This window comes from Streptomyces sp. AV19 (assembly GCF_015999245.1).
Taxonomy (GTDB): domain Bacteria; phylum Actinomycetota; class Actinomycetes; order Streptomycetales; family Streptomycetaceae; genus Streptomyces.
The window spans coordinates 127821-184215 of the sequence record NZ_JAEAMR010000003.1; the positions used below are offsets into that span (position 1 = coordinate 127821).

The 56395-nt window shown below is 71.0% G+C and carries 53 protein-coding genes, 2 tRNA genes and 1 riboswitch (1 of these 56 running past the window's edge); of the genes, 38 read left to right on the top strand and 17 right to left on the bottom strand.

Annotation, left to right across the window (positions count from 1 at the left end; all coding sequences use genetic code 11):
• Positions 1–443: 443 nt before the first annotated feature.
• The gene (locus tag I5Q34_RS00570) at positions 444–725 is read left to right on the top strand and encodes an HU family DNA-binding protein (protein WP_004951951.1); all 282 of its coding nucleotides are present in this window, start codon (positions 444–446) and stop codon (positions 723–725) included.
• 749 nt (positions 726–1474) lie between these two features.
• Here I5Q34_RS00570 and murA read toward each other — a convergent pair.
• Positions 1475–2809 carry a UDP-N-acetylglucosamine 1-carboxyvinyltransferase gene (gene murA, locus I5Q34_RS00575; RefSeq protein ID WP_199890070.1) on the bottom strand — a complete coding sequence of 445 codons (1335 nt, stop codon included), beginning with the start codon at positions 2807–2809 and terminating at the stop codon, positions 1475–1477.
• Between the two features lie 231 nt (positions 2810–3040).
• On the opposite strand from murA, the gene I5Q34_RS00580 reads away from it, so the two are divergent.
• On the top strand, positions 3041–3628 hold the full coding sequence (locus I5Q34_RS00580; protein ID WP_199890071.1) for a YqgE/AlgH family protein: 588 nt from the start codon (positions 3041–3043) through the stop codon (positions 3626–3628).
• On the opposite strand, the gene I5Q34_RS00585 is transcribed toward I5Q34_RS00580, so the two are convergent.
• The gene (locus I5Q34_RS00585) at positions 3621–4472 is read right to left on the bottom strand and encodes a LysR family transcriptional regulator (protein ID WP_234428226.1); all 852 of its coding nucleotides are present in this window, start codon (positions 4470–4472) and stop codon (positions 3621–3623) included. The two genes, I5Q34_RS00580 and I5Q34_RS00585, sit on opposite strands and share 8 nt — an antisense overlap.
• A 103-nt stretch (positions 4473–4575) precedes the next feature.
• On the opposite strand from I5Q34_RS00585, the gene I5Q34_RS00590 reads away from it, so the two are divergent.
• The 15 genes from I5Q34_RS00590 to I5Q34_RS00660 all read left to right on the top strand — a co-directional run bounded on the left by I5Q34_RS00590 (position 4576) and on the right by I5Q34_RS00660 (position 24240).
• On the top strand, positions 4576–5775 hold the full coding sequence (locus I5Q34_RS00590; protein ID WP_199890072.1) for an MFS transporter: 1200 nt from the start codon (positions 4576–4578) through the stop codon (positions 5773–5775).
• The gene (locus I5Q34_RS00595) at positions 5762–6052 is read left to right on the top strand and encodes a DUF3039 domain-containing protein (RefSeq protein WP_078871651.1); all 291 of its coding nucleotides are present in this window, start codon (positions 5762–5764) and stop codon (positions 6050–6052) included. Before I5Q34_RS00590 ends, I5Q34_RS00595 begins: the two co-directional genes overlap by 14 nt.
• Before the next feature lie 222 nt (positions 6053–6274).
• The gene (locus I5Q34_RS00600) at positions 6275–7558 is read left to right on the top strand and encodes an extracellular solute-binding protein (RefSeq protein WP_199890786.1); all 1284 of its coding nucleotides are present in this window, start codon (positions 6275–6277) and stop codon (positions 7556–7558) included.
• The gene (locus I5Q34_RS00605; protein WP_199890073.1) at positions 7555–8463 is read left to right on the top strand and encodes a carbohydrate ABC transporter permease; all 909 of its coding nucleotides are present in this window, start codon (positions 7555–7557) and stop codon (positions 8461–8463) included. Before I5Q34_RS00600 ends, I5Q34_RS00605 begins: the two co-directional genes overlap by 4 nt.
• A complete protein-coding gene (locus I5Q34_RS00610) occupies positions 8460–9329 on the top strand; it encodes a carbohydrate ABC transporter permease (protein WP_199890074.1) in 870 nt (289 codons plus the stop codon). The genes I5Q34_RS00605 and I5Q34_RS00610 overlap by 4 nt, the downstream gene beginning before the upstream one ends.
• A 66-nt stretch (positions 9330–9395) precedes the next feature.
• Positions 9396–11051 carry a beta-N-acetylhexosaminidase gene (locus I5Q34_RS00615; RefSeq protein WP_199890075.1) on the top strand — a complete coding sequence of 552 codons (1656 nt, stop codon included), beginning with the start codon at positions 9396–9398 and terminating at the stop codon, positions 11049–11051.
• A 325-nt stretch (positions 11052–11376) separates the two neighbouring features.
• Positions 11377–12285 carry a xanthine dehydrogenase family protein subunit M gene (locus I5Q34_RS00620; protein WP_199890076.1) on the top strand — a complete coding sequence of 303 codons (909 nt, stop codon included), beginning with the start codon at positions 11377–11379 and terminating at the stop codon, positions 12283–12285.
• Positions 12282–14273, top strand: a complete 1992-nt coding sequence (locus I5Q34_RS00625) for a 2Fe-2S iron-sulfur cluster-binding protein (protein WP_277965276.1) — start codon at positions 12282–12284, stop codon at positions 14271–14273. The genes I5Q34_RS00620 and I5Q34_RS00625 overlap by 4 nt, the downstream gene beginning before the upstream one ends.
• 5 nt (positions 14274–14278) lie before the next feature.
• On the top strand, positions 14279–16633 hold the full coding sequence (locus tag I5Q34_RS00630; RefSeq protein ID WP_234428296.1) for a xanthine dehydrogenase family protein molybdopterin-binding subunit: 2355 nt from the start codon (positions 14279–14281) through the stop codon (positions 16631–16633).
• A 134-nt stretch (positions 16634–16767) separates the two neighbouring features.
• Complete coding sequence (locus tag I5Q34_RS00635) at positions 16768–17217, top strand: hypothetical protein (RefSeq protein WP_199890077.1); 450 nt, start codon at positions 16768–16770, stop codon at positions 17215–17217.
• Positions 17218–17275: 58 nt separating this feature from the next.
• Complete coding sequence (locus I5Q34_RS00640; protein WP_199890078.1) at positions 17276–18955, top strand: WXG100 family type VII secretion target; 1680 nt, start codon at positions 17276–17278, stop codon at positions 18953–18955.
• Between the two features lie 24 nt (positions 18956–18979).
• A complete protein-coding gene (gene mycP, locus I5Q34_RS00645; RefSeq protein WP_199890079.1) occupies positions 18980–20206 on the top strand; it encodes a type VII secretion-associated serine protease mycosin in 1227 nt (408 codons plus the stop codon).
• A 362-nt stretch (positions 20207–20568) separates the two neighbouring features.
• Positions 20569–20910, top strand: coding sequence for a hypothetical protein (locus I5Q34_RS00650; RefSeq protein WP_199890080.1), 342 nt, complete (start codon positions 20569–20571; stop codon positions 20908–20910).
• Between the two features lie 16 nt (positions 20911–20926).
• A complete protein-coding gene (locus I5Q34_RS00655) occupies positions 20927–23221 on the top strand; it encodes a hypothetical protein (RefSeq protein ID WP_199890081.1) in 2295 nt (764 codons plus the stop codon).
• Positions 23222–23223: 2 nt separating this feature from the next.
• Positions 23224–24240 carry a hypothetical protein gene (locus I5Q34_RS00660; RefSeq protein WP_199890082.1) on the top strand — a complete coding sequence of 339 codons (1017 nt, stop codon included), beginning with the start codon at positions 23224–23226 and terminating at the stop codon, positions 24238–24240.
• 703 nt (positions 24241–24943) lie between these two features.
• Here the strand turns inward: I5Q34_RS00660 and I5Q34_RS00665 are convergent.
• Together I5Q34_RS00665 and I5Q34_RS00670 are read right to left on the bottom strand one after the other, a co-directional pair.
• Positions 24944–25138, bottom strand: coding sequence for a DUF397 domain-containing protein (locus tag I5Q34_RS00665; RefSeq protein ID WP_199890083.1), 195 nt, complete (start codon positions 25136–25138; stop codon positions 24944–24946).
• A gap of 13 nt (positions 25139–25151) precedes the next feature.
• On the bottom strand, positions 25152–26003 hold the full coding sequence (locus I5Q34_RS00670) for a helix-turn-helix transcriptional regulator (protein ID WP_199890084.1): 852 nt from the start codon (positions 26001–26003) through the stop codon (positions 25152–25154).
• A gap of 278 nt (positions 26004–26281) precedes the next feature.
• Between I5Q34_RS00670 and I5Q34_RS00675 the strand changes: the two genes are divergently transcribed.
• The 3 genes from I5Q34_RS00675 (at position 26282) to I5Q34_RS00685 (ending at position 28230) form a co-directional block, all read left to right on the top strand.
• Complete coding sequence (locus tag I5Q34_RS00675) at positions 26282–26782, top strand: hypothetical protein (RefSeq protein ID WP_199890085.1); 501 nt, start codon at positions 26282–26284, stop codon at positions 26780–26782.
• Between the two features lie 306 nt (positions 26783–27088).
• Entirely contained in the window at positions 27089–27604 is a 516-nt protein-coding gene (locus I5Q34_RS00680) for a secondary thiamine-phosphate synthase enzyme YjbQ (protein WP_199890086.1), read from the top strand.
• A gap of 146 nt (positions 27605–27750) precedes the next feature.
• Positions 27751–28230 (top strand): hypothetical protein, encoded by a 480-nt coding sequence (locus I5Q34_RS00685; RefSeq protein WP_199890087.1) that lies wholly within the window; start codon positions 27751–27753, stop codon positions 28228–28230.
• Between the two features lie 33 nt (positions 28231–28263).
• On the opposite strand, the gene I5Q34_RS00690 is transcribed toward I5Q34_RS00685, so the two are convergent.
• The 5 genes from I5Q34_RS00690 to I5Q34_RS00710 form a co-directional block, all read right to left on the bottom strand.
• Entirely contained in the window at positions 28264–28614 is a 351-nt protein-coding gene (locus I5Q34_RS00690; protein WP_199890088.1) for a hypothetical protein, read from the bottom strand.
• 84 nt (positions 28615–28698) lie between these two features.
• Positions 28699–29046, bottom strand: a complete 348-nt coding sequence (locus I5Q34_RS00695) for a hypothetical protein (protein WP_199890089.1) — start codon at positions 29044–29046, stop codon at positions 28699–28701.
• 4 nt (positions 29047–29050) lie between these two features.
• Positions 29051–30703 carry a cytochrome c oxidase subunit I gene (gene ctaD, locus I5Q34_RS00700; protein ID WP_234428297.1) on the bottom strand — a complete coding sequence of 551 codons (1653 nt, stop codon included), beginning with the start codon at positions 30701–30703 and terminating at the stop codon, positions 29051–29053.
• A gap of 350 nt (positions 30704–31053) precedes the next feature.
• Positions 31054–31125 (bottom strand) — tRNA-Cys (locus I5Q34_RS00705).
• Between the two features lie 99 nt (positions 31126–31224).
• Entirely contained in the window at positions 31225–32124 is a 900-nt protein-coding gene (locus I5Q34_RS00710) for an alpha/beta fold hydrolase (RefSeq protein ID WP_199890091.1), read from the bottom strand.
• Between the two features lie 88 nt (positions 32125–32212).
• On the opposite strand from I5Q34_RS00710, the gene I5Q34_RS00715 reads away from it, so the two are divergent.
• The 7 genes from I5Q34_RS00715 (at position 32213) to I5Q34_RS00745 (ending at position 40271) form a co-directional block, all read left to right on the top strand.
• Entirely contained in the window at positions 32213–33130 is a 918-nt protein-coding gene (locus I5Q34_RS00715; RefSeq protein ID WP_199890092.1) for a LysR family transcriptional regulator, read from the top strand.
• 80 nt (positions 33131–33210) lie between these two features.
• Positions 33211–33783: a cysteine dioxygenase family protein gene (locus I5Q34_RS00720; RefSeq protein ID WP_199890093.1), complete on the top strand. Its 573-nt coding sequence runs from the start codon at positions 33211–33213 to the stop codon at positions 33781–33783.
• Between the two features lie 14 nt (positions 33784–33797).
• Positions 33798–34859, top strand: coding sequence for a YeiH family protein (locus tag I5Q34_RS00725; protein ID WP_277965277.1), 1062 nt, complete (start codon positions 33798–33800; stop codon positions 34857–34859).
• Between the two features lie 137 nt (positions 34860–34996).
• On the top strand, positions 34997–36445 hold the full coding sequence (locus I5Q34_RS00730) for an MFS transporter (RefSeq protein ID WP_199890094.1): 1449 nt from the start codon (positions 34997–34999) through the stop codon (positions 36443–36445).
• A 223-nt stretch (positions 36446–36668) separates the two neighbouring features.
• The gene (locus tag I5Q34_RS00735) at positions 36669–38462 is read left to right on the top strand and encodes a DEAD/DEAH box helicase (protein ID WP_199890095.1); all 1794 of its coding nucleotides are present in this window, start codon (positions 36669–36671) and stop codon (positions 38460–38462) included.
• Between the two features lie 307 nt (positions 38463–38769).
• Complete coding sequence (locus tag I5Q34_RS00740; protein ID WP_199890096.1) at positions 38770–39411, top strand: IclR family transcriptional regulator; 642 nt, start codon at positions 38770–38772, stop codon at positions 39409–39411.
• Positions 39412–39467: 56 nt separating this feature from the next.
• Positions 39468–40271, top strand: a complete 804-nt coding sequence (locus tag I5Q34_RS00745) for a hypothetical protein (protein ID WP_199890097.1) — start codon at positions 39468–39470, stop codon at positions 40269–40271.
• 103 nt (positions 40272–40374) lie between these two features.
• On the opposite strand, the gene I5Q34_RS00750 is transcribed toward I5Q34_RS00745, so the two are convergent.
• The gene (locus tag I5Q34_RS00750; RefSeq protein ID WP_199890098.1) at positions 40375–40857 is read right to left on the bottom strand and encodes an Lrp/AsnC family transcriptional regulator; all 483 of its coding nucleotides are present in this window, start codon (positions 40855–40857) and stop codon (positions 40375–40377) included.
• A 121-nt stretch (positions 40858–40978) separates the two neighbouring features.
• Between I5Q34_RS00750 and hppD the strand changes: the two genes are divergently transcribed.
• Together hppD and I5Q34_RS00760 are read left to right on the top strand one after the other, a co-directional pair.
• Positions 40979–42124 carry a 4-hydroxyphenylpyruvate dioxygenase gene (hppD, locus tag I5Q34_RS00755; RefSeq protein WP_199890099.1) on the top strand — a complete coding sequence of 382 codons (1146 nt, stop codon included), beginning with the start codon at positions 40979–40981 and terminating at the stop codon, positions 42122–42124.
• 423 nt (positions 42125–42547) lie between these two features.
• Positions 42548–43915, top strand: a complete 1368-nt coding sequence (locus tag I5Q34_RS00760) for an FAD-binding oxidoreductase (RefSeq protein ID WP_199890100.1) — start codon at positions 42548–42550, stop codon at positions 43913–43915.
• Positions 43916–44670: 755 nt separating this feature from the next.
• Here the strand turns inward: I5Q34_RS00760 and I5Q34_RS00765 are convergent.
• Both I5Q34_RS00765 and I5Q34_RS00770 read right to left on the bottom strand, forming a co-directional pair.
• Complete coding sequence (locus tag I5Q34_RS00765; protein ID WP_374192944.1) at positions 44671–46071, bottom strand: PTS transporter subunit EIIC; 1401 nt, start codon at positions 46069–46071, stop codon at positions 44671–44673.
• A 212-nt stretch (positions 46072–46283) separates the two neighbouring features.
• Complete coding sequence (locus I5Q34_RS00770) at positions 46284–47594, bottom strand: PTS transporter subunit EIIC (RefSeq protein WP_199890101.1); 1311 nt, start codon at positions 47592–47594, stop codon at positions 46284–46286.
• Positions 47595–47690: 96 nt separating this feature from the next.
• Here I5Q34_RS00770 and I5Q34_RS00775 point away from each other — a divergent pair, with 96 nt between their 5' ends.
• The 4 genes from I5Q34_RS00775 (at position 47691) to rdgB (ending at position 49961) form a co-directional block, all read left to right on the top strand.
• Complete coding sequence (locus tag I5Q34_RS00775) at positions 47691–48020, top strand: PTS glucose/sucrose transporter subunit IIB (protein WP_267911899.1); 330 nt, start codon at positions 47691–47693, stop codon at positions 48018–48020.
• A 76-nt stretch (positions 48021–48096) separates the two neighbouring features.
• Positions 48097–48828 (top strand): ribonuclease PH, encoded by a 732-nt coding sequence (gene rph / locus I5Q34_RS00780; protein WP_199890103.1) that lies wholly within the window; start codon positions 48097–48099, stop codon positions 48826–48828.
• An 81-nt stretch (positions 48829–48909) separates the two neighbouring features.
• Positions 48910–49308, top strand: coding sequence for a hypothetical protein (locus I5Q34_RS00785; protein ID WP_199890104.1), 399 nt, complete (start codon positions 48910–48912; stop codon positions 49306–49308).
• 50 nt (positions 49309–49358) lie between these two features.
• The gene (gene rdgB, locus I5Q34_RS00790; RefSeq protein ID WP_199890105.1) at positions 49359–49961 is read left to right on the top strand and encodes an RdgB/HAM1 family non-canonical purine NTP pyrophosphatase; all 603 of its coding nucleotides are present in this window, start codon (positions 49359–49361) and stop codon (positions 49959–49961) included.
• 69 nt (positions 49962–50030) lie between these two features.
• On the opposite strand, the gene I5Q34_RS00795 is transcribed toward rdgB, so the two are convergent.
• The 3 genes from I5Q34_RS00795 to I5Q34_RS00805 form a co-directional block, all read right to left on the bottom strand.
• Positions 50031–50114 (bottom strand) — tRNA-Leu (locus I5Q34_RS00795).
• A 52-nt stretch (positions 50115–50166) separates the two neighbouring features.
• A complete protein-coding gene (locus tag I5Q34_RS00800) occupies positions 50167–51168 on the bottom strand; it encodes an HNH endonuclease signature motif containing protein (protein WP_199890106.1) in 1002 nt (333 codons plus the stop codon).
• Positions 51161–51583 (bottom strand): hypothetical protein, encoded by a 423-nt coding sequence (locus I5Q34_RS00805; protein ID WP_199890107.1) that lies wholly within the window; start codon positions 51581–51583, stop codon positions 51161–51163. The genes I5Q34_RS00800 and I5Q34_RS00805 overlap by 8 nt, the downstream gene beginning before the upstream one ends.
• Before the next feature lie 287 nt (positions 51584–51870).
• Between I5Q34_RS00805 and I5Q34_RS00810 the strand changes: the two genes are divergently transcribed.
• Both I5Q34_RS00810 and I5Q34_RS00815 read left to right on the top strand, forming a co-directional pair.
• Entirely contained in the window at positions 51871–52398 is a 528-nt protein-coding gene (locus I5Q34_RS00810) for a hypothetical protein (RefSeq protein WP_199890108.1), read from the top strand.
• A complete protein-coding gene (locus I5Q34_RS00815; protein ID WP_374192946.1) occupies positions 52398–53699 on the top strand; it encodes a sensor histidine kinase in 1302 nt (433 codons plus the stop codon). The genes I5Q34_RS00810 and I5Q34_RS00815 overlap by 1 nt, the downstream gene beginning before the upstream one ends.
• Here the strand turns inward: I5Q34_RS00815 and bcp are convergent.
• Positions 53696–54163 carry a thioredoxin-dependent thiol peroxidase gene (gene bcp, locus I5Q34_RS00820; RefSeq protein ID WP_199890109.1) on the bottom strand — a complete coding sequence of 156 codons (468 nt, stop codon included), beginning with the start codon at positions 54161–54163 and terminating at the stop codon, positions 53696–53698. The two genes, I5Q34_RS00815 and bcp, sit on opposite strands and share 4 nt — an antisense overlap.
• A gap of 295 nt (positions 54164–54458) precedes the next feature.
• Here bcp and I5Q34_RS00825 point away from each other — a divergent pair, with 295 nt between their 5' ends.
• The 3 genes from I5Q34_RS00825 (at position 54459) to I5Q34_RS00835 (ending at position 55630) form a co-directional block, all read left to right on the top strand.
• Positions 54459–54779, top strand: a complete 321-nt coding sequence (locus I5Q34_RS00825; protein WP_199890110.1) for a DUF3618 domain-containing protein — start codon at positions 54459–54461, stop codon at positions 54777–54779.
• 97 nt (positions 54780–54876) lie between these two features.
• Positions 54877–55179 (top strand): co-chaperone GroES, encoded by a 303-nt coding sequence (locus I5Q34_RS00830; protein ID WP_048831771.1) that lies wholly within the window; start codon positions 54877–54879, stop codon positions 55177–55179.
• A gap of 34 nt (positions 55180–55213) precedes the next feature.
• Positions 55214–55274, top strand: a riboswitch (guanidine-III (ykkC-III) riboswitch).
• 35 nt (positions 55275–55309) lie between these two features.
• Positions 55310–55630 (top strand): multidrug efflux SMR transporter, encoded by a 321-nt coding sequence (locus tag I5Q34_RS00835; RefSeq protein WP_199890111.1) that lies wholly within the window; start codon positions 55310–55312, stop codon positions 55628–55630.
• A gap of 313 nt (positions 55631–55943) precedes the next feature.
• Here the strand turns inward: I5Q34_RS00835 and I5Q34_RS00840 are convergent, their stop codons facing one another.
• Positions 55944–56395: the 3' portion of a transglycosylase domain-containing protein gene (locus tag I5Q34_RS00840; RefSeq protein ID WP_199890112.1), read on the bottom strand. It continues 1831 nt past the right edge of the window; only the last 452 of its 2283 coding nucleotides appear in the window; the start codon falls outside the window, past its right edge — the gene reads right to left on this strand; it ends in the stop codon at positions 55944–55946.

A 56395-nucleotide genomic window follows, 5' to 3' on the forward strand; every position in this document is an offset into this window, starting at 1 on the left:
GTCGTGGCCGAGGACGAGCTCAACGCGAACTACATCATCCCCAGCGTCTTCAACGAGAAGGTCGCCGGGGCGGTGGCCGGAGCGGTCCGGGAGGCCGCGAAGGCCGCCGGAGGGCTGTGACGGCTGCCACGACGGCCTGACGACGGCGCGTCGCGTGGCGCGGCGCTCGTGCGGCCCCCATAGGGTGTCGGGCAGTGAACGGGCCGTGGAAACGCGGCCCCACCCGAGGCTGTGGCGCTTTCCGTGTGACTCTCCAGGGTGCCGGATTGGCTTTCCCGCCACTGGTGGGGGCAGGATGCTCCCCCGAGGACTCCGTCCGGGGGGCATCCCCCTAGGGCGCGAGGGATCTAGTGGCGGACCCGGGTCCGGGGACTGTCCGAGGGCCCTGGCAGCATCGGCTTCGATCTCACGCCTCATTGGCAAGAAGAACACGGGAGTACAACATGAACCGCAGTGAGCTGGTGGCCGCTCTGGCCGACCGTGCCGAGGTGACCCGCAAGGACGCCGACGCCGTTCTGGCCGCCCTCGCCGAGACCGTCGGTGAGGTCGTCGCCAAGGGCGACGAGAAGGTGACCATCCCCGGCTTCCTGACCTTCGAGCGCACGCACCGTGCCGCTCGCACCGCCCGTAACCCGCAGACGGGCGAGCCGATCCAGATCGCTGCCGGTTACAGCGTGAAGGTCTCCGCGGGCTCCAAGCTCAAGGAAGCCGCCAAGGGCAAGTAAGCAGGTCCCGCTCTGAGGGCGGCCGCTCCCGGGACGGGAGGGGCCGCCCTCAGGCGTTGGTGGGGGCGGGGGCCGGCGGCGTGTGAGGGTGCCCCGGTCCCTCCCCCAGAGGGGGCACCCCCATTTCACCGTTTCCCGGTGCGGGGCCCCGGACCCGAACCGCCCTCCGGGCGGTGGCGGGGGCTCCGCCCCCTGCGCCCTGGGCCCCGGGCGGCCCTGCGCGGCGCGTGACGGGTGACGGGCCCCGCGCCCGCGTGGCGGGGGCTCTGCCCCTGCGCCCGCCGGGGCCTCGCTCCTGGACCCTGTCGGGGCTGCAACAGGGCTTGGCCCCTTGGGTCCTCCGCCGAGGCTCCACCCCTGGGTCCGTACCAAGGCTCTACACCTGGGCGCGTACGGGGGTTCTGCCCTGGGCCCGCAACAGGCCCGTAACCCAGGCCGCCCATAACCCGGTCCCGTAACCCAGGCCCGCGGGCCCGGCCCCGGACTCGTCCCCGGACCCGTCCCCGGCCCTGCCCCAACGCCCTGCCGGAGCTCCGCCCCTGGCCCGCAAGCGCGCCTTCCGGGCGCCCGTATCCACGCCCCGGAACGGGCCCCCGAACAGGCCGATCCAGCCCGCCCCCGAGGGCGTCCGAGTGTCTCGCGGCGCAGCCGCGGCTGCGGGGGCCCGGGGCACCGCCCCGGTTACGGGAAGGGGCGGGGCGGGGGAGAAACAACCCCCGGCCCCGCCCCCACCGGCGGATGACAGTCGCTCACGCGCCCTGCGGCAGCTCCACGTTCGCGCCCAGGTCCCGCAGCTTCTGCATGAAGTTCTCGTAGCCGCGGTTGATCAGCTCGATGCCGTGGACCCGGGAGGTGCCCTCGGCCGCCAGGGCCGCGATCAGGTACGAGAAGCCGCCGCGGAGGTCGGGGATGACCAGATCCGCGCCCTGGAGCTTCGTCGGGCCGGAGACCACCGCCGAGTGCAGGAAGTTCCGCTGGCCGAAGCGGCACGCGGAGCCGCCCAGGCACTCGCGGTAGAGCTGGATGTGGGCGCCCATCTGGTTGAGGGCGGAGGTGAAGCCCAGCCGGGACTCGTAGACCGTCTCGTGGACGATGGACAGGCCCGACGCCTGCGTCAGGGCGACGACCAGCGGCTGCTGCCAGTCCGTCTGGAAGCCGGGGTGGACGTCGGTCTCCAGCGCTATGGCGTTGAGCTCGCCGCCGGGGTGCCAGAAGCGGATGCCCTCGTCGTCGATCTCGAAGGCGCCGCCGACCTTGCGGTAGGTGTTGAGGAAGGTCATCATCTCGCGCTGGCTGGCGCCGCGGACGTAGATGTTGCCCTTGGTCGCGAGCGCCGCGCTCGCCCAGGAGGCGGACTCCAGGCGGTCCGGCAGGGCGCGGTGGTTGTAGCCGCCGAGCGAGTCCACACCGGTGATGCGGATCGTGCGGTCGGTGTCCATGGAGATGATCGCGCCCATCTTCTGCAGCACGCAGATGAGGTCCTCGATCTCCGGCTCCACGGCCGCGTTGGACAGCACGGTGACGCCCTCGGCCAGGACGGCCGTCAGCAGCACCTGCTCGGTCGCGCCGACCGACGGGTACGGCAGCTGGATCTTGGTGCCGCGCAGCCGCTGCGGGGCCTCCAAGTACTGGCCGCCCTCCCGCTTCTCGATCGTCGCGCCGAACTGCCGCAGCACCTCGAAGTGGAAGTCGATCGGCCGGCCGCCGATGTCGCAGCCGCCCAGGCCCGGGATGAACGCGTGGCCGAGGCGGTGCAGCAGCGGGCCGCAGAAGAGGATCGGGATGCGCGAGGAGCCGGCGTGCGCGTCGATGTCGGCGACGTTGGCGCTCTCCACGTGCGAGGGGTCGAGGACCAGCTCGCCGGGCTCGTCGCCGGGGCGCACGGTCACACCGTGCAGCTGGAGGAGTCCGCGGACGACCCGGACGTCCCGGATGTCGGGGACGTTGCGCAGCCTGCTGGGGCCGCTGCCGAGCAGCGCGGCGACCATGGCCTTCGGCACGAGGTTCTTCGCGCCGCGGACACGGATCTCGCCCTCGAGCGGGGTACCGCCATGGACAAGCAGGACATCGTCAGGGCCGGTCATGGATCTCGCGTTCCTGGAGTTGGGCAGGTGGGCAAGAAGAAAGGGTAATGCGACCGGAGGGGGCGCTCGCCGCCATCGGGGGGCTTTGCGTACGTCATGGGTTTGCAACAACACGCTCCGCATACGGAGTGGTCGCTACCGGTTAGCTGTTCCACGGGTGTACGCGGATCCGCCGGGTCCGGTGTGCCCTTCCACTCCCCGCGGACCCCGGAAATGCGGGATCATGGCGCCATGCCCGAGGTGTCCTCGCTCACAGGACGACTGCTCGTCGCGACGCCGGCGCTGTCCGACCCGAACTTCGACCGAGCGGTGGTGCTGCTCCTCGACCACGACGAGGAGGGCTCCCTCGGTGTGGTCCTGAACCGGCCGACCCCGGTCGGCGTCGCCGACATCCTCGCCTCCTGGGCCTTCCTGGCCGGCGAGCCGGGCGTGGTCTTCCAGGGCGGGCCCGTCTCGCTGGACTCGGCGCTCGGCGTGGCCGTCGTCCCGGGGGAGCGGCAGGCCAAGGACGTCCCCACCGTCGACGGCCCCATCGGCTGGCGCCGGGTGCACGGTGCCATCGGGCTCGTCGACCTGGAGGCCCCGCCGGAGCTGCTGGGGCCGGCCGTCGGCTCGCTGCGGATCTTCGCGGGGTACTCGGGCTGGGGCCCGGGCCAGCTGGAGGAGGAGCTGGTCGACGGCGCCTGGTACGTGGTGGAGTCCGAGCCGGGGGACGTGTCGTCCCCGGACCCGTCCCGGCTCTGGCGGTCGGTGCTGCGCCGCCAGCGCAACGAGCTGGCCATGGTCGCCACCTACCCGGACGACCCCAGCCTCAACTGACGCCGGCGCCGGCCAGCGCCGCGCACCGGTCGGCCAGCGGGTGCGCGCCGCGCGCCGGGACCACGAGCCGTACGGTCACGGCCGGGGCGTTCTTCAGCCGGACGTACCGCACGGCCGGGTGCGCCAGGCGCTCGGCGGCCGGGCGGGGCGCGACGCCGACGCCGTGCCCGGCGGCCACGGACTCCACCCACTCGTCGATGTTCCCGGCCGTGCAGGCCACGCGCGGACGGGCGTCCTCCGGCCAGAGTTCCGGCGCGGTCGTCCCGCTCACCGTGTTGACGACCAGCGGCAGCCCCGCCAGCTCCGTCCAGTCCAGGACGCGGCGGCGGGCCAGCGGCGAGGAGCGGGGCACGGCCGCCACGCGTTCCTCGCGGCACAGGACCACCCCGCGCATCCCCGCCGGCACCTCGCCGCGCAGCACGGCGGCGTCCGTCTCGCCGGTGTCCAGACCCGCGAGCGCGGCGTCCCGCCGCACCAGCCGGACGCCCGCGCCGGTGGCCCGCTTGAACTCCTCGACCAGGGCCGCCGCCCGGTCCGGCAGCAGCCCGGCGAAGCCCAGCCGCAGCAGCGCGTCCCGGGAGGGGGCGCGCAGGGCGTCGTCCAGGCGCGCGAGGGTCACCGTGAGCTCCTCGTGGAGGCGCTGTCCGGCCGGGGTCGGCGCGACCCTGCGCGTGGTGCGCTCCAGGAGCCGGGCGCCGAGGGCGGCCTCCAGGGACTGGATCGCGCGGGTCAGGGCGGGCTGGCCGACGCCCAGCCGGGCCGCGGCGTAGGTGAAGCTGCGCTCCTCGGCGACGGCCAGGAACCAGCGCAGCTGACGGAGCTCGACACCGCTCAGGTCGGTCATGCGCACCAAGCATAAATAGCCCCGCCGGGGCATTTCCGAACGCGTGTTCAGGCTGCCTAGTCTCCCGGCCACCGGAATCGGAAAAGAAACGGGGGACATCACCGTGCGCAAGGTCCTGCTGCTGGCCCTGGGCTCCTTCGCCCTGGGGCTGGACGCCTATGTGATGGCCGGGCTGCTGCCCGCGATCGCCGACGACACCGGGACGACGGTGGCGCTCGCCGGACAGCTGGTGACCGCCTTCACGCTCGCCTACGCCGTCTCGGCGCCGCTCTTCGCGAGCCTGCTCGCCGGGCGCCGGCCGCGCGCCGCGCTGACCGGGGCGCTCGCGGTGTTCACGGTGGCGAACGGACTCACCGCGCTCGCGCCCACCTTCGGGCTCCTCCTCGCGGCCCGGGTGGCCGCGGGGGCGGGCGCGGGGCTCTACGCCGCGCTGTCCACGGCGGCCGCCGCCGCGATGGTCCCCGCCGCCCGGCGCGGCCGGGCGCTCGCCCTGATCATGGGCGGCATGAGCACCGGCACGGTCCTCGGCGTCCCGCTGGGCGTCCTGCTCGCCGGGCACACCGGCTGGCGGGCCACGCTCTGGCTGCTCACGGCCCTGGGCGCGGTATCCCTGGCCGGGCTGCTCGTCCTGCTGCCGCCCCTGCCCCCGCAGCACCGGGCGTCCGTCCGCGACCGCCTCGCCGCCGTCGCGGACCGCCGCGTCGCCCCGGTCGTCGGCGTCTCCTTCCTCGCCGCCGTCGCCAGCCTGGGCCTCTACACCTACCTCGCGCCCGTCCTGGCGGCGGCGGGCGGCGTCCACGGCGTCACGCCCTACCTGTGGGCCTGGGGACTCGGCGGCGTCCTGGGCAGCGCCGCGGCCGGTCCGCTGGTGGACCGTACGGGCCGGGCGCCCCGCCTGGTCGCCGTCGTCCTCGCGCTGATCGTCGCCGCCCAGGCGCTGCTGCCCGCCCTCGCCCCCCACGCGGTCGCGGCCGGCCTGGCCCTGCTGGTCTGGGGCGCGGGCGGCTGGGCCCTCCAGGTGCCCCAGCAGCACCGGCTGCTGGAGCTGCGCCCGGACCGCGGCCCGGTGGTCCTGGCCCTCAACAGCTCCGCCCTCTACCTGGGCAGCGCCGTCGGCTCCGCCCTCGGCGGCGCCGCCCTCTCGGCCGGGCTGGCGCCCCGGGCGCTGCCCCTCGCCGCCGCCGCGGTGGCCGCGCTGGGCCTGGCCGGGCACGCGTTCGCGACGAGCCGGCCCCGGCGGGACGACGGGCCTCGGCCGACCCCGGCGCTCCCCAGTACCCTTGGGGACCATGAGCACTCTTGAGCCCGAGCGCGGGGCAGGTACAGGCACCCTCGTAGAGCCGACGCCACAGGTGTCGCACGGCGACGGCGACCACGAGCGCTACGCCCACTACGTCCAGAAGGACAAGATCATGGAGAGCGCGCTCTCCGGCTCCCCGGTCGTCGCCCTGTGCGGCAAGGTCTGGGTGCCCGGGCGCGACCCGAAGAAGTACCCGGTCTGTCCCATGTGCAAGGAGATCTTCGACGGCATGGGCGCCGGCGACGACAAGGGCGGCAAGGGCGGCGACGGCAAGAAGTAGTCCACCCCTCCTCCGGCTTTCCGGCTCCCCGGGCACGCGTACGTGCCCGGGGAGCCGTCCGCGTTGCACGGAGTGCTTCGCCCGGTCACGTTCCGGCCGCGAGTCTTGTGGGGCCCGGGCGGGCGCGCTTAGCCTCCTCCCAATTGCGCACGGAGAAACGTGCGTTGCGCATGACGCAACGGATGTGACAGCGCTGTGCGCGACGATCGGGAGGGGATCACCATGGCGCCGTCCGCCCGGAGAACCACCGCCGGGTTACTCCTCGCCCTGGCGGCCGTCGCCTCCTGCGCCCCCTCCACGTCCGTGAACTCCGCGACGGGGGACAGCAGGACCGGCACCCTGCGGGTGTGGCTGTTCAGGGAGGTGAACAACAAGCCCAAGGAGGCGGTGGTGGCCGACGCGGTGGACGCCTTCGTACGGGACCACCGGGGCGTACGCGTCGAGGTCGGCTACATCCCCGTCGAGACCCGGGCCGAGAAGATCAAGGCCGCCTTCAACGACCCGGGGAGCGCACCGGACCTCGTCGAGTACGGCAACACCGACACCGCCGGCCACGTGAAGGACGGCGGTCTGGCCGACGTCACCGCCGAACTCGCCGCCCGCCCGGGGGCCGACGCCGCGGCCGTCGCCTCCGTGACCGTGGACGGGAAGCTCTACGGCGCACCGCTGTCCGTCGGGGTCCGCGCCCTCTACTACCGCACCGACGTCTTCCGCGAGCTGGGCCTCGCCCCGCCCCGCACCCTGGCCGAACTCGCCGCCACCGCACGGCGGATCCACCGCGAGCGGCCCCGGCTGTACGGGCTCGCGGTCGGCGGCGCCTACACCTACGGCGCCCTCCCCTTCGTCTGGGCCCACGGCGGCGACGTGGCCCGGCGCTCGGGCCGCACCTGGCGCGCGGCGATCGACGACGAGAAGTCCCGCGCCGGCGTCCGGGCCTGGACCGGCCTCTTCGGCGACGACAACTGCCCCGCGAGCCGCTGCGCCGCGATGGGCGGCAACGACACGGTCCAGGCGTTCGCCTCGGGCCGCGCCGCCATGGCGATCGCCGGCGACTTCAACCGCAAGGCCGTCGACGACGGGCCGGTCAGGGGGCGGTACGCGGTGGTGCCGCTGCCCGGGCGCGAACCGGGGCACATCGCCCCCGCGTTCGCGGGCGGGAACAACATCGGTGTGCTCAGGAGCAGTTCGCACCGCACTCTCGCCGTGGACCTGATGAAGTCCCTGACCTCCCGGCGCACCCAGGACCGGCTCTTCGACGCCATGGGCTTCCTGCCCGCCTCCGCCGAGGCCCGCCGCGCGGCCGCGCGCCGGCAGCCGTTCGCCGAGCCGTTCGTGCGGACCCTCGACGCGGGCACCGTCTCCCTGCCCGCCTCGCCCGGCTGGGCGGCGATCGACGCCGGGCAGGTGCTGCCGACGATGTTCCAGGAGATCGTCAGCGGACGGAAGGACGTGGACGCGGCCACGACGGCCGCCGCCCGCCGCATGGACGAGGCGTTCCGCCGGTGACGGCCGCCCGCGCCGCCAGGCCCTGGACCCCCTGGCTCTACCTCGCCCCCGCCCTCGCCGTCCTGGGCGGACTGCTGGTCTACCCCGTCTGCCAGCTCGGCCTCATCTCCGTCCTCGAATACACCCAGGCCCAGGTCAGCGGCGGCGAACCGACCTCCTTCCAGGGGCTGGCCAACTACCGCGAGGTGTTCGGCGACCCGCAGTTCCGCCAGGTCCTCGTCGCGACCCTGGTCTTCGCCGCCGCGTGCGTCCTCGCCACCCTCGCCACCGGCTGCGCCGCCGCCGTGCTCCTCACCCGCGTCCGCGCCCTGCCGCGGCTGGCCCTGATGCTCGCCGCGCTCGGGGCCTGGGCGACGCCCGCCGTCACCGGATCGACGGTGTGGCTCTTCCTCTTCGACCCCGACTCCGGGCCGGTGGACCGGGTGTTGACCGGGCTCGGCCTCGCCGGCTTCGAGGGCCACTCCTGGACCTACGACCGCTTCAGCGCCTTCGCGCTCGTCCTCCTCGAAGTGGTCTGGTGCTCCTTCCCGTTCGTGATGGTCACCGTCTACGCGGGCATCCGGGCCATTCCCGCCGAGGTGCTGGAGGCGGCGGCGCTCGACGGCGCCTCGTCCTGGCGGACCTGGCGCCACGTCACGGCGCCCATGCTGCGGCCGGTCCTCACCGTCGTCACCATCCAGTCCGTCATCTGGGACTTCAAGGTCTTCACCCAGATCTACGTCATGACCAACGGCGGCGGCATCGCCGGACAGAACCTCACACTCAACGTCTACGCCTACCAGAAGGCGTTCGCCTCCTCGCAGTACAGCCTCGGCTCGGCGATCGGCGTGGTGATGCTGCTCGTCCTGCTCGCCGTCACGCTGGTGTACCTGTGGCTGCTGCGGCGTCAGGGGGAGGAGATATGAGCCGCGTCCTTCGTGGCGGCGTCCGTCGTGGCCGCGGGCGGCTCGCCGCCGAGGCCGTGGCCCTGCTGGCCGCCGCCGTCACCGCCTTCCCCCTGTTCTGGATGGTGCTCTCCGCCCTCAAGCCCGAGGGCGAGGTGCGCTCGGACCGGCCGCGGCCGTGGACCCTGCACCCCACCCTGGACTCCTTCCGCCGCGTCCTCGGACAGCAGGACTTCGGCCGGTACTTCCTCAACAGCCTGCTGGTGGCCGGGATCGTGGTGACCGCCTCGGCGCTCGTCGCCTTCCTCGCGGCCGTCGCCGTCACCCGCTTCCGGTTCCGGCTGCGCACCACGCTCCTCGTCATGTTCCTCGTCGCGCAGATGGTGCCCGTCGAGGCGCTGGCCATCCCGCTGTTCTTCCTGCTGCGCGACGTGGGCGACGCCGTGCCCGGCGTCGGGCTCAACACCCTGGGCTCGCTGGTCCTCCCGCACATCGCCTTCTCCCTCCCCTTCGCGATCTGGATGCTGCGCGGCTTCGTCAAAGGCGTGCCGGAGGCGCTGGAGGAGGCCGCGTACCTCGACGGCGCGAGCCGCGCCCGCTTCCTGTGGCAGATCCTCTTCCCGCTCGTCCTGCCCGGGCTCGTCGCGACGAGCGTCTTCTCCTTCATCTCCACCTGGAACGACTTCCTGTTCGCGAAGTCGTTCATCATCAGCGCCACCGAGAACTCGACGCTGCCGATGGCCCTCCTCGTCTTCTTCAAGGACGAGGGCAACGACTGGGGCGGCATCATGGCGGCGTCGACCCTGATGACCGTGCCCGTCCTCGTCTTCTTCGTCCTCGTGCAGCGCCGCCTGGTCTCCGGACTGGGCGGCGCGGTGAAGGACTGACCGACACCGCAGGACCGACCGGCCACGACCCAAAGACCGACCACCACCGAAGGACCGGCCGACACCATGACGGACCCCAGCACCGGACTCGTCCCCGCCCCGCGCCGGCTCGTCCGCCCGCCGGACGACGGCTTCGTGCTCGACGACCGGACGGCGATCGACGCGGCCCCCGGCACCGAGGGCACCGCCCGCTGGCTGCGCACCGCGCTCGGCGCGGCCACGGGACTGCCGCTGCCCGACGGCGGCGGACGGGGCGACGGCCTCGTCCTGCGCCTCGACCCCCGCGTGGAGCGGGAGTTCGGCCCCGAGGGCTACCGGATCGGCGTCGACGGGCGCGGCGTGCGCATCGACGGCGGCGGCCCGGCCGGCGTCTTCTGGGGCGCCCAGACGCTGCGCCAACTCCTGGGCCCCGACGCCTTCCGCCGGGCCCCCGTCGCCGCCGGACGCCCCCGGCCGCTGCCCGCCCTCACCGTCGAGGACGGCCCCCGCTTCCGCTGGCGCGGCCTACTCCTCGACGTGGCACGGCACTTCACGCCCAAGGACGGCGTGCTGCGCTGGCTCGACCTGCTCGCCGCGCACAAACTCAACGTGCTCCACCTCCACCTGACCGACGACCAGGGCTGGCGCGTCGAGATCGAGCGCTACCCCCGGCTGACCGAGGCCGGCTCCTGGCGCGCGCGCACCAAGCTCGGACACCGGGCCTCCCCGCTCTGGGACCCGCGCCCGCACGGCGGCCACTACACGAAGGACGACATCCGCGAGATCGTCGCGTACGCCGCCGAGCGCCACATCACCGTCGTCCCCGAGATCGACATGCCCGGCCACTCGCAGGCCGCCATCGCCGCCTACCCGGAACTGGGCAACACGGACGTCATCGACACCACCTCCCTGACCGTCTGGGACACCTGGGGGGTCAGTCCGAACGTACTCGCCCCCACTGACAACACCCTCGCCTTCTACGAGAACGTGCTCACCGAGGTCCTCGGCCTCTTCCCCTCGCCCTGGATCCACATCGGCGGCGACGAGTGCCCCAAGGACCAGTGGCGCGCGTCCCGAGCGGCCCAGGCGCGGATGCGGGCCGAGGGGTTGGCCGACGAGGACGAGCTGCAGAGCTGGTTCGTCCGCCACTTCGACCGGTGGCTCGCGGAGCGCGGCCGGCGGCTCGTCGGCTGGGACGAGATCCTGGAAGGCCAGCGGCCGGGAGGAAGTCTGGCCGAGGGCGCCGTGGTGTCCTCCTGGCGCGGCTACGAGGGCGGCATCGCCGCCGCGCGCGCCGGCCACGACGTCGTCATGTGCCCGGAGCGGCACGTCTACCTCGACCACCGGCAGGCGCCGGGCGACGACGAACCCGTGCCCATCGGCTTCGTCCGCACCCTGGAGGACGTCTACCGCTTTGAACCCGTCCCCCCGGAGCTCACCGGCGACGCGGCCGCGCGCGTCCTCGGCGCCCAGGCCAACCTGTGGACCGAGGTGACGGAGGACCAGCAGCGCCGCGAGTACCAGGCGTTCCCGCGCCTCGCCGCCTTCGCCGAGACCGTCTGGTCGCCGCTGCCCGAGCCCGGAGCGCGCGATTTCGCTCACTTCGAACAGCGGATGCGGGCCCATTACGCCCGGCTCGACGCCCTGGGCGTGGACTACCGCCCGCCCGGCGGCCCCCGCCCGTGGCAGCGCAGGCCGGGCGTGCTCGGACGCCCGATCGAGGACTCTTCCCCGATCGTGTGAGGCACGGCGGAAGCTGACGGTCCGTGCCCTCCGCCCCTGGCACGGTGGACCTTCACACACCGCCGTAAGTCGTACAAGGATCGCCCAAAGATGGCCATATGCCCCGAACCGGAGAAGGTGGCGCCTCTGCCCTCCGTGGCCGGACGGCGGTCGCGGGACGCGGGGGACGGCCGGGGAGGGAGGGTCGTTCGCGGACCCTCGCGACGGCGGACTCGGAAGATGTGCCAGAGTTGCCACGTCCGGGCCGTCAGCACGTACCGTACGGCGGAACGCAAGCGGGAGGACCGCCGGGACAGCCGGGACGACCGGGGAAGGGGCAGCTGGGTTGACCACGCACGCACCGCAGCACGCACCGCAGGCGGCGCACACGGTGACGTTGCCGGGCTCGCTCGACGAGGCCGTGGCGGCGCTCGCCGCCATGCCCGCCGCCGTGCCCGTCGCGGGCGGCACCGATCTGATGGCAGCGGTCAACTCGGGACTGCTGCGGCCCGCCGCGCTCGTCGGCCTCGGCCGCATCAGCGAGATCCGCGGCTGGCAGTACCAGGACGGCCACGCCCTGCTCGGCGCCGGCCTCACCCACGCCCGGATGGGCCGGCCGGACTTCGCCGCCCTCATCCCGGCCCTCGCCGCGGCCGCCCGCGCCGCCGGACCGCCGCAGATCCGCAACGCCGGCACCCTCGGCGGCAACATCGCCTCGGCCGCGCCGACCGGCGACGCGCTGCCCGTCCTCGCCGCCCTGGAGGCGTCCCTCGTCATCGCCGGACCCGGCGGCGGGCGGCGCGAGATCCCGGTCGGCCGGCTGCTCGCCGGGATCGAGCTGCTGCACCCCGGCGAGCTCATCGGCTACGTCCGCGTGCCCCTGCTGCACGCCCCGCAGACCTTCCTCAAGGCCACCGGCCGCACCGGCCCCGGCCGGGCCACCGCCTCGGTGGCCGTCGTCCTCGACCCGGCCCGGCGCATGGTGCGCTGCGCGGTCGGCGCCGTCGCGCCGATGCCGCTGCGTCCCTACGACGCCGAGCACTGGGTCGCCTCGCTCATCGACTGGGACGGCGAGCGCACGCTCGCCCCGGAGGCGCTCACCGCCTTCGGCGACTACGTCGCCGCCGCGTGCATCCCCGATCCCGTACCCACGCCGGAGGGCGGTGAGCCCGGTACCCTGCCGCCGGCCGTGTTGCATCTGCGGCGTACCGTGGCGACTCTGGCCCGCCGAGCACTGGGGAGGGCACTCGCGTGAGTGACGAACAGAAGCGACACGGCCGGACACCCGGCGAGGGTGGCTGGCAGCCGATGCCCCGCGGTGTCGACATCGACGCCGAGGGCACCGCGTTCCTGCAGCTCCCGCCCGAGTTGCTCGCGCAGCCGAACGCGGCGGGCGGCGGCAACGGCTGGGCGCCGCTGGCCGCCCCGGGCACGGGCTACGCGCCGCCCGCGGCCGCGTCCTGGGAGGCGGCGCCTCCCTACCAGGCGGCTCCGCAGCAGTCCGTTCCGCACCAGTCGCATCAACCGCACCAGTCGCACCAGTCCGTGCCCCGCCATCAGGCCGCCGCGCCGCAGGCCCCGGCGTCCGTCCCGCAGCAGTCCGCCGGCCCGGCGGCCGACCGGGCGCAGGCCCCGGTCGACGACTGGCCGACCGGTCCGTTCGTCTCGGGCAACTCCGGGGAGTGGGCGGTGACGGCCGACGCGTACGCGCCCCCGGCCGCCGGGCGGCCGGACGGCCGGCAGCACGACACCGCGCAGTGGCCGGTGCCGTTCCCCGACGCCGCGGGTGACGCCGTCACCGGCCAATGGTCCGTCCCGGCCGCCGGGGACGACCCGGTGGAGGAGTCCGGCGAGTACGCGCTGCACGAGCGCGCCGCCGCGGCCGTGCCCGCGCCCGGCCCGGATCCCGACCCGCACGCCACGGCGCCGTGGCCGGTCCCCGCGCCGGGGGACACCGGCACCGGGACCTGGCACCGGCCTGCCGGTGACGGGTCGACGGGCCAGTGGGACGTGCCGTCCCCGGCGCCTGCTCCGGCGATGCCGTCCCCGGTCCCGGCCGCGATGCCGGCGGAGGTACCGGGCGCGTCCGCCTCGTCCGCACCCTCCGTCCCACCCGTTCCTGGCGACACGCCCGACGGGCCGGGGGAGTACGCGGCGAACGCGTACGCGGGCGACGGGTTGACGCAAACGTCCACCTCGGGCGTCACCGGAACGGGCGACAGCCGGGCCGGCGGCGCGTGGGAGGTCGTGAGCGACACCCTGGGCGCCCCCGGGGCGATGCCGCACGCCGAGACCGGCTTCCGGCACCCGGCGGGCGAACCGCCGGCCGAGGCCCCCGTGGCCGCCGCAGCCGCCGCGCCGTCCGCCCCGGAGCCCGCACACCAGGATCAGGGTTCCGTGCGACCGGATTCCGTGCGACCGGAGGCCCCCGCGCAGGGCGCCCACGAGCCGCGCGACCAGGACCCGCCCGCACCGTCAACTCCCGCCCCGGAGCCGCCCGTTCCGGCCCCCGCGGAAGACGTGACCGCCGCCCCCGAGCCCGTACACCCGTCGGACGGGCCCGAGCCCGAGCCCCTCGCCGACGAAGCCCTGCCCGCCCCCGACGAGGAGCTCCTGCCCCCGGCCCCCGGCACCGAGCACCCCTGCGCCTCGTACGTCCTGCGCGTCAACGGCACCGACCGCCCGGTCAGCGACGCCTGGATCGGCGAGTCCCTGCTCTACGTCCTGCGCGAGCGCCTCGGCCTCGCGGGCGCCAAGGACGGCTGCTCGCAGGGCGAGTGCGGCGCCTGCTCCGTGCAGGTGGACGGCCGGCTCGTCGCCTCCTGCCTCGTCCCGGCGGCCACCACGGCCGGTTCCGAGATCCGCACCGTCGAGGGGCTCGCCGCGGACGGACGGCCCTCGGACGTCCAGCGCGCGCTCGCCGAATGCGGCGCGGTGCAGTGCGGCTTCTGCGTGCCCGGCCTCGCGATGACGGTCCACGACCTCCTGGAGGGCAACCACGCCCCCACCGAACGGGAGACCCGCCAGGCCATCTGCGGCAACCTCTGCCGCTGCTCCGGCTACCGCGGCGTCCTCGACGCCGTCCGCAAGGTCGCCGACGAGCGCGCCGAGGCCGCCGCGGCCCTGGAGGAAGCACAGCAGGCACAGCAGTCCGGCTCCGGCGACGGGCCGGACGCGGCGACAGGACGCATCCCGCACCAGGCGGGGCCGCAGCACGGCGGCAGCGGAAAGGCGACGGCATGACGGGCATGGGCGGCAGCGCCGGGACGGCCGGATCCGGCGGACCTGACGACGTGACCGGCGTGCTCGGCTCGCTGGCCGTCTCCTCCTCCGTCGCCGCGCCGCCCGCCGAGCCCGACGGGCCCCCGCGCGGCCTCGGTGTCTCCGTGCCCGCGGCCGACGCGGACGCCAAGACGCAGGGCACCTTCCCCTACGCCGCCGACCTGTGGGCCGAGGGCCTGCTGTGGGCCGCCGTGCTGCGCTCCCCGCACCCGCACGCCCGCATCCTGTCCGTCGACACCCGCACGGCCGCCGCCATGCCCGGCGTCCACGCCGTCGTCACCCACGCCGACGTCCCCGGCGACCCCGCCCACGGACGGCGCGTCGCCGACCGGCCGGTCTTCGCCTCCGACCTCGTGCGCCACCACGGCGAGCCCATCGCCGCCGTCGCCGCCGACCACCCCGACACGGCCCGCCTCGCCGCCGCCGCCATCGCCGTCGAGTACGAGGTGCTGGAGCCCGTCACCGACCCCGAGCAGGCGTTCGCGGCCGAGCCGCTGCACCCCGACGGCAACCTCATCCGCCACATCCCGCTGAGCTTCGGCGACCCCGGGATCACCGGCGAGGTCATCGTCGAGGGCCTCTACCGCATCGGCCGCCAGGACCCCGCGCCCATCGGCGCCGAGGCCGCCCTCGCCGTGCCCCGCCCCGACGGCGGCGTCGAGATCTACACCGCCTCCACCGACCCGCACGCCGACCGCGACATGGCCGCCGCCTGCTTCGCCCTCGAACCCGAGCGCGTCAAGATCGTCGTCACCGGCGTGCCCGGCGCCATGGGCGACCGCGAGGACTCCGGCGTCCAGCTGCCGCTCGGCCTGCTCGCGCTGCGCACCGGCCACCCGGTCAAGCTCGCGGCCACCCGCGAGGAGTCGTTCCTCAGCCACGCCCACCGCCACCCGACCCTGCTGCGCTACCGCCACCACGCGGACGCCGAGGGCAAGTTGGTGAAGGTGGAGGCCCAGATCCTGATGGACGCGGGCGCCTACGCCGACTCCTCGGGGGACGTGCTCGCCGCCGCCGTGGCCTTCGCCTGCGGCCCGTACGTCGTCCCGCACGCCTTCGTCGAGGGCTGGGCCGTACGCACCAACAACCCGCCCTCCGGCCACGTCCGCGGCGAGGGCGCCATGCAGGTCTGCGCGGCCTACGAGGGCCAGATGGACAAGCTGGCGGCGAAGCTCGGCCTCGACCCGGCCGAACTGCGCATGCGCAACATCATGGCGACGGGCGACCTGCTCCCCACCGGCCAGACGGTCACCTGCCCGGCCCCGGTCGCCGAACTCCTGGGCGCGGTCCGCGACTTCCCCCTCCCCTCTCTCCCCGACGACGAGGAGTGGCCCCTCCCCGGCGGTCCCGAGGGCGCCGGCGAACCGTCCGCCGTCCGGCGCGGCGTGGGCTACGGCGTCGGCATGGTCCACATGCTGGGCGCCGAGGGCGCCGACGAGGTCTCCACGGCGACGGTCAAGGTCAGCGGCTCGGTCGCCACGGTCATCTGCGCGGCCGTCGAGACGGGGCAGGGTTTCTCGACGCTCGCCCGGCAGATCGTCCAGGACGTCCTGGGCGTCACCGACGTCCACATCGCCCCCATCGACACCGACCAGCCCCCCTGCGGCCCGGCCGCCCACGGCCGCCACACATGGGTCTCGGGCGGCGCGGTCGAGCGCGCGGCGCGCATGGTCCGTACGCAGCTTCTGCAGCCCCTGGCCGCCCAGTTCGGCATGTCGACCGAGCTCCTGACGATCGCCGACGGCCGCATCACCTCGTACGACGGCGTCCTCAGCACGACGGTCGCCGAGGCCCTCGACGGCAAGGAACTCTGGGCCACGGCCCAGTGCCGCCCCCACCCGACGGAGCCGCTGGACGAGACCGGCCAGGGCGACGCGTTCGTGGGCATCGCCTTCTGCGCGGTCCGCGCGGTGGTGGACGTGGACGTCGAACTGGGCTCGGTCCGCGTCGTCGAGATGGCCGTGGCCCAGGACGTCGGCCGCGTCCTCAACCCCGCCCAGGCGCAAACCCGCATCGAGGCCGGCATCACCCAGGGCGTCGGCGCCGCCCTGACGGAGAACCTCCGCACCAACGCCGGCCACCTCCGCCGCCCGGATTTCGCGGGTTACGCCCTCCCTACGTCGTTGGACACCCCCGACATCCGCATCGTCAAGCTCGTCGAGGAGCGGGACGTCGTCGCCCCCTTCGGCGCGAAGGCGATCAGCGCGGTGCCGGTCGTCACGTCGCCGGCGGCGGTGGCCTCGGCTGTGCGGGCGGCGACGGGGCGTCCGGTCAACCGGCTGCCGATCCGGCCGCAGGCGGCGGTGGCGGCGGGAGTGTAGGAAGCGTAGGGCGGTATCCGCCCTCGTACTCATGTGAGTTGGGTTAATGCGCGATGCACGCCTGAATACCTGTCGGTAGGCTAGGAAGGCTCATTGCAGGACTCACGGGGTTGAACGAGGGGTGGGGGTCGTACGTGGCCGGGCAGTCCGATGCGGACAAAATGCGCGTCGAAGTGGAAGTGCTCAAAGGGTTCAAGAACCGCGTCGATGAAGCGCTGACGGAGCTCGGGGGCTCCGAGGCCGCGCACGCGAACTTGGCCGCAGACAAGATCGACAAGGGTCATTTCGGGCAGGACTTCACGGCGGCCGGGGCGCTGTACGGCATGTACAACGCGGTGCACGAGGACTTGGCGAACTTGTCGAAGCTGCTTGCCGACCAGATCGAGGCGCTGAGCCTGGCGGTGCAGGGCGCGCACAACGACTACCAGGGGACGGATCTGGACCACCGCGACAAGATGTGGGCGGTCCAGCGTGAACTCACCAAGTACTACGACCCCAAGCGGGACCCGAACGTGAAGAGCGCGGGGCGCGACAGTGTGAACCCCGAGAAGACGGGCGGAACTCACGGCGAGGGGGAGATGTGATGGCGATGATGCCGTGGCGCAATGCAGGCAATCCGGGCGGGAAAGGACACCACTGGTCATGACCGATTCGACACAGGGGCACGGCCCCGCCGCCGACCCGCGTGGCCAATTCGCCTCGCAGTGCACGGACTTCCATCAGTTCCCGCATCAGCAGCTCCTGCGGATGATCGAGCAGTCCAGTCCTGAGAAGATCAACGCCATTGCCGACAAACTGAAGACGGCCGCCAAGACGATCAAGGGCATCGGCAAGGACCTCAAGGACCACATGACCGGCCTGGACTGGGAGGGCCAGGGCGCCGACGCGTTCCACACCTGGGGCGCGGACATGGCCAACGCGACGACCCGGCTGGGCGACTACAGCCAGGCGGCGGGTTCGGCCCTGCACGAGGCGTCGGTCGCGCTCCGCCACGCGAAGACGACGATGCCGAAGTACCCGGCGGACGCGAAGGCGACGCTGGACTCCTTCAACGCGAAGAACCCGAAGCCGAGCGGCCTGCCCGACCTCGGCACGGGAAACAGCGACCCCAGCCCCAACTTCACCCTCCAGCCCAGCAGCGGCCCCACGCTCAACAACGGGCCGACTCCGGTGCAGGCCACCCTCGCGGCCAACAAGCTGAAGGAGGCCCATGACGCGGCGGCCCGGGCGATGTTCGCGCTGGAATCCTCGTACAACGCGCGGGGGACGGACCTGACGAAGGCTACGCGGCCGAACTTTCCGCCGATGCCTCGGACGATGATGCCGTCGCAAACGGAGAATGGCTTCGAGTACGTTTCGCTTCCGGGAGGTTCCGGCTCGGGAAGAGAGCCTGGAGGAGGGGGCTACGGATCGGCTGGTGCGATCGGAGGTAGCGACCGTGGGGCCGGGAGCTCTGGTGTGGCAGGGACCCATGGGGGCGGCGCCGGGGCGTCCGGTAGTGAAGGCACGACCACTGGCGGGGTCTCCCTCCCCCACGCTGATCACTCCAGCCCGTCGACCGATTCATCGACCAGGTCGGACGGCGGCGTGAAAACTGTGCCTCCAACACCAAACATTCCGACGACGCCGAACGGCGGGCCACCGACCACCCCGTCGCCGGGCGGTCCGCCCGTGCCGCCGCCGGTCGGCCGTCCGCACGTGCCTGCACCGCACATTCCCACGGTCCCCCCGGTGACCCCGAAGGCGCCGGGCCGAGTGCCGCCGTCACCCAGGCCGGAAGGCCGGACAGGCCCTGTTGGAACCGGTCCCACAGGGCCGGGTTCGACCGGCACTCGGCGTGTGCCCGGAGTCCCGGGCAGCGGTCCGGGCGCCGGGCGTGTGGGACTTCCCCAGACCGGCAGTCCCCGCGTTCCCGCAGGCGAAGTCATTGGCGGTCAGCCGACTCCCCGTGCGACGGGCCCGACGCCGCTCCAGACTCCTCGAGGCACGGTCGTCGGAGCCGAGTCAGTGCAAGGTACTCAAGGAGCCCAGGGCCGCCCGGGTATGGCCGGCCCCGGCTTCGGCGGCATGCCGGGCTCGCCCGGCGGTGGCGGGCGCGGCATCGGCGCGGGCGGTCGGCGCCTGGCATCGGAGGCCGGTGGCGTCGTCGGCGGCAGCACGCCGAACGGCGGTCGCGCCTTCACACAGGGCGGTACGGGCTTGGTCCGTAACCCGGGAGACCGGAAGGCCTCGCGAGGCAAGCGCCCCGACTACTTGGTCGAGGACGAGGAATCATGGTCGTCCGATGACGAGCAGCGAAACGTGCCCCCCGTCATCGGCTGACTCCTGGAAGGAAGAAGGCAGTTCATGCGCAGAGGTACCCGCCTTGCACGTAACGCACGATCGGTTGCGCTGCACTGCGCTGCGGCCCTCTTCCTTCTGGCATCCACTGCGATGCCTGCTCATGCCGACACAGTCAGAGAACGGCAGTGGCATCTCGATGGGATGCACGCCGAAGAGATGTGGCGGACAAGTGACGGCTCCGGTATGACCGTGGCAGTGCTTGATACTGGGGTGGATGCAGGTCTTCCAGACCTCCGTGGACAGGTGCTTTCGGGAAAGGACTTCTCCGAGTCTGCTGCTCCAGAGGGAGATCCTGGACATGGAACCGGCATGGCAGTGTTGATCGCTGGTACGGGGAAGGGGCTTGGTGGCACCGGCGCAATGGGGCTCGCTCCAGGTGCCAAGATTCTTCCCGTGCGAGTCAATGATCCGATCGGCTCCGACCGTAGCCTGGCTCGTGCCATCCGATTCGCAGCGGACTCCAACGCCAAGATCATCAACATCTCGTTGGGATATGCCTGGGAGGGCAAGGATCAAGCGGAGGCTCTTGACTACGCAATTGCCAAGGGAAAGTTGGTCTTCGCGAGCGCCGGCAACGATGGGCAAAAGGGCAACCAGGTAGAATATCCGGCCGCCCATAAGGGAGTAGTAGGCGTAGGAGCGATTGACAGGAACGCGAAGGTGACCGACGAGTCCCAGCGCGGAAACCAAGTGGTCCTGGCCGCCCCGGGTGACGACATGTACACCACGAGCAGGCAAGGCACCGGCATCCGCCGCAGCCACGGCACCAGCGACGCCTCAGCCCTCGCCTCTGCCTCCGCCGCCCTCCTCTGGTCCGCCCACCCCGACTGGACCGCGAACCAGGTCCTCCGCGTCCTCATCAACACGGCCGGCGGCCCCAAGAGCGGCGAGAAGCGCAGCGACGACCTCGGCTACGGCGTGGTCCGCCCCCGCGTTGCCCTCAATAACCCTGGCGACCCGGGTCCGGCTGATATCAACCCGCTTACAAAGACGGATAGTTCCACGTCGGCGTCCAAGCCATCCTCGCAGCCGTTGAATCCAAAGCATGAAAGCAGCGCTCCGAAGGAACACGCTCGGGAGGGCGTCGTCCAGCGCAACGATGATGGCGGCGCCAGCACCACGACATGGGTCCTGCTAGGCGCTGGTGCAGTGGTTGTCGTCGCGGCAGCAGTCGGCGTTCCACTAGTTGTCGCCCGTCGCCGTCGCGACACAACGGGGATCGGCTCGTAGCCGGAGCTCGCATATCCTCAACTAGCCTTCAAAGTGGCCTAGTTCTCACGCCGCATGAGTACCCGTACTCATGCGGCGTGAGGTACCTTGCGGTATGGATGTGACCGATAGTCATCAAGTCGGCGCGAACAGTGGGTGGCGTTGCTTGATGCCCCTACTGATGCAAGGCATGAGAAGGAAGAGGGGCGAGCAGTGAGTGACTGTGTATCGGTCTCGCCTAGCAGTGTTGAGGCCGAAGATCCGGCCGAAGAGTTTGCCACCTGAGTGATTTCCGTGCTGTACACACCCCACCGGCGCTCGGCAACCGGGAGCGACGTGCGGAGTTAGGCCACTGACCACGGATGCTCAGAAGGGGAGGGGATATGTCTGACGGAGACTTCGGCAAGTTGAGGACGAACGAGCCGGGCAAGGAGGCTGCTGCCAAGGCCCTTGCGGGAGACATTCAGCCTGGTACTGATGTAGCGGCCACGAAAGCGGACGAGGCAAACGGAAAGGCCGTGTCGGACCTTCGAGGGTGGGCCACTGGCGCCGGCCTGAAGGACGTACAGGATGAGTGGGGGCGGCAGGTGAAGGCGCTCCAAGGGCGGCTTGCCGCGGACAGGTCCGCGCTCCAGCAGGCTCTGAAGGGGTTTATCGGGTACGAGCACCGGACCGCTTCCATTCTTGACAGGTTCCAGATTGAAACCAATCGGGGCGAGAAGTAGAGGAGACCCTGCCGTCATGCTGACGTATCAGGATGTGGTCACTGCGAAACTCGAATCGCTCTCCTCGGCCGCCGCCAAGTGGGATGAGATGGCTGGCGCGTTCAATAGAGTCGAGTCTGTCTACAAGGGAAAGGTGCTGTCTGTAGCGAAAGACGGCGTGTGGGTCGGAACAGCTGCTTCTGGTGCGTCTTATCGCTTTACGGGTACTCAAGCCGAGCTTGCCGCCGCCCAGACCCAGGCCAAAGCGATCGCCTCTCTGCTGAGGGATGCGCACTCCCAGCTCACCACCTTGGTGCAGCGAGTCAAGGGCCTTGTCGCCGATGCCCAGAAGGAGGGCATGCACATCGACAGCGGAGGTAGAGCCACTTTCGACTTCAGTAAGGTCAAAGCCACGCGCAACGACCCTGACTATCAGGAGTTCCGTCGCAAGTGCCTTGAGGCGGAAACCTCATGGACGGAATCCATAAAGAAGGCCGTGCAGGCGGTAGATGACGCGGACCAGGGCGCTAAGTATGCCCTGCGTACAGCAGCAGGCGTCAGAACGGCAGACCAAACCCTTCACAACTTCAATGCCCGTGCTGTCGGCGACATCGAGATCTACGAAGCGGAGGAGGCGGAGGCGTACGCGAAACGACTCCTCCGCGGCGGGAAGCTGAGCGCGGCGGAGCGGGCCGAGTTGACCCGGCTGTACCGGGACAATGCAAATGACCAGGTGTTCAGCCGAACCATGCTGGACTCGCTCGGCCCCGAGGACACCATCAAGGTTGCGAACAAGTTCAACGATCTTGCGTACTTCGATGATACGGGCAACAAGCAGGACTATCTGGCGATGGAGAAGGGGCTGGCCAACACTATCAATGGCGCCACACGCATACCGAACTTCAAGGATGCCGACGGCAAGCGGATCCCGTATGGGAGCAAGGCGTACCGGGATGCCTATGTCAAGTGGGCAAAGACTAAGGATGCAGAGTTCTACAACAACTGGCGTGAAGGGCTGAGGAAGGCTGGCATCGAGAAATACGACCTCGAAGTTGCCGCGAACCAAGGGAACGGCGCCAAGTCGCGTGACCAACAAGTTCGTGGCTACCAGAGCTTGATCACTCTTATGAGGCAAGGTGACCCTGCTGCTCCACAGTTTCTCGCCGACGTTACTGACGACATGATCGCAGCGGAGAAGAAGGACAAGGATATCTGGGACCTGTACGGGGATTTCCATGGCAAGAAGAACGGCTGGTTTGCCAACGATCCCGTGGATGGCGCCCTTGAGATGATGAGCCGCGATCCGAAGGCGGCTACTGCATATCTCGACCCCGGAGCAGAAGGAAAAGATCCCGCCCATCGCAACAACGACCGTCTCCACTACCTCCTAAAAGAGCGGGACTGGAAGTTCGTCAATAACGAGGTCAAACTGCATGGAGATGCCGCGTATGGCGGCAACTCCTGGCATGATGCCAGTGACACCGAGGGCTCGGATAGCCGGAAGGGGCTGGGCGCAGCCATCGAGGCTGCGGCAACTGGTTCGCCTTCCGGTAGCGAGCGGAACAGTGACGGGAAGCACACTGTCGGCCAAGCGCGTGTCCTGGAGGACACGATTGCAATGCTCGACGAGGAGAATGGTGGGGATTCGGTGCACAAGAACCTGCAAACTCCGCTCGCCCGCACTCTTGCCGATTACGCACCCGATACCCATAAAATTCTCAGTGACCGAAAAGAGGATATGGAGGGAGTTGGTCACATTGAGTCCAAAAAGGGTTCGGTAATAAGGGTTCTCCGCGGAGTCTCGGATTCTCCAGAAAACTTTGCAATGCTGTACGAGGCGGAGAGGGCTCAAGCAGCGCAATATCTGACTGAGGCGGAGTCTCGGCGAGGATCTGTGGCCTGGGCGACTCATGCGCACAGCGCTGGAGCAGGAATTGGTGTCTTCAATGCTATTGGCGCCGATATAATTCTCGACGATCGTGACGCCCGGAAGGGTTGGGCCGATGATGTGGCAAAGTACGCATATCATGGCGTGGGGACTCCGCTAACGCCTGTGCCTGTAATAGGTGACGCTGCCCAGCGCATCGTGGATGCGGCTACGTATGAGTGGGCAAACGATATGAAGAATCAGGCGGACGAGGCTGCGAAGAACGGTTCCATAAAAGAACTGGAATCCAAGAGCCAGGACCTCCATGAGTTGATCAAGTACTGGGCAGAAGGGAGAAATCTCAAGGCGACAGACCCTTATGTCTACAATATGCATGATGAGGCGGTGCAACAGTATGATTCTGCCCGCTCGACGGCGTTCACAGATCTCAAGAGGAACCTCTGATTATGAGAAGCAGCCGTCCTTGGTGGCAGCGTAGAACTGTAATCATCGTTTCTGCACTCACTGTGCTTGTGGTGCTGAGTGGTGCAGGGCTGTATTTCTCCGGAGCGTACGACAACTGGCAAGACGAACGTTCGCTTTCTACTGCCTGCGATGGGATGCTCGACCACTCCGAGGTGAAAAGCCTGCTGGAGGTTGAACGGCCGCGTACGCTGCTTTCTTCCTCTTCGTACTGCAGCGTGGTCGACCCTGGGAAGGGTAAAAATTACCTCGGTGTCGACATCTTGCGTGGAGAGAGGGTTCATGATCTGCTGATTTCGGAGGATGAAGCGATCTATAGGCCTCCAGCTACAACTCCGGTAGGAAGTGGCTGGGCTGCCTTTATCGCGGTTAGTGGAAGAATCACCTATGCCAATGCATACCTGAGCTGTGGAAGTGGCGCGGATGGGGACATCGTGGTCAGTGCGAAGGTCCACCAGGCTCGCACTTCTGCGCCCCTGAGCAGTGACCGGAGAGCCAAACTGGCACGTACGGCGACCGCCACTCTCAGTAATGCTGCTGAAAAGTGGGGGTGCACAGGAAAGCCGCATGGCGGAAATATTGACCGCGTGCCTAGTGATTCTACGAAGGTGCTTAAGCGGGTGGGCGAGGCCGTAGGCACGTGCAAGGGCATAGAGGCGGCGTCGTATGAGAGTGCCGTCAACGACACTGCCCCCGTCGAAGTCTGTGTCCTGGCCGACGGCGCCGGCAAGGAAAAGTTCAGAATCGGAGCCTACTACGGTCCGTATGAGAAAAGTGCACGGGCTAAATATCGTTCCTCCCGTGCAAGGAAGGGCGTTGAGGTACGGGGCCGTTGGGCTGCAGCAACCTGTCCTTCTGGCGAAGCTTTGTACGTCATCGAACGAGGGTATGTTGGAGGTAGGGAGGCCAAACCGGATCCAGCGCTGGAGGAGCAGGCGCTCAAGAAGTTCGCTGCGAACTCGGCCAAGCGGCATGGCTGTTCGCCGCCGACGGGGGCGTAGTGATGGGTCGCTTCTGGGACAAGTTCAGGGGCACGCAGTACCCGGACCGCGGTGCCGTGCCGCTGCCCGCCACGGACCTCCGGGCGGCGTTGCTCGCGCTCAACGGCTCGGACGTGCCGTTCGTTGTGCGCGATGCCCAGCCTGCGGAGCAGGCAGACTTGGTGGCGGAGTGGCGGATTGCGGAACCTGCGTGGCAAGCCTTCTTCGTGCGGAGCCAGTTGGACCGGCAGATTCGGATTCGGATGCGCCTGGTCCCGGGAAAGCGCGAAGTGCGCGCCCTCGATGAGCAGTGGGAGGTGACATGGATCGGGAATACGTCCAAGGTTCCTACATTGGGCCAGTACAGCCGTGGATCGACCACAACGATCTCCAAGCGGTGGACGTATGAGCGGGGCCCGACGGTCGCCGGCGATGGGTCGAGACATTTAGCTTTGACTCGCGGGGGATGAAGAACCCCTTGCGGAACACGGTCCTTGGCTCGGGGTGGATCTGGCACGGAGGGGTTCTCAATCTGTGACTCGCCACTTCACGCGCACCACCGTTCACCGTGCCGCCCCAGTATCGTTTTGCGGACGCTGAATGGGCATGTCCGCTCCGGCCGCTGATCCATTTCATGAAAGAAGCGGGCCGGAGTCTCGATTTGAGGTGGGTACGCGGATAGCGGAGGATTCAACACCTGCAGGATGTGCTCGGCGTCTGGGACTCAAAGCAGGTGGTCGAGTTCGCCTCTTTTGGCGGCCTCGACCAGGTTGCGCAGGCCCTCGGGGGTTGTGCTGATGACCTCGTGGGGGCGGGCGGTCTCGCGGAGTATTCGGGTGCCCTCGGAAGAGAGGCCTATCTGGAGGCAGGCGTTGCCACCGCCGACGCAGTATGGCTCGTGCCAGGTGATCTCGGACATGGGTTGGGTCTCCTCATAGTTCCTTGGCGATCTTGTGGATCAGGTCGCGCGACTCGCTGGGTGAGAGGGATTTGCGCTCCGTGCGGTCGAAGAGCCCCCGGTAGTCGTCCAACTCGGGCTCCGAGGTGAGGAACACCGTCGCGTGTGCCGAGTCGAGCTGCACGGTGTCGAGTCTCGGAACCGGTCCGTGGGCGTAGAAGACCAGTTGACCCGATCCTGGGATCCCACCAGCGGTGAAGGGCACGACTCGCACGGTGATGTGGGTGTGCTCGGTGGCGGACAGAAGGTGGTCGAGTTGGGCCGCAGCGACCTTTCGACCGCCGAACTGCATGCGCAGAGCAGCTTCGTGGAGGACGGCCTCGAGCTTCGGCGGATGGTCCCCGTACAGGATGGCCTGGCGCTGCATACGGTGGGTGATCCTGACCTCCTTCTCCCGCTCGGGGAGGGGAGTTACCGCCTCGTCGAAAATCGCTCGGGCGTGGGCCTCGGCTTGAAGAAGGCCCGGGATGTGGATGCTGGACGAGATGCGCATGCGCTGCGTGCTGTGTTCGAGTTCGGTGATGTCGAGGTAGCCGGGTGGGAGCAAGTCCCGGTATTCCTCCCACCAGTGCTTCTCCCGCTCGTCGGCCATGGCCAGCAGGGCGTTGACGTACGCGTCGTCCGTGCAGCCGTAGGTGTGGGTAAGGGTACGAAGGCGGCCGGGGGTGATTCCCACGCGCCCGGCCTCCAGGTGGCTGACCTGGTAGGACTTCATCTTCACGGCTGTGCCCGCCTCTTGGGCGCTCATGCCGGCTCTCTCGCGCAGTCTGCGCAGCTCCGTACCCAGGCGTCGTTGCCGCTGGGTCGGATGGCTCCTTGACGGCATGTGTCCCTCCTTGCACTCCGCGCGAAGCGAAGCATGCCGTTTGTGGCGGTGTAGGTCCACCGACAGGGTTGTCTTTCTGGACAAGGTTGTCTGCGAGACCGTGGCGGGTCTACCTTCGGTGTCGCTCAGCTCACACGCCGCAGCGTCGGAAGTGCACCGCGTGAGCATGCCCGCCTTCCCCGGGACGGGTGTGTCCGCGCCCAGGGAGGCGAGCCACCGGTGGCTGCGTGCGAGGGCTTCATCCCCCCACATCTCTCGTGTGCTTGGAGTGATCGCGCATGCTCAGCGACTCCGTATCGACATCGACGCCATGTCTGCCCGACGGGCCGCCCACGGGCTGCCTCCCGCCGTCCCTCGCCGACCTCGACTACTCCTTCGGGCTGCCGGGCGGGCCGTACGCGCTGTCCCTGGCACGGGAGTTGGTCCGGCGGCTGCTCGATGAGCACGGGCTGTCCGACATGGCCGAGCTCGGGGTGTTCGCCGCGTCCGAGATGCTCGGTAACTGCCATCTGTTCAGCGGCAATCGGGAGACCGATCTGTCCCTGCGGTGGCGCTTCGGGGTGTTGCGGTTGACGGTGTTCGACCGGCATCCGCTGCACGCGGAGGGGCTGGGCAGAGTGTGTCTCGCGCGGCGGCGGGTCGCGTTGTCCACGCTCGATGCGGTTGTCGACGCCTGCGGCGGGATCTGTCGGCTGGAGGACGCGCGTCAGCCGTTGGTGGGGAGCAAGGTGTGGGTGGTGTTCTCGCGGGAGGCGGCGAGGCGGTATGCCGAGTGCTGACGGTCGTGTCCCGCCGGGTGCGGATGCGGGCGATCCGGGTGTGCGCGGCGGTGTGACTGCCAGGCCGTCACGACCAGAATGCCCGCAATTCACGGAGCGACGACCGCATGGGCATCACATTGCGCTCAGCCCTCTGCCACCGGGCGTGTCACCGGGCATTTCGTACCCGTAGGCCGCCCGCACGGACACTCCGCCCCACCGCCGCCGGCCGATGGCCGGAACGGGCGTTGTCGGCGGGCGGAATGCCTGCCACCGTTCCCTCGCAAGCCGGATGCTCCTCCCGGCACACTCTCCCTTGGAGGCGTCATGACGACCGTCTCGGGCACGCACGTGAGCATCGTTTCGCAGCAACTTCTGCCGGCGGGAAGTTCCGTCGTCGTCTCGGCCCGGCTGTCCGTCGGCATCGGCCTGCCGGAGGAGGCCGTCGACCTCACGGGCGAACTGCGGCGGCTTGCCGACCAGGCGGGCGTCGGCGAGGGCACGCTGCACATCTACTGCGGGCACACCACCTGCGGACTTGTCGTCAACGAGAACGAGGGCGGCCTGCTGGCCGACATGAAGGCCGCGCTCGCCCGCTTCGCTCCGCACAGCGGCACCCACTACTACGCCCACGACAAGCAGCGCACCCCGGCCGAGCGCGCGCTCCACGGTCAGCGCGACAACGGTCACTCGCATCTGCGCGCACTGATCGCCACTCACCCCGAGCTGAGCATCCCGATCACGGAGGGGGAGCTGTACCTGGGCCGGTGGCAGTCCGTCCTGCTGGCGGAGTTCGACGGGCCGCGCACACGGGAGTTGCTCGTCCGCGTCCACAGGGCGTGAGACTGCCGGGCTGATGCGGAGTCAGGGTGTCCGTTTCGCCTGACACGCCCCGTCGCCCGGAACACCCGATGTGCACGGTCTGCGGCATCTGACGTTCGCTAACCTGTGCATCGATTGGGTGTTTCTTTTGACTGCATGAGGGCGTGATGTCGGTGCGCTTCGGCGAGGCTGCCTCTGAGGCGGAACGCTCGGTTTCCGAGTGCCTGGACATTCTCGCCGTCCCGGGGGCGCCGCGGCCGGACGAGGCGCTCGTACGGGAGCTGTACGCGCACTCCAGCCGGATCCTCGACGCCCTGGCGCTGCGCCGGCGCGTGGGGCGGGCCGACGACGTGGCGTCCGTCGTCTGCCCGGAGTGCCGGCCGTGGGGGTTCACGGAGTCGGCGTGCGCCGTGGCGCACCAGTGGTTCATCGACCGGGTGCGGGACGCTGCCCTGCCGGAGGCGCTGCTGCGGCTGGGGGCGTGGTTCGAGGCCGATGGCTGGGTGCCGTTCGACGACGCCGAGGGATCGCTGGTGCTGGCGGCGGCGCGGAGTACGGAGCGGTACCGGGCCGGTGTCGCCATGGTGCCCGGGGAGCGGCGGCTGCTGGTGCGGGTGATCTCGCCCTGTACGCGGGTGGACGTCTGATCGGGGCGGACGTCCGATCGGCCGGGAGGCGGCTCAGCTGGGCGGCGTCGCGATCGAGCTCGTCACCATCCACGTGACCACCAGCATCGCCATGGCCAGCAACCACGCGAGCCGCGCCGTCTCCCGCCGCGAGACCAGCCCCCACGTACCCAGCGGCGCCGCCACCAGCGCCGTCCCGAGCGGGATGTAGACCACCAACTGCTGCCCGGCCGCGGTGCAGATCAGCTCGGTGTCCGCCGGGCCGCAGGGGTCGCTCGCCATCGCCATCAGGGGCGCGAAGAGGAACGTCGCCCCGGCGAAGAGCCAGAGCACCAGGCCGCCTATGGCCTTCAGGCAGTTGGGGACGGCCTTGTCGTAGTGCGTGCGGGCGTCGGCTGCTGTCATGTCCGCAACGCTAGGCGGCGGGGGCGGGCCCGGACATCCGTGCGGATACGTGTCCGTCCGGGCCCGGCGTCTGAGTACGGGTACTCAGCGCATCCCCCGCCACAGCTCCACCAACGCGCACACCCCGCCCACCACGCCCGTCGCCGCCGCGACCACCCGGCGCCGCAGCAGCCGGTAGCGCGCCTCGTACTCCTCGCGGAGTTCGACGCAGCGGACGGCGACGCGGCGGGTCATCGTGCGGGAGGCTTCGGCGCGGGTGCGGGTGTACTCGCGCTCCAGGTCCTCGCGTTCGGCCGTGGTGAGCCAGGGGAGGCGGTCGCAGAGAGCGGCCGCCTCGTGCCGGGCGGTGTCGTGTTCGGCCTGCCAGTAGAGGTAGCCGTCGAGTTGGCGGAGGCCCGCCTCGGCGGTGTCGGCCGGGTTGCCGTGCTCCATGGGATCAGTGCTCCAGAACGCCCTTCTCGGTGGCGATTTCACGCTCGTGCTCGGTGTACTCGGGGTGATGGAGGTCGAAGGCCGGGGCCTCCGAGCGGATTCTGGGCAGGGTGAGGAAGTTGTGGCGCGGCGGTGGGCAGGAGGTGGCCCATTCCAGGGAACGGCCGAAGCCCCAGGGGTCGTCGACGCTTACCTGCTTGCCGTATTTGGCCGTCTTCCAGATGTTGTAGAAGAACGGGAGCATGGACATGCCGAGCAGCAGGGAGAAGATGGTGGAGAAGGTGTTGAGCCAGGTGAAGCCGTCGGCCGCCAGGTAGTCGGCGTACCGGCGGGGCATGCCCTCGGCGCCCAGCCAGTGCTGGACGAGGAATGTGCCGTGGAAGCCGATGAACAGCGTCCAGAAGGTGAGCTTGCCCAGGCGCTCGTCGAGCAGCTTCCCGGTGAACTTGGGCCACCAGAAGTGGAATCCGGCGAACATGGCGAAGACGACCGTCCCGAACACCACGTAGTGGAAGTGGGCTACCACGAAGTACGAGTCGGAGACGTGGAAGTCCAGTGGCGGTGACGCCAGGAGGATGCCGGTGAGGCCGCCGAAGAGGAACGTCACCAGGAAGCCGGTGGCCCACAGCATCGGTGTCTCGAAGGACAGCGACCCCTGCCACATCGTGCCGATCCAGTTGAAGAACTTCACTCCCGTCGGAACGGCGATGAGGAAGGTCATGAAGGAGAAGAAGGGGAGAAGGACGCCGCCGGTGACGAACATGTGGTGGGCCCAGACGGTCACCGAGAGTCCCGCGATGGAGATGGTCGCCGCGATCAGTCCCCAGTAGCCGAACAGCGGTTTGCGGGAGAAGACCGGAACGACCTCGGAGATGATGCCGAAGAACGGCAGGGCGATGATGTACACCTCGGGGTGGCCGAAGAACCAGAAGAGGTGCTGCCACAGCAGTGCGCCGCCGTTGGCCGGGTCGTAGATGTGGGCCCCGAACTTCCGGTCCGCCTCCAGCGCCAGCAGCGCGGCCGCCAGCACCGGGAAGGCCAGCAGGACCAGCACACCGGTGAGGAGGACGGTCCAGCAGAACATCGGCATGCGGAACATGGTCATGCCGGGGGCGCGCATGCAGATGATGGTGGTGATGAAGTTGACCGAGCCGAGGATCGTGCCGAAGCCGGAGAAGACCAGGCCCATGATCCACAGGTCGGCGCCGACGCTCGGGGTGTGGGAGGCGTCCGACAGCGGCGTGTAGGCGAACCATCCGAAGTCGGGCGACCCCTGGTAGGTGAGGAAGCCGCTCGTCGCGATCAGGGAGCCGAGGAGGTACAGCCAGTAGGCGAAGGCGTTCAGCCGGGGGAAGGCCACGTCGGGGGCGCCGATCTGGAGCGGCATGAGCCAGTTGGCGAATCCGGCGAACAGCGGCGTCGCGAACATCAGCAGCATGATCGTGCCGTGCATGGTGAACGCCTGGTTGAACTGCTCGGTCGACAGGATCTGAAGGCCGGGCCGGGCCAGCTCCGCCCGCATCACCAGGGCGAGCAGGCCCCCGATCATGAAGAAGCCGAAGGATGTGGCGAGGTAGAGCGTGCCGATCGACTTGTGGTCGGTGGTGGTGAGCCACTTCACCACGACACTTCCGGGGCGGTTCGCGCGGACCGGCAGCTCGTCATCGGGGGATCCGGTCGACGGCTCGGTGAGGTGGCTGGGGGGAGGGGGAGGTGGCGAGGTTCCCACGGGGACTCCAGTCGGCGTGTAGGGGCGTCGCTTTCGCGAGCCTGTGCGCGGTGGAGCGGGCCGGCAAGCCGACGCACCGGCGGGCCGTGGGCCGCCACCCGGATGGCGGGGCGGCTCCCGTCGGCGGGGGGACGCGTGGCCGGCGTTCGGCGGACGGTTCGGCGGGGAGGCGGACGTATGCCCTCGTCCGCGCCGGGGCCTGGGACTGTCACCGGCGCCGCCGTCAACTGCCGCCCGGATGAGCCCGGTTGATACGGGCGGGGCGGATGCGGGATCAGAGGCCGTGACCGGAATCGAACCGGCGTAACTCGCTTTGCAGGCGAGCCCCTCAACCACTCGGGCACACGGCCAAGTTGTGCCAAGTTTTGCTGTTGCTCATGACCATAGGCGGGCGTCGGCAGCCCGTTCAACGGTTCACCGGGGAGTGCCACATGACCGACATGCCCCGTTCACGGGACTCGTGACGCCAGGAACTCCTCCACCACCGGCCGGAACATCTCCGGTTCGTCCACCCACGGGTAGTGCCCCACCCCGTACAGCGGCCGGACCGTCGCCCGCGGGAAGGACGCCGCGACGAGCTCGCCCGCGCGCATGCCCGTGACCGCGTCGCGGTCGCCCGTGACGACGAGGACGGGGCAGGTCACGGCGCGCAGGTGGTCGAGGAGGGCCAGGCGGGCCGGGTCGTCGACGCCCTGCCAGAAGGCGATGCGGGGGACGGGGTGGAGCTGGTGGTCCTCGGTGGCGGCGTGGGCCTGCTGCGGGGCGTCCCAGCGGGCGTACGCGAGGGGGGCCGCGCGGCGCAGGAGGGCGCGGGCCTCGGCGAAGTCGTGGGTGTCGGTGAGGGAGTGGGCGGCGACATAGGCGTCCACCCACCAGTCCTCGTCCGCGCGGGACTCGAAGATCTCCTCGGCGTCGCCGGGGAGTTCGCCCTGGAGGCGGGAGCCGGGGGTGGCGAGGACGAGGTGGGTCAGCCGGTGCGGGTAGAGCGCGGCGTATGCCTGGGCCGTGGCGCAGGCGGCGTCGTGGGCGAGGAGGGCGAAGCGGTCGAGGCCGAGGTGGGCGCGGAGGGCCTCGGCGTCCTCCGCGAGGGCGGGGAAGGCGTAGCCGGACGGGTCGGGGGCGGGCGGGGAGGCGCCCGTACCGCGGCCGTCGGGGACGACGAGGGGGTGGCGGGCGTCGAGTCCGCCCAGGTCGCCGAGGTAGGCGGCGTCGCGTCCGGGGCCGCCGGCGAGGCAGATCACGGGCCGGCCGCCGGCGTCCGGCTCGCGCGCCTCCAGCACGCGGTAGGCCAGTTCGGCGCCGTCGTAGGAGGTGTAGCGCGATGTGACGTGTGGGGTGTTCGGCGGCATATGTCCACCATGCCTTATTCGTTCGGTGATCCAGAAGCAACCCATCAGGGAACTCCCGCCTGCCCCAAAATCCGCTTATGATTCCGGTGTGTTCGACTCGCGGCACATCAAGACGTTCCACGCGGTGGTGGCGGCCGGTTCGTACTCCGCGGCCGCCCGCGCGCTCGGATACACCCAGCCCGCGATCACCCAGCAGATGAAGGCCCTGGAACGGGCCGTGGGCACACCGCTGTTCACCCGGGTCGGCCGCCGGATGCGGCTGACCGAGGCCGGGGAGGCGCTCGCCCGGCACGCCGAGACGATCCTCGACTCGCTCAGCGTGGCCCAGCAGCAGATGAGTTCGCTGACCAGACTCCGCTCCGGCCGGGTGCGGATGTGCGCGTTCCCCAGCGCGGGCGCCACCCTCGTCCCCGAGGCGCTGGCCCGGCTCGCGGCCGACCATCCCGGCGTGCGGGTCGAGCTGCTGGAGGGCGAGCCGCCGGAGTCGCTGCGCAGGCTGGAGCGCGGCGAGTTCGACATCGCGCTCGCCTTCACCTACCCCGGGCTGCACGACGAGGTCCCGGACGACCTCGTCGAAATACCGCTGCTGGAGGACCAGCTGACGGTCCTGATGCCCGCCGGGCACCCGCTCGCCCGCCGCCGCGCCGTGGCCCTGACCGACCTCGCCGAGGAGCGCTGGATCGCCGGCTGCCTGCGCTGCCGCACCAACTTCCTGCACGAGTGCACCCAGGTCGGCTTCGCGCCCGACATAGCGTTCACCACGGACGACATCCTGGTCGTGCAGTCGCTCGTCGCGGAGGGGCTGGGGGTGGCGATGATGCCGGGGCTGGTGCTGTCGTTCCTGCGCCACGACCGGATCACCGGCCGGCCGCTCGATCCGGCGTCCAGCCGCCAGGTCTCGGCGTACGTGCTCCGCGACCACCTGCGCGTCCCGGCCACCGCCCTCGTCCTGGACGAGCTCAAGGCCGCGGCGCGGCGGCGCGGCGGCGGTTCGAACAAACCATAAGCGGCAGTTGGCGACCGGCCAACGAACTGTCGTTGGACGTGATCGTTCCCCGGCTCGACGCTGCCCGTATGACGACCCCCATGACGACCCCGACCCCTACGACGGCGCCCGCCGCGCCCCCGGTCACCGCCCGCCTCCGCGGGCTCGTCGACGACATCAGGGAGGCGGTGGACCGCGGTCTGCCGCCCGACACGACCGCCCGCCTCGTCGGCGAACTGCTCGCCGGCCACCTCGGCGCCCCCGACCTGCTCACCGACGAGCAGCGGGCCGGCGACCCCGACCACTACCGCCAGCACGTCCTGCACGCCGAGGAGGACGGCGGCTTCTCCGTCGTGGCGCTCGTCTGGCTGCCCGGCCAGGGGACGCCGATCCACGACCACGTCTCGTGGTGCGTGACGGGCGTGCACGAGGGGACGGAGAGCGAGCGCCGCTACCGGCTGGTCCCCGGCGGCCCGAGCGCGCGGCTGGTGGCCGTCGAGGACGTGGCCAACCGGCAGGGCGAGGTCTGCGGCTTCGCGCCGCCCGGGGACATCCACCGGGTGCGCAACGCGTCCTCGTCCGCCGCGATTTCGATCCACGTCTACGGCGCGGACGTGGCGCGGCTGGGCACCAGCGTGCGGCGCGTCTACCGGCTGCCGGCCGACGAGCTGTGACGGGGGAGACGTCGGTGGCACTGGTCGAGGACCGGGCCAGGGCTCCCGAGGTGCCGCGGTCCGGCCCGCTGCCCGGCCTGGCCATGGCGGCCGCCGCGGTCGCCCTGGCCTGGGCGGTCCACCGGCTCGTCCCCGCCGTCCCGCTGCTCACCGCGGCGGTGGTGCTCGGCATCGCCGCCGCGCACCTGCCGGGCGTCCGGGACGGGGTGCGCGGCGTCGGACGGCCCGGGCTCACCCTCGCCGGGAAGCGGCTGATGCGCCTCGGCGTCGTCCTGCTGGGACTGCGGCTGAGCCTGGGCGACGTGCTGGGGATCGGCTGGGCGACCGTGGCGATGGTGCTGGTGACCGTCGTCGTGACCTTCCTCGGGACGCTCTGGCTCGGCCGCCGGCTCGGGCTGCGCGGCGACCAGCCGCTGCTGATCGCGACCGGCTACGCGATCTGCGGGGCGTCCGCGATCGGGGCGGTCGGCGAGGTCTCCGGCAGCGACGAGGAGGACACGGCGACGTCCGTGGCGCTGGTGACGCTCTGCGGCACGCTGGCGATCGCCGTCCTGCCGCTGCTGCACCACCCGCTCGGGCTGGACGACGGGCAGTTCGGCCGCTGGGTGGGGGCGGGGGTGCACGACGTCGGCCAGGTCGTGGCGGCCGCGCAGACGGCCGGGCCGACGGCGCTCGGCGAGGCGGTGCTGGTGAAGCTGATGCGGGTGGCGCTGCTGGCGCCGCTGGTGGCGGGGGTGGCGGTGGCGACGCGTCGCCGGCGGACGACGGGGACCGGTACCAGGACGACCGGTACCAAGGCGACCGGTACCAGGCGACCGCCGGTCGTGCCGCTCTTCGTCGCCGGCTTCCTGGCCATGGTGGCCGTGCGCAGCACCGGTGTGCTGCCCGGCGCGGTGCTGGACGGGGCGCAGCGCGTCCAGGAACTGCTGCTCGCGGCCGCGCTGTTCGGGCTGGGGAGCGCGGTGCACCTGCCCTCGCTGGTGCGCACCGGGGGACGCGTCGCGGCGCTCGGGCTGGGCGCGTGGGCGGTCATCGCGGGGGTGTCGTACGCCGGGGTGCTGGTGACGACGGCGTGACTGCCGTGTACGAGGGGTGTGACTGCTGTGACTGCTGTGACCCATGAGGTGTGACTTCCGGGCTAGGGCGAACGGCCGAGGACGCTCCGTTCCCCGGACAGACGCGCCGGAACCGCCTCCGTTCCTAGGCTCGCGGCATGACCAGTACTGACTCGATATCCGCGGCCTCCGAGGCCGCCACCGCGCCACCGGGGGAGGCCGGTGGCGTCCTGGGGAGCCGTTACCGCGCCCTGACCCTCGGCATCATCTCCGTCGTCTCGCTGATCGCGTTCGAGGCGAGCGCGATCACGACCGCCATGCCCTTCGCGGCCCGCGCGCTGGGCGGCGTCGGGCTGTACGCCTTCGCGTTCTCCGCCTACTTCACGGCCAGCCTGTTCTCCATGTCCGTCGCGGGGCAGTGGAGCGACCGCTCCGGGCCGCTGGGCCCGCTCTTCACCGGCATCGCCACCTTCGGCGCCGGCCTGGTGCTCGCCGGCTCCGCCCAGCAGATGTGGATGCTCGTGGCGGCCCGGGCGGTGCAGGGCCTGGGCGGCGGGTTCGTCGTGGTGTCGCTCTACGTCGTCGTGGGGCGCGCCTACCCCGAGCGCCTGCGGGCCAAGATCCTGGCGGCGTTCTCCGCCGCCTGGGTGGTGCCCGTCCTGGTCGGTCCCGTGATCGCCGGATCGGTGGCCGAACAGCTGAGCTGGCGCTGGGTCTTCCTGGCGATCCCGGTCCTGATCCTGCTGCCGCTCGCGGTCATGCTGCCCGCGCTGCGGACGCTGCCGCGCGCGGAGGCCGGGGGCGCTCCCGACCGCCGGCGGATCGCGCTCGCGCTGGCCGTCGCCGTCGGCGCCGGGCTGCTCCAGTACGCGGGCCAGGACCGCGAGTGGCTCGCCCTGGTGCCGGCGGTCGCGGGCCTCGCGCTGCTCGCCCCGTCCATCGCCCGGCTGCTGCCGAAGGGCACGTTCCGCGCCGTGCGCGGACTGCCGTCCGTGGTGCTGCTGCGGGGCGTCACGGTGGGCGCCTTCCTCGCCTCCGAGAGCTTCATCCCGCTGATGCTGGTGAGCGAGCGCGGCATGTCCGCGACGGCGGCCGGGCTCTCCCTCACCGGCGGCGGCCTCACCTGGAGCCTCGGCGCGTACACCCAGAGCCGGTCCCGGCTGGAGCCGTACCGGCAGCGGCTGATGTGCCTCGGCCTGGTGCTGATGGCCGTCGCCATCGCGATCGTGCCGCTGGTGCTGCTCGACGGGGCGCCGGTGTGGCTGGTCGCCGTCTCGTGGATCATCGCCGGCTACGGGATCGGGCTGAACGTCTCCAGCAGCGCCGTGCTCGCGCTGGAGCTGTCCCCGGCGGGGGAGGAGGGCGTCAGCTCGGCCGCCCTCCAGGTGTCCGAGGCACTGGGCAACATCGTGCTGGTCGGCGTCGCGGGCGTGCTCTTCGGCGCGTTCGGGGGCGGGACCGTCGGTGAGGGTGCCCACGGGGCGCCGGACGCCGCGGCGCCGCACTCCGCGTTCGGGGCCGTCTACGTCGCGATGGCGGCGGTGGCCCTGACGGGCGCGGTGGTCGCGACCCGGCTGCGGGCGAAGGGCCGGGTGCGCCTGGCATGAACCCGTCCCTCGAACCCGACAAGTGCGGCTCGCGCTGCCCTCCCCGGACCGTCGCGGGGGACCGCCCCGCACGGGCCGGACACGTACGACAGGGCGAGTGGCGGGACCGGAGTCCCGTCACTCGCCCTCTTGCATGGCGGGACCGGGACTCCCTCCGTCCGCCCCTTGGGTAGGCTGTCGCGGTTGTGTTTCCTCAAGGCCCCCGACCACCCCGACGGAGACCGTGACTACCACCACAGCCACCAATCACCACCTCTCGCCCGCCTTCCCAGGCCGGGCCCCCTGGGGTACCGCCAACAAGCTGCGCGCCTGGCAGCAGGGCGCCATGGACAGGTACGTCCAGACGCAGCCCCGCGACTTCCTGGCCGTCGCCACCCCCGGCGCCGGGAAGACCACGTTCGCGCTCACCCTCGCGTCCTGGCTGCTGCACCACCATGTCGTCCAGCAGGTGACCGTGGTCGCCCCGACCGAGCACCTGAAGAAGCAGTGGGCCGAGGCCGCCGCCCGCGTCGGCATCAAGCTCGACCCCGAGTACAGCGCGGGCCCGCTGGGCCGCGAGTACCACGGTGTCGCCGTCACGTACGCCGGAGTCGGCGTCCGCCCGATGCTGCACCGCAACCGCTGCGAGCAGCGCAAGACCCTCGTCATCCTCGACGAGATCCACCACGCCGGTGACTCACGCTCCTGGGGCGAGGCGTGCATGGAGGCGTTCGAGCCGGCCACCCGCCGCCTCTGCCTGACCGGCACGCCGTTCCGCTCCGACACCAACCCCATCCCGTTCGTCACCTACGAGGAGGGGAACGACGGGATCCGGCGGTCCTCCGCCGACTACACCTACGGCTACGGCAACGCGCTCGCCGACGGCGTCGTCCGCCCGGTGATCTTCCTCTCCTACAGCGGCAACATGCGCTGGCGCACCAAGGCCGGCGACGAGCTGGAGGCCCGGCTCGGCGAGCCGATGACCAAGGACGCGATCAGCCAGGCCTGGCGCACCGCGCTGGACCCGCGCGGCGACTGGATGCCCAACGTGCTGCGCGCCGCCGACCAGCGGCTGACCGAGGTGCGCAAGTCCATCCCGGACGCCGGCGCGCTCGTCATCGCCTCCGACCAGGACTCGGCGCGCGCCTACGCCAAGCTGATCCGCGAGATCACCGGCGAGGGCGCCACGGTCGTCCTCTCCGACGACTCGGGCGCGTCCGACCGCATCGACGAGTTCGCGCAGGGCGACTCGCGCTGGATGGTCGCCGTCCGCATGGTGTCCGAGGGCGTGGACGTGCCCCGGCTCGCGGTCGGGGTCTACGCGACGACGATCTCCACACCGCTGTTCTTCGCCCAGGCCGTCGGCCGCTTCGTGCGGTCGCGGCGCCGCGGCGAGACGGCGTCCGTCTTCGTGCCGACCATCCCGACGCTGCTGACCTTCGCCAACGAGATGGAGGTCGAGCGCGACCACGTCCTCGACCGGCCGAAGAAGGAGGGGGACGAGGAGGACCCCTACGCCGAGTCCGAGAAGGAGATGGACGAGGCCAACAGGGAGCAGGACGAGGACACCGGCGAGCAGGACATGCTGCCCTTCGAGGCGCTGGAGTCCGACGCGGTCTTCGACCGGGTGATGTACAACGGCGCCGAGTTCGGCATGCAGGCCCACCCCGGCAGCGAGGAGGAGCAGGACTACCTCGGCATCCCGGGCCTGCTGGAGCCCGAGCAGGTCCAGCTGCTGCTGCAGAAGCGCCAGGCCCGGCAGATCGCGCACAGCCGGCGCAAGCCGGACGAGCAGGCCGACCTGCTGGAGATGCCGGCCGAGCGGCGCCCGGTGGTGACGCACAAGGAGCTGCTGGAGCTGCGCAAGCAGCTCAACACGCTGGTCGGCGCGTACGCGCACCAGAGCGGCAAGCCGCACGGCGTGATCCACACCGAACTGCGCCGCACCTGCGGCGGCCCGCCGAGCGCGGAGGCGACGGCCGGGCAGCTGAGCGAACGGATCAAGAAGGTGCGGGAGTGGGCCACGCGCATGAAGTGAGCGCATGAGGTGATCCGTACGCGGGCGGCACGTGGATGGCACATGGACGGCGCATGGATACAGCCGAGTTGACCAGGTGTTCCTCAAATCCCCTGCGGGGCGCCCGGATTGTGGGCAGACTCTTCCGCTGAGCGGACCGGCTCGCTAGCGTGCCGGTCACGCACACGCCCCGTGGCAGCGCCGCCGCGGAGCGCGGCCGGTTGTACGTCTGTTTCACCGGCGGCCTCTCCTCACGCGCTGCCGGACGGGACCGGAGGCGCAATCCCACCACGACGAGAGCCCGCCTTTCATCGGAGGAGGGGGCGTCGTGACCGCGGAGACTTCGCAGACGCTCGACAGAGGACTGCGTGTCCTGAAACTGCTCGCCGACACCGACCACGGTCTGACCGTCACCGAGCTGGCCGCCCGGCTCGGCGTCAACCGGACCGTGGTCTACCGGCTGCTCGCCACGCTGGAGCAGCACGCGTTCGTCCGGCGCGACATGGGCGGCCGGGCCCGGGTGGGCCTGGGCGTCCTGCGGCTGGGCCGGCAGGTGCACCCGCTGGTGCGGGAGGCCGCCCTGCCCGCGCTGCGGGCGCTGGCCGAGGACGTGGGGGCCACCGCCCACCTGACGCTCGTCGACGGGGCGGAGGCGCTCGCCGTCGCCGTCGTCGAGCCGACCTGGACGGACTACCACGTGGCCTACCGCGCCGGATTCCGGCACCCGCTGGACCGGGGCGCCGCCGGCCGGGCGATACTCGCCGCCCGTGCGGGCGACGTCGACAACCCGGGCTACTCGCTCACCCACGGCGAACTGGAGGCCGGGGCGAGCGGCGCCGCGGCCCCGCTGCTCGGGGTGAGCGGGATCGAGGGCAGCGTGGGGGTGGTCATGCTCACCGACGCCGTTCCGCACCGGGTCGGGCCGCGGGTCGTCGAGGCGGCCAAGGAGGTGGCGGACGCGCTGAGGTGAGGGCCCGGGCCGGGGCGGCCGGGCACGGGGGACGGACGGTGAACTAGATTCGCAGCATGCGTTTCCCGTTCGTGTCCGAATGGTCCCCCCGTGCCCGGATCGTCGCCGTCTGCGCCGTGCCCGTCCTGGCCCTGCTCGGGACCGCTGCCTTCGCCCCCCTGCCGTTCTCCATCGCCCGGCCCGGCAGCACGGTGAACGTGCTCGGCGACCACCAGGGCAAACCGGTGATCTCGGTGAGCGGCGCGGAGACCCGCCGGACGAGCGGACAGCTGCGGATGTCCACGATCATCGCCACCGGTCCGCAGGCGGAGGTCGGGGCCGGCGCCGTGGCGAGCGACTGGTTCCGCACCGACCGGGCCGTCATGCCGCGCGACTCCGTCTTCCCGCCGGGCAAGACCGACAAGGAGACGGAGGAGCACAACGTCGCGGAGATGCGGAAGTCGCAGGACTCCGCGACCCGGGCCGCGCTGGACTATCTGCACCGCTCGCCGAAGGACGTCAAGGTCACGCTGCGCCTCGCGGACATCGGCGGGCCGAGCGCGGGCCTGATGTTCGCCCTCGGCATCGTCGACAAGATCGACGGCGACGGCCGGGGCGGCGACCTGACCGGCGGCCGGGCGATCGGCGGCACGGGCACGATCGAGCCGGACGGGACGGTCGGCCCGGTCGGCGGCGTCCCGCTGAAGGTCCAGGCGGAGGGGCGGGACGGGGCGGGCGTCTTCCTCGTGCCGAAGAAGCAGTGCGCGGAGGCGGAGGCGGAGTTGCCGAAGGGGATGCGGCTGGTTCCGGTCGTCGACCTGCGGGACGCGGTCGCGTCCCTGAAGGCACTGGCGTCGGGCGGGCGGGTGCCGAGCTGCTGACGCGGGGGTTTTGCCCCTCCCCGCCGTTTCTCCCCCAGAGGGGGTGCCCCAGTTTCTCGCGTGCTCCGCACGGGCGGGCAACGCGGCTGCGCCGCGTTCGTCCTCAATCGCCGGACGGGCTGGATTCCGCCGCCTCCCGCACCAGCGGGATGATCCGCAGCGGCACCGCGTTCTCCATCACGATCGCCGTCGACGCCCGCACGATCCCCTCGATGCCCACCACCTTGTCGATCACCCGCTGCAGATCCGCGTTGGAGCGGGCCACCAGCCGGCACAGCATGTCCCCGTGCCCGGTGATCGTGTGCAGTTCCAGCACCTCCGGGACGCCCGCCAGGTGGGTGCGGACGTCCGCGCCCTGCCCCTGGCGGATCTCCAGCGTGGCGAAGGCGGTCACCGGATAGCCCAGCGCCGCCGGGTCCACGTCCGGGCCGAAGCCCCGGATCACGCCCTGCGACTGGAGCCGGTCCAGGCGCGCCTGCGCCGTGCCGCGGGCCACGCCCAGGCGGCGGGACGCCTCCAGGACGCCGATCCTCGGCTCCCGTGCGAGCAGTTCGATGAGCCTGCCGTCCAAACGATCGATCGTCATGATCAGCTCCTCGTGGTCATCCTGTACAGATCGTCCGGGGTTACCGGCGGCCTGCTGTGCAGATTGCCCAGTCGATACGCAAACTATTGCGCACCTTGTGGATCGGCGAGACGCTGCGCGCATGACGCAGACCACAGATCACACCTTTGACACCGCTCGGCAGGCCGACCCCTTCCCGGTCAAGGGGATGGACGCGGTGGTCTTCGCCGTCGGCAACGCCAAGCAGGCGGCGCACTACTACTCCTCCGCCTTCGGCATGAAGCTGGTCGCGTACTCCGGACCGGAGAACGGCAGCCGGGAGACGGCGAGTTACGTCCTGGAGTCCGGTGGCGCCCGGTTCGTCCTCACCACCGTCATCAAGGCCACCAGCGAGCGCGGCCGCTTCCTGGCGCAGCACGTGGCCGAACACGGCGACGGCGCCGTGGACCTGGCCATCGAGGTGCCGGACGCGCGGGCCGCGTACGCCTACGCGGTGGAGCACGGCGCGCGGGGCATCGAGGAGCCGTACGAGCTGAAGGACGAGCACGGCACCGTCGTCCTCGCCTCCATCGCCACGTACGGCAAGACCCGTCACACGCTGGTCGAGCGCTCCGCCTACAGCGGCCCGTACCTGCCCGGCTACGTCGCCGCCGAACCGCTCCTCGCCCCGCCCGCGCAGCGCAACTTCCAGGCCATCGACCACTGTGTGGGCAACGTCGAACTCGGCCGGATGAACGAGTGGGTGGACTTTTACCACAAGGTCATGGGCTTCACGAACATGAAGGAGTTCGTGGGCGACGACATCGCCACCGAGTACTCCGCGCTGATGTCGAAGGTCGTGGCGGACGGCACCCGGAAGGTGAAGTTCCCGCTCAACGAGCCGGCCATCGCGAAGAAGAAGTCGCAGATCGACGAGTACCTGGAGTTCTACGGCGGCCCGGGCCTGCAGCACATCGCGCTGGCGACGAACGACATCGTCGCGACGGTGCGCCAGATGAAGGCGGCGGGCGTCCAGTTCCTGGACACGCCCGACTCCTACTACGACACCCTCGGCGAGTGGGCGGGCGAGACGCGCGTGCCCGTGGAGACGCTGCGGGAACTGAAGATCCTGGTGGACCGGGACGAGGACGGCTACCTGCTCCAGATCTTCACGAAGCCGGTGCAGGACCGGCCGACGGTGTTCTTCGAGATGATCGAGCGGCACGGGTCGATGGGCTTCGGGAAGGGGAATTTCAAGGCGCTGTTCGAGGCGATCGAGAGGGAGCAGGAGAAGCGGGGGAATCTGTAAGGGTTTTCCGCCCCTGCACCCGCCGGGGGCTTCGCCCCCTGGGCCCCGAAGCGCCCTTCGGGCGCTGTCCTCAAGCTCCCCGGAGGGGGCGGCCCCCAGACGGGCTGATTTGCGCGCCCGGGCACGAATTTCAGCCTGTCCGGCGTTTGAGGACGAACGCGGCGCAGCCGCGTTGCGGGCCGAGGGGCGGAGCCCCGGAAGAAACGGTGAAAGGGCGGGGAGGGGCACTCAGCCCGTCTGGGGGCCGCCCCCTCCGGGGAGTTTGAGGACAACCGCGCGGAGCGCGGTTGCGGGTCCGGGGCGGAGACCCGAAAGGGGTGAAGGGGCGCACCCCCTGCGGAAACGGCGAAATGAGGGTGCCCCCTCTGGGGGAGGGCCCGGGGCGATCTACCCCCGGGCAGACCCCGGTGGCATGGTGAACACATGGGCGACCTGATCCAGCTACTCCGCGAAGGACTCCCCGCCACCGCAGTCCTCACCGACCCGGACATCACCGCCTCCTACGCCAACGACATGGCGAGCTTCTGCGCCGCCGGCGCACCCGCCGCCGTCGTCCTGCCCCGCACCACGGAGCAGGTGCAGCACGTCATGCGCACCGCCACCGCACTGCGCGTCCCCGTCGTCCCGCAGGGAGCCCGCACCGGGCTCTCCGGCGCGGCCAACGCCACGGACGGCTGCATCGTCCTCTCCCTGGTCAAGATGGACCGGATCCTCGAGATCGACCCGGCCGAGCGCATCGCCGTCGTCGAGCCGGGCGTCGTCAACGCCGTCCTCTCCCGCGCCGTCGCCGAGCAGGGCCTCTACTACCCACCCGATCCCTCCAGTTGGGAACAGTGCACCATCGGCGGCAACATCGGCACCGCCTCCGGCGGCCTGTGCTGCGTCAAGTACGGCGTGACCGCCGAGTACGTCCTCGGCCTGGACGTCGTCCTCGCCGACGGCCGGCTGCTGACCACCGGCCGCCGCACCGCCAAGGGCGTGGCCGGCTACGACCTGACGCGGCTGTTCGTCGGCTCGGAGGGCAGCCTCGGCGTCGTCGTGCGGGCCGTCCTCGCGCTGAAGCCCGCGCCGCCCCGGCAGCTCGCGCTGGCGGCCGAGTTCCCGTCGGCGGCGGCCGCCTGCGAGGCGGTCCGCCGGATCATGGCCGGTGGCCACGCCCCGTCCCTCCTGGAGCTGATGGACCGCACGACGCTCCGCGCCGTCAACGCCCTGACCGGCATGGGACTCCCGGAGTCCACGGAGGCCCTGCTCCTGGCCGCCTTCGACACCCCCGACCCGGCCCCGCACCTGGCCGCCGTCGGCGAGCTGTGCACCGCCGCCGGAGCCACCGAGGTCGTCCCCGCCGACGACCCCGCCGAGTCCGAACTCCTGCTGCACGCACGGCGGATGGCGCTGCCCGCGCTGGAGGCCCTGCGCCCCGCCACGATGATCGACGACGTGTGCGTGCCCCGCTCCCGCCTCGCCGAACTCCTCGACGGCACCGCCGCCATCGCCGACAAGCACGGCCTGACCATCGGCGTCTGCGCCCACGCGGGCGACGGCAACACCCACCCCGTCGTCTGCTTCGACCCCGCCGACGAGGACGAGGCGAGCCGGGCCCGGGAGTCCTTCGACGAGATCATGGCCCTGGGCCTGGAGCTCGGCGGGACGATCACCGGGGAGCACGGGGTCGGCCTGCTGAAGAAGGACTGGCTGGCCAGGGAGGCCGGCCCGGTGGCGATGGAGCTGCAACGGGGGATCAAGGCGGTCTTCGACCCCCTGGGCCTGCTGAACCCCGGCAAGGTGCTGTGAGCGAAGGGGCTGTGACCCGGGGCGCCGGGGGACGTCCCCGGCGCCGCCCCCGCCCCCCCGCCCGGCCCCGCCCGACGCCCCCCGCAACTCCCGCAACCCCGCGTCCAGCGCCCGCCACTTCCCCTCCGCGCCCCCCGCCCCCAGTCGCAGCGTGCTCTCCAGCCACGTGCGCACCGCCCGGGCCGGTGCCTCCAGCAGCGACGGGCTGGTTTCGGGGCTCCGCCCCGGACCCCGTGTCGCGGCTTCGCCGCTCGTCCTCAAACTCCCCGGAGGGGGCAACCCCCAGACAGGCTGACAGCGCGCGCCCGAGCCGAAGTGCGCGCCCGAGCGGAAGTCTGCGCCCGAGCGGAAGTCTGCACCTGGACGGAAGTCTGCACCTGGACGGAAGCCGGCGCTTGGGCGGAAGTCTGCGCCGGGCTGGACATCCTGCGTGGGGCTGGTACATCCCGCGCGGGCACGAATCAGCCCGTCTGGGGTCGCCCCCTCCGGGGAGTTTGAGGGACAGCGCCCGGAGGGCGCTTCGGGGGTGCAGGGGGCGGAGCCCCCGCCTCGCCGCGCGGAGCGCGGTTTCAGGGGTCCAGGGGGCGAAGCCCCCGGTCAACGCGGCGCAGCCGCGATGGGGGTACCCCCTCTGGGGGAGGGCCCCGGGGCTTGCCCCGGAAGAAACGGTGAAAGGGCGGGCCGGGGGCAACGCAAAACCCCCGGGACCGACCAGCGGCCCCGGGGGTTCGACGCGAACGCGACGCGCGCGAGGATCAGCGCTTGGCCTTCGCAGAGGCCGGCTTGCCCTTGCCGCCGCCACCCTTGCGCTGGGCGGGAGCCTTGTCCTTCGGCGCGGCCGAGGAGGACTTCGCAGCAGCGGACACCTTCTTGGCCTCCGCCTTGGCAACCTCCTTCGCCGCCTCCGCGAACTCCGGATCCACCTCACGCCCCGGCGTCATCAGGTTGAACTTGGTGATCGCGAAGCGGAAGACCACGTAGTAGATCACCGCGAAGCACAGACCCACCAGCACCAGCAGCCACGGTTTGCTCGCGATGCCCAGGTTCAGCAGGAAGTCCACCGCACCGGCGGAGAAGCCGAAGCCGTCCTTCATGCCCAGCGCCCACGTCAGGGCCATCGAGACACCGGTCAGCACCGCGTGGATCGCGTACAGCACCGGCGCGACGAACATGAACGTGAACTCGATCGGCTCGGTCACACCCGTGACGAACGCGGTGAGCGCGAGCGAGAACATCATGCCGCCGACGACCTTGCGGTTCTCCGGACGGGCGCAGTGCACGATCGCCAGGCACGCGGCCGGCAGCGCGAACATCATGATCGGGAAGAAGCCGGTCATGAACTGGCCGGCGTTCGGGTCGCCGGCGAGGAAGCGGGCGATGTCGCCGTTGACGGTGCCCTTGGGGCCGTCGTACGAACCGGCCTGGAACCACGGGAACGAGTTGAGCAGGTGGTGCATGCCGATCGGGATCAGACCACGGTTGGCGACACCGAAGATGCCCGCGCCGACGGCCCCGGAGCCGACCAGCCACTCACCGAAGTTGTGCAGGCCCTTGCCGAGCACCGGCCAGATGTAGCCGAAGCCGACACCGATCAGCAGACCGGCGAAGGACGACAGGATCGGCACCAGGCGGCGGCCGCCGAAGAAGCCCGCCCAGTCCGGCAGCTTCGTCCGGTAGAAGCGCTGGTAGAACAGCGCGACCACGAGGCCCATCACGATGCCGCCGAGGACCTTGGCGTCGACCGCCTGCTCCACCATGGCGACCTTGTGGTCGACCACCGCCTCCTTCTTCGGGAGGCTGCTGTCGGTGAAGGTGCCGAGCACCTTCTGGAAGACCAGGTAACCGGCCACGGCCGCGAGCGCGGTGGAGCCGTCCGACTTCTTGGCGAAGCCGATCGCCACACCCACGGCGAACAGCAGCGCCATGTTGTCGAGGATGGCACCGCCACCGGCCGACATGAACTGGGCGATCTTGTTCAGGAAATGCGGGAACGACTGCTTGCCCAGCATGTCGTCCTGGCCGAGGCGGACCATCAGCGCGGCGGCGGGAAGCACCGCGACCGGCAGCATGAGGCTGCGGCCGATACGCTGGGCCACCGCCATCGCGCTTTTACCGAAGCCCTTTTTCTCGGCCGCGCCGTCGCTAGCCGTACTCATCGGATTCCTCCAGGTGAGGCGGGCACTCGGAGATCGGGGGATCGAGGGGGAGATGGCCCGCTTAATTTGGTCTACACCACTAGTGGTTTAGACCTGTTGTAGCACGTGAAGCGGGCATAAAGGAATCCGTCAACAGCGGTGGCTTGTGACACACGGGGACTGTGGGGCGGTTCACGGACGGTTCACAAGAACCGCACCCGGAAGGCCCTGGACTACTCCACCTTCTCGCGCTCCATCTCCTGTGCGATCTCCTCCGGTTCGCGCCCCGGCGTGGGGAGATCGAACTTGGCGATCGCGAAGCGGAACACCGCGTAATAAACGATCGCGAACGCGAAGCCGATCGGAATGATCAGCCACGGCCGGGTCGCCAGCCCCCAGTTGATCACGTAGTCGATCAGCCCTGCCGAGAAGCTGAACCCGTCGTGCACGCCGAGGCCCCACGTCACCGCCATCGACACCCCGGTGAGCAGCGCGTGCACAGCGTAGAGCGCGGGGGCGATGAAGAGGAAGGAGTACTCGATCGGCTCGGTCACACCCGTCACGAAGGACGTCAGAGCCACCGACAGCATCATTCCCCCGACCATCTTCCGGTTCTCCGGCCGGGCCGTGTGCGCGATCGCCAGCGCCGCCGCGGGCAGGGCGAACATCATGATGGGGAAGAAGCCCGAGGTGAACTGCCCGGCCGTCGGGTCGCCGGCCAGGAAGCGGTTGATGTCGCCGTGCACCACGGTCCCGTCCGGCTTGGTGAACGAGCCGAACTGGAACCACATGAACGTGTTCAGGAACTGGTGCAGCCCCACCACCAGCAGCGCCCGGTTCGCGACGCCGAAGATGCCCGAGCCCGTCGGCCCCAGGTCGGTCAGCCAGCGGCTGAAGCTCGTCAGCCCGTCGCCGACCGGCGGCCAGACGAAGAGGCAGACGACGGCGAAGACCAGCGCCACGAACGACATCATGATCGGGACGAGCCGGCGGCCGTTGAAGAAGCCCAGCCAGTCCACCAGCCGCACCCGGTGGAAGCGCACCCAGAACCAGGCGCTCAGCAGGCCGATCACGATGCCGCCGAAGACCCCGGGGTTCTGGAAGGTCGCGAGCGTCGCCGCGCCCGTCCCGGTCACGCACACCCCGCTCCACAGCCCGGCACCGGAGAACGTCGTGGTCCGCGGGCAGTCCTCGGGGAACTGGTGGAGGACGGAGAAGTAGACGAGGAAGGCCACCACCGCGGCGAGCGCCGTCGAGCCGTCCGCCTTCTTCGCCATGCCGATGGCCACGCCCACGCAGAACAGCAGCGGCAGTCCGAGGGAGGAGTCCAGCAGCGCGCCGCCCGCGCCGGCGAAGACCTTCGCCACGTCCGTCCAGCCCAGGCCGTCCTTGCCGAAGACGTCCGGCTGCCCCAGCCGGTTGAGGATCCCGGCGGCCGGGAGGACCGCGATCGGCAGCTGGAGGCTGCGGCCCATCTTCTGCAGGCCCTGCAGAAGCCCCTGCAGGCGCTTGCGCTGCCGTCCCGCCGCGGCCTCCGCGCTCATCTTGCGTCCTCCCGACTGGCATACTGGTGTAGACCACTTAGGGGTGCGGTTCGGTCCTCCGGAGCGCAGGGCCCGGTGGCCGCCATCATTCGTCAGATGGCGGGCAAACGCCCACGTAATTGCTCTGAACGTGGTCTACCGTGTGAAAGCCGGTCGGCGGGACCGCCGAGGGCCGAGACAACAGGAGTGCACATGGCCACCAAGGCTGAGAAGATCGTCGCCGGGCTCGGCGGGATCGGCAACATCGAGGAGATCGAGGGCTGCATCACCCGTCTCCGCACCGAGGTCGTGGACCCCGCGCTCGTCGACGAGGCCGCGCTCAAGGCCGCCGGCGCCCACGGCGTCGTGAAGATGGGCACCGCGATCCAGGTCGTCATCGGCACCGACGCCGACCCGATCGCCGCCGACATCGAGGACATGATGTGAGCCGCTGAGCTCCTGCGGAAGGGCCCCGGATCCGGAACGGAACGGGGCCCTTCGGCTTGCCTATAGGCTCATGAGCATGTCTCGCATCGACGGCCGCACGCCCGACCAGCTCCGCCCCGTGACCATCCAGCGCGGCTGGAGCAAGCACGCCGAGGGCTCCGTCCTCGTCTCCTTCGGCGACACCAAGGTCTTCTGCACCGCAAGCGTCACCGAGGGCGTCCCCCGCTGGCGCAAGGGCAGCGGCGAGGGCTGGGTCACCGCGGAGTACGCGATGCTGCCGCGCGCCACCAACACCCGCGGCGACCGCGAGTCCGTCCGCGGCAAGATCGGCGGCCGCACCCACGAGATCTCCCGCCTCATCGGCCGTTCCCTGCGCGCCGTCATCGACTACAAGGCCCTCGGCGAGAACACCATCGTCCTCGACTGCGACGTCCTCCAGGCCGACGGCGGCACCCGCACCGCCGCCATCACCGGCGCCTACGTGGCCCTCGCCGACGCCGTCGCCTGGGCCCAGAAGAAGAAGCTGGTCAAGCACGGCCGCCACCCGCTCACCGGCACCGTCTCCGCCGTCAGCGTCGGCATCGTCGACGGCGTCCCCCTCCTCGACCTCTGCTACGAGGAGGACGTCCGCGCCGAGACCGACATGAACGTCGTCTGCACCGGCGACGGCCGCTTCGTCGAGGTCCAGGGCACCGCCGAGGCCCAGCCCTTCGACCGCGCCGAGCTCGACTCTCTCCTCGACCTCGCCGTCAAGGGCTGCGCCGGGCTGACCGAGGCACAGCGCGACGCCCTGGAGCGGACGCTGTAGCTACCATTCGTGGGGGTACGGCAGCCAGCTCGTACCCCACGAAGCACAGGGCAACGAAGCCCATCGGAGGGGAACCGTCCCATGGCCTCGCGCCGCCACCGCACCGCCGCCGCCGCGGCACTCGCCGCCGTCCTCGCCGTACCCGCCGTCTCCGGGTGTTCCCAGGCGGCGAAGGCGGTGGACTGCGCCTCCCTCGCCGAGGACCTCGGCGGTGACGTCGACGACCTCCGCGGCGCGATCCGCGACGACTCCAAGGACCCGCAGGCGGCCCAGGAGTTCATCGACAGGATCAACCGGGATCTGGGCAAGGTCACCAAGCAGACCGAGACCGAGGGCGACTCCGACGTCAAGGACGCGACCGTCGAACTGACCGTCGCCGTGGACGACATCCAGGACAGCATCGGCGACGGCGAGCGCCCCGACGTGAGCCACCTGACCAAGGCGGCGGACTCCCTGACCAAGGCCTGCGCGGCGGGCTGACCGATGCCTGCGCGGCGGGCGGCCGGGGCGCCCGTGAATAATCGGGCCCCATGAACCGCCTGATCCTCGCCACCCGCAACGCCGGAAAGATCGTCGAGCTGCGCCGGATCCTCGCGGACGCCGCGCTCGACGTCGAACTCGTCGGCACGGACGCCTACCCCGAGATCCCGGACGTCAAGGAGACGGGCGTCACCTTCGCCGAGAACGCCCTCCTCAAGGCGCACGCCCTCGCCCGCGCCACCGGCCTGCCGGCCGTGGCCGACGACTCCGGCCTGTGCGTGGACGTCCTGGGCGGCGCGCCCGGCATCTTCTCCGCCCGCTGGTCCGGCCGCCACGGCGACGACAGGGCCAACCTGGAGCTGCTCCTGGCCCAGCTCTCCGACATCGCGGACGAGCACCGGACCGCCCACTTCTTCTGCGCCGCCGCCCTGGCCCTCCCCGACGGCACGGAGCGCGTCGTCGAGGGCCGCCTGCGCGGCACCCTCCGCCACGAGCCGTCGGGAACCGGCGGCTTCGGCTACGACCCGATCCTCCAGCCGCTCGGCGAGGTGCGCACCTGCGCGGAGCTGACGGCGGCGGAGAAGAACGCGATCAGCCATCGGGGCGAGGCGTTCCGGGGGTTGGTGCCGGTGGTGCGGGAGTTGTTGGGCTGAGCCGCTTCGGCTTCTTCCGGACAGAGAAACGGCCTGCGCATCGCACTTTCGATTCGCAGGCCGTTTGTGTGCGGCGGAAGGGATTCGAACCCTCAAGCCGTTTCACCGGCCACAGATCCTAAGTCTGCTGCGTCGCCACTGCGCCACCGCCGCTAGCCGCCAGCCATGATACTGGGCTGGCGGCTGGAAGGGGCAACGGGACGGGTCACACCTCGATCGACCGCTTCCGTCGGCGATTCCGGCACCAGGTGTCCGTCAAGGCGTGGCAGTTGGGGCAGAGGTAGCGGAGGTTCTCCGAACGGTTGTCGAGCCAGTCGCCGTTGACGTGGTCGATCTGCAAGGTGATCCGCTTGCCGAGCCATGTGCCCTCGTTGCCGCACGAAGCGCACTGGTAGGGGCGGCCGACCTCGCCGAGTGCCCGATGGAGCCGTTCGCGGTTCACGCGCGGTGAGCCTTGCGGGGAGATGCGGAGCACCTGCTCGGCGATGCGCCTCGGTTCGGCGGTGCGGACGGGACCCCAGGTTTTCCGCTTGAAGTGGGATGTATCCAGGTCGAGTTGCAAGCACCGCCGACGCACGCGCCTATGGTTCGTATCGTTCACCGGCAGTCCAAGCGTGCGCATCACGTCGGCGAAGCTGGTCGCCTTGGCCGCAGCGTCCCGCAGGCGATCCTCGGGCAGGGCGAGGCGTGCGTTACGGAAGTGGCTGGTGTCGGTACCCGACTCCCTGAGCATGCGGGCGAGAACCGCACGGGAACGGCCGTTGTCCGGGACTCCGAGGTGGCGCGCCGCATCCCTGATGCTGGTTGCCGAGGCGGCAGCGGCCTTCAGCTCTTGAAGCATGATCGGCAAATCGAACTGAGGACGGCTCAGTCCGGGGAAGTGGCTCACGTCGATGCCTGCGGCGTCGATTCTGCGCCGGATGTGCGAGAGTGCTCCTGTCGTCGGCCTTGCCCTCAGCTTCTGCGCCACCTCGCACAGGGTTGTGGACGTGGCTACGGCGGCGGCCATGCCCTCATCGGTGTACCTGTGCCAAGGGCTCCGACGCTTGAAGTGGCTGGTGTCGATGCCGTGGGCGGCGGCCTTTTCCTGGAGCACTCGGCGTCTGCCGCCGCTCGCCTTCATGCCCAGCCTGCGCATGAGATCTGCCCAACTGGTTGAGGCCGCAGCGGCGGAAGCCAGAGTATTGCGGTCGTAGGGGTCAGCCATGCGCTCGGTCCTCTGCCCGAGTCGCGTAGCTCCCAGGCCCTGATGGCGCACCTAGCATAAGCCGGACCTGCGGTCGCTGTTCCCTCCCGACGAAATGGGAGGTGTCGATGCCGAGCGCGGCGCCCCTCCGCCCGATGTGGGCCTGGTTGCCGCCGACGGGATTGATGCCGAGGCGGCGGACGACCTCCTTCATGCTTGTGGACAGGGCGACGGCCGCACGCAGCGCCTCCTCCGTGTGCCGCACCCGCGCAGTTGTGAAGTGCGCGGTGTCGATGCCGGGTGCCGTCATGCGGTCACGGACGTACCGTCTGCTCCCCGCTGTCGGCTCGGTGCCGCAGTGGCGGACCACCTCGTCGTACGACGAGCAGGTCCGCGCGGCCTCGACGAGCGCCTGACAGGTGTACTTGACCGGCACGATTTCCCTCCCGTGCCGCGCGTCGGCGGAACCCGGGCACGGCCGTGACGGCCGTACCCCGTTCCCGCCCGTGTCGCGGCGGTCCGTTGCTGGGTACGGCCGCCCTCCTGGCGGCCTCGCGTGGAGCAACGGGCGTACTCGTGAACGAGTTACGGCCCTCGCGTGTGCGACGCGTCACACATGAACCCCGATCGCCAACCGCGTGTCCCCTTGAGGGAACGCGCCCGCTGATTTCCCCGTCCCTCACAGCGGAGGACAACGCGCAGCGAACCGAGGAAGAGAGCCCGATGACCGACCGTGCCGTAACCCGTCGTCGGCGGGCCAGCGTGCGCACCCTTCTGGTGATATTCGGAGGGGTGACCGTGCTGCTGCTCGGCGGACTGTGGGTGGGACGCGGGGTGGACCGGGCGAGCGCGGTGTCCGACGCCCCGAAGACGGAGAAGGCACAGAAGGAGCGGGCCGACCGGTCGGCGGCCGTGGAGGTCGGCGGGACCGGTGAGCTGCCGGGCGTGCGGGACTGCGGGTACGGCGAGCCGCTGCGGGAGCCGAAGATCATCACGCTGACCTGTGCCACCGGCGCCACGGTGGCCAGTGACATCGAATGGGACGAGTACTCCACGGACCGTGCCGAGGGGTACGGCGTCGTGCAGGTGTCGAGCGGGGCCAACGGCTCGGCGCGCACCTCGTTCCCCGCCCGGCTGACGCTCTCCGCGCCGCGGACGGTGGACGGGATGACGGCGTTCACCTCCCTGGAGGTGGCGTACACCGGCCTGACCCCGGCCGGGAAGACGACGGAGACGTACTCGATCGCGTGATGGGCATGGGTATCCGCGGCCGGATCGCGCTCGCGATCTCCTCCGTCACCGCGCTGGCCGTCGTGGTGCTGGGGCTGGCCGTCCACCACATCTCCGGCCTGGAGCGGGAACAGCAGGCCCGGGCGCAGCAGGACAGCCAGCTGAGCTCGGCGCTGCAGCTCTACCAGCGGGAGGGGCAGCTGTCGCTGGGCGCGCAGCTGGACGACGCGAAGCTGCCGGCACCGCTGGCGAAGGCGGTGGCCCAGGGGCGTTCGGGGACGTACATCAGCGGCGGGAGCGATCCCCGGGTGTGGGCGGCGACGGGGGTCGGCGCCGGCAAGGTGCTGTCGATCCAGGCGTCCTACCCCAAGCGCGACCCGCTGCAACGGGCTCTGGACTGGGCCCTGTTGGTGGCGGGCTCGGGGACCGTGGTGCTGATGGCGGTCGTGGGGTGGTTCGTGGCGCAGGGCCTGTCGCGGCGGCTGCGGCACAGCGCCGCCGAGGCGCGGCGGATCGCCGCGGGGGAGAAGCCCGCGCCGGGCGGTTCCGGGCCGGGACCGGCCGGCCGTGACGAGGTGGCGGAGCTGGAGCGCTCGGTGCGGGCGATGGCCACCGCGCTGGCGGCCCGGGTGGAGGCGGAACGCGAGTTCACCGCGGACGTGGCGCACGAGCTGCGGACGCCGGTGGCCGGCCTGGTGGCGTCGGCGGAGCTGCTGCCGCACCCGCGGGCGGTGGAGATGGTGCAGGAGCGGGCGCAGACGCTGCGGGCGCTGGTGGAGGACCTGCTGGAGGTGTCCCGGCTGGACGCCGGGGTGGAGAGCGCGCAGCTGGACGCGGTGGAGCTGCCGTCGCTGGTGCGCGGGATCGTCAAGCGGGCGCGCGGCCAGCGCGGGGTGCACGACGTGGCCGTGGAGGTCGTCGGCGAGGGCCGGATCGTCGCGACGGACGCCCGCCGGGTGGAGCGGATCCTGGTGAACGTCCTGGCCAACGCGGCCAAGCACGGGAAGCCGCCGATCGAGGTGCGGGTGGAGGGCACCCGGATCGTGGTCCGGGACCACGGTTCGGGCTATCCGCCGGAGCTGGTGAGCCAGGGCCCGCGGCGGTTCCGCACGGCTGCGCCGGAGCGCGGCACGGGGCACGGGCTGGGGCTGACGATCGCGGTGGGCCAGGCGGCGGTGCTGGGCGCGCGGCTGGAGTTCGGCTCGGCGGCGGGCGGGGGCGCGCAGGCCGTCCTCGACCTGCCGGAGACCGAGGACGGGCCGGGGGCCGAGGAGGCCGAGGACGGACCGGGGCCGCGCGTCGTCGGAGCCCCGGGTGCTTAGAGCCCCAGGTCCTTGATGATCTTCGCGACGTGGCCGGTGGCCTTGACGTTGTAGAGGGCGCGCTCGACCTTGCCCTCCTCGTCGACGATCACCGTGGAGCGGATGACGCCGGTGACGGTCTTGCCGTAGAGCTTCTTCTCTCCGAAGGCGCCGTACGCCTCCAGGACCTTCTTCTCGGGGTCGCCGACGAGGGTGACCTCGAGCTCCTCCTTCTCGCGGAACTTCGCGAGCTTCTCGGGCTTGTCCGGGGAGACGCCGATCACGTCGTAGCCGTGCCCGGCGAGGAAGTCGAGGTTGTCGGTGAAGTCGCAGGCCTGCTTGGTGCAGCCGGGGGTCAGCGCGGCCGGGTAGAAGTAGACGATGACCTTGCGGCCCTTGCGGTCGGCGAGGGAGACCGGCCGGCCGTCGGCGTCGGGGAGGGTGAAGTCGGGGGCGGTGTCGCCGGGCGACAGACGCGTGCTCATGGCTCTCCTCAGGGGTGGTCGCTGGTGCGCGTGGTGCGGGGCCCGAGCCCAGGTGTGTTCTGTGGGGCGGTGCGGATCCTGCGACGCCGGCACGGCACCTCCCAGCGGTAGCCGGGGGAGCACCGCAAGGCGGGGTATCACCCGCGTACCGGGCGCCGCAGGACCCGTACCGCGCCGTCGGACACACCCTAGCCAGCGCGCCGGGCGGGGGTGCCGTGGGGCGTCGTGCCGGAGGAGCTGACAGACTGTTGTCATCACTCGTAAATCACTCTGATGAGACGACGGAGGCAGCGCGGTGCCGGAAGCCAGGACCCCTGCGCAGATCGAGGCGGACATCGCCCGCAGGCGCAGCGAGCTCGCCACGACGCTGGACGAGATCGGGGTGCGGATGCATCCGAGCACGATCATCGGTGACGCGAAGGCGAAGGTGGCCTCGAAGGTGGATCACACCGCGGGCCGGGCCTGTGCGTTCGCGAACCGGGTCATCGCCGATGTGCGGTCGCAGTTCATGACGGACGAGGGCGTGCCCCGGCTGGAGCGGATCGTCCCGGCGGCGATGCTGGCCGTGGGCGTGGTGGGGCTGCTGACGGTCTCGTCCAAGCGTCACAAGGCGTAACGGGCCGGCGCCGGTACCTGCGGCGCCGCGGACCCGCCCGGCCGGGTAACGTCGTGGCGTGAGTACGAACACGACCCACGACAAGCTGCCCATCCGGATGCTCCACGACCGGGTGCTGGTGCGGACCGACATTCCCGAGGGCGAGCGCCGGTCCACCGGCGGCATCGTCATCCCGGCGACGGCGGCGGTGGGCCGCCGGCTGGCCTGGGCCGAGGTCGTCGCGGTCGGGCAGAGCGTGCGCACGGTCGAGCCCGGCGACCGGGTCCTCTACGACCCGGAGGACCGCGCCGAGGTGGAGGTCCGGGGCGTGGCGTACGTGCTGATGCGCGAGCGGGACCTGCACGCGGTGGCCGCGGAGCGGCTGGAGGGCTCGGAGGACTCGACGGGCCTCTACCTGTAGCGGGACCTGCAGGGACCCTGCAGGGACCTGTAGCGGGTAGCCTGGTCGTATCCCGACGAGACGCGCCGTACCGGGTCAGGACAAGACGACGCACCCCTGAAGCGAATCACTTCCGGAGGTGCCGTCCGTCATGGCATGGGTTCTGTTGATCGTCGCCGGCCTGCTCGAGGTCGGCTGGTCGATCGGGATGAAATACACCGAGGGCTTCACGCGGCTGTGGCCGAGCGTGTTCACGGTCGCGGGCATCGTGGCCAGCATGATCCTGCTGTCGCAGGCGGCCCGTTCGCTGCCGATCGGCACGGCGTACGGCGTGTGGGTCGGTATCGGGGCGGCGGGAGCGGCCGTGCTCGGCATGTGCGTACTGGGCGAGCCGGCGACGGCGGCGCGGATCTTCTTCGTGGTGCTGTTGTTGGTGGCGGTGGTGGGTTTGAAGGCGACGTCGGGTCATTGAGGGGTTTGCCCCGGTCCCGCCCTTTCACCGTTTCTTCCGGGCTCCGCCCGGGCCTGGCACGGCGCTTCGCGGGGTCCGGGGCGGAGCCCCGAAGCGGGGCGCGGGGGCGCAGCCCCGCAAAGGGGGCCAGAGGCGAAGCCCCGGCAGGGGTGCAGGGGGCGGAGCCTCCGCCCGCCCGGGCCGAGCGCGGGCCCCCAGGGTGCAGGGGCGCAGCCCCGCTCACCGCGCGAAGCGCCGTGCCAGGCCCGGGCGGAGCCCGGAAGAAACGGTGAAAGGGCGGGGCGGGGCAGAATCCCCCACCCCACCCCCGCCCTCAGTAGTCGTACCCGAGCAGATCGTGATGCTCCCCGCCCCGCCCCTCCCGCCCCGGATTCGGGCCGAGCGTGATGATCGGGAGCGACGGCGGGCCCGTCGGGGGCCCGGTCGGCGGGGCCGGCGGCGCCGTCGGCGGCAGGGGCGGCGCGAACGACGACGTCGGCGGCCGCCGCGGCGGCTCGGACGTCGTCGGCGGAGCGGACGTGACCGGCGGCGGCGCCGACGTCACGGGCGGCTCCGGCGGCGGCGTCCCCGCCCCCTCCTGCAGCTCCAGGTCGAAGTCCCGCGCCGGCGTCCCCTCCAGCGCGTCCGCCGTGTACTCGGCCCAGATCCGCGCCGGGTAGCCGCCCCCGTTGATGCGCGGCAGCCCCGTCGCCCCGTAGAGCGACTTCTGCTCCCCGCTGTCGGAGTCCTGCCCCATGACCGCCACCACGGTCGCCAGATCGGGCG

Coding starts and splice junctions, on each gene's coding strand:
- I5Q34_RS00815 (WP_374192946.1), top strand. CDS start 52,398: ATGGGCATGGGTATCCGCGGCCGGATCGCGCTCGCGATCTCCTCCGTC.
- I5Q34_RS00835 (WP_199890111.1), top strand. CDS start 55,310: ATGGCATGGGTTCTGTTGATCGTCGCCGGCCTGCTCGAGGTCGGCTGG.
- I5Q34_RS00730 (WP_199890094.1), top strand. CDS start 34,997: ATGACCAGTACTGACTCGATATCCGCGGCCTCCGAGGCCGCCACCGCG.
- I5Q34_RS00800 (WP_199890106.1), bottom strand. CDS start 51,168: ATGGCTGACCCCTACGACCGCAATACTCTGGCTTCCGCCGCTGCGGCC.
- I5Q34_RS00665 (WP_199890083.1), bottom strand. CDS start 25,138: ATGTCCGAGATCACCTGGCACGAGCCATACTGCGTCGGCGGTGGCAAC.
- I5Q34_RS00670 (WP_199890084.1), bottom strand. CDS start 26,003: ATGCCGTCAAGGAGCCATCCGACCCAGCGGCAACGACGCCTGGGTACG.
- I5Q34_RS00710 (WP_199890091.1), bottom strand. CDS start 32,124: ATGCCGCCGAACACCCCACACGTCACATCGCGCTACACCTCCTACGAC.
- I5Q34_RS00660 (WP_199890082.1), top strand. CDS start 23,224: ATGAGAAGCAGCCGTCCTTGGTGGCAGCGTAGAACTGTAATCATCGTT.
- I5Q34_RS00680 (WP_199890086.1), top strand. CDS start 27,089: ATGACGACCGTCTCGGGCACGCACGTGAGCATCGTTTCGCAGCAACTT.
- mycP (WP_199890079.1), top strand. CDS start 18,980: ATGCGCAGAGGTACCCGCCTTGCACGTAACGCACGATCGGTTGCGCTG.
- I5Q34_RS00610 (WP_199890074.1), top strand. CDS start 8,460: ATGAGCCGCGTCCTTCGTGGCGGCGTCCGTCGTGGCCGCGGGCGGCTC.
- I5Q34_RS00655 (WP_199890081.1), top strand. CDS start 20,927: ATGCTGACGTATCAGGATGTGGTCACTGCGAAACTCGAATCGCTCTCC.
- I5Q34_RS00745 (WP_199890097.1), top strand. CDS start 39,468: ATGCGTTTCCCGTTCGTGTCCGAATGGTCCCCCCGTGCCCGGATCGTC.
- I5Q34_RS00650 (WP_199890080.1), top strand. CDS start 20,569: ATGTCTGACGGAGACTTCGGCAAGTTGAGGACGAACGAGCCGGGCAAG.
- I5Q34_RS00585 (WP_234428226.1), bottom strand. CDS start 4,472: ATGACCGACCTGAGCGGTGTCGAGCTCCGTCAGCTGCGCTGGTTCCTG.
- I5Q34_RS00810 (WP_199890108.1), top strand. CDS start 51,871: ATGACCGACCGTGCCGTAACCCGTCGTCGGCGGGCCAGCGTGCGCACC.
- I5Q34_RS00600 (WP_199890786.1), top strand. CDS start 6,275: ATGGCGCCGTCCGCCCGGAGAACCACCGCCGGGTTACTCCTCGCCCTG.
- I5Q34_RS00685 (WP_199890087.1), top strand. CDS start 27,751: ATGTCGGTGCGCTTCGGCGAGGCTGCCTCTGAGGCGGAACGCTCGGTT.
- hppD (WP_199890099.1), top strand. CDS start 40,979: ATGACGCAGACCACAGATCACACCTTTGACACCGCTCGGCAGGCCGAC.
- I5Q34_RS00640 (WP_199890078.1), top strand. CDS start 17,276: ATGACCGATTCGACACAGGGGCACGGCCCCGCCGCCGACCCGCGTGGC.
- I5Q34_RS00675 (WP_199890085.1), top strand. CDS start 26,282: ATGCTCAGCGACTCCGTATCGACATCGACGCCATGTCTGCCCGACGGG.
- I5Q34_RS00765 (WP_374192944.1), bottom strand. CDS start 46,071: ATGAGTACGGCTAGCGACGGCGCGGCCGAGAAAAAGGGCTTCGGTAAA.
- I5Q34_RS00615 (WP_199890075.1), top strand. CDS start 9,396: ATGACGGACCCCAGCACCGGACTCGTCCCCGCCCCGCGCCGGCTCGTC.
- I5Q34_RS00570 (WP_004951951.1), top strand. CDS start 444: ATGAACCGCAGTGAGCTGGTGGCCGCTCTGGCCGACCGTGCCGAGGTG.
- I5Q34_RS00630 (WP_234428296.1), top strand. CDS start 14,279: ATGGGCGGCAGCGCCGGGACGGCCGGATCCGGCGGACCTGACGACGTG.
- I5Q34_RS00580 (WP_199890071.1), top strand. CDS start 3,041: ATGCCCGAGGTGTCCTCGCTCACAGGACGACTGCTCGTCGCGACGCCG.
- I5Q34_RS00690 (WP_199890088.1), bottom strand. CDS start 28,614: ATGACAGCAGCCGACGCCCGCACGCACTACGACAAGGCCGTCCCCAAC.
- I5Q34_RS00750 (WP_199890098.1), bottom strand. CDS start 40,857: ATGACGATCGATCGTTTGGACGGCAGGCTCATCGAACTGCTCGCACGG.
- I5Q34_RS00770 (WP_199890101.1), bottom strand. CDS start 47,594: ATGAGCGCGGAGGCCGCGGCGGGACGGCAGCGCAAGCGCCTGCAGGGG.
- I5Q34_RS00775 (WP_267911899.1), top strand. CDS start 47,691: ATGGCGGGCAAACGCCCACGTAATTGCTCTGAACGTGGTCTACCGTGT.
- rdgB (WP_199890105.1), top strand. CDS start 49,359: ATGAACCGCCTGATCCTCGCCACCCGCAACGCCGGAAAGATCGTCGAG.
- rph (WP_199890103.1), top strand. CDS start 48,097: ATGTCTCGCATCGACGGCCGCACGCCCGACCAGCTCCGCCCCGTGACC.
- I5Q34_RS00595 (WP_078871651.1), top strand. CDS start 5,762: ATGAGCACTCTTGAGCCCGAGCGCGGGGCAGGTACAGGCACCCTCGTA.
- murA (WP_199890070.1), bottom strand. CDS start 2,809: ATGACCGGCCCTGACGATGTCCTGCTTGTCCATGGCGGTACCCCGCTC.
- I5Q34_RS00760 (WP_199890100.1), top strand. CDS start 42,548: ATGGGCGACCTGATCCAGCTACTCCGCGAAGGACTCCCCGCCACCGCA.
- I5Q34_RS00785 (WP_199890104.1), top strand. CDS start 48,910: ATGGCCTCGCGCCGCCACCGCACCGCCGCCGCCGCGGCACTCGCCGCC.
- bcp (WP_199890109.1), bottom strand. CDS start 54,163: ATGAGCACGCGTCTGTCGCCCGGCGACACCGCCCCCGACTTCACCCTC.
- I5Q34_RS00695 (WP_199890089.1), bottom strand. CDS start 29,046: ATGGAGCACGGCAACCCGGCCGACACCGCCGAGGCGGGCCTCCGCCAA.
- I5Q34_RS00720 (WP_199890093.1), top strand. CDS start 33,211: ATGACGACCCCGACCCCTACGACGGCGCCCGCCGCGCCCCCGGTCACC.
- I5Q34_RS00830 (WP_048831771.1), top strand. CDS start 54,877: ATGCTCCACGACCGGGTGCTGGTGCGGACCGACATTCCCGAGGGCGAG.